Annotated in this window: 52 protein-coding genes, 1 tRNA gene, 1 pseudogene and 1 riboswitch (2 of these 55 only partly in view); of the genes and pseudogenes, 26 read left to right on the top strand and 28 right to left on the bottom strand. The window is 68.5% G+C overall.

Annotated features, from left to right (window positions below; translation table 11 throughout):
• From efeB to CLM62_RS46965, 4 genes are all read left to right on the top strand, one after another.
• Nucleotides 1-71: the end of an iron uptake transporter deferrochelatase/peroxidase subunit gene (efeB, locus tag CLM62_RS46980; RefSeq protein ID WP_095756038.1), read on the top strand. The gene continues 1,228 nt to the left of window position 1, outside the view; the window shows 71 of its 1,299 coding nt (coding positions 1,229-1,299); its start codon lies beyond the left edge, outside the window; it ends in the stop codon at nt 69-71.
• A gap of 63 nt (nt 72-134) precedes the next feature.
• On the top strand, nt 135-1,067 hold the full coding sequence (gene pheA / locus CLM62_RS46975) for a prephenate dehydratase (protein ID WP_095756037.1): 933 nt from the start codon (nt 135-137) through the stop codon (nt 1,065-1,067).
• 529 nt (nt 1,068-1,596) lie between these two features.
• The gene (serS, locus tag CLM62_RS46970; protein WP_095756036.1) at nt 1,597-2,874 is read left to right on the top strand and encodes a serine--tRNA ligase; all 1,278 of its coding nucleotides are present in this window, start codon (nt 1,597-1,599) and stop codon (nt 2,872-2,874) included.
• Nucleotides 2,871-3,674, top strand: coding sequence for an HAD family hydrolase (locus CLM62_RS46965; RefSeq protein WP_095756035.1), 804 nt, complete (start codon nt 2,871-2,873; stop codon nt 3,672-3,674). The genes serS and CLM62_RS46965 overlap by 4 nt, the downstream gene beginning before the upstream one ends.
• Nucleotides 3,675-3,764: 90 nt before the next feature.
• On the opposite strand, the gene CLM62_RS50575 is transcribed toward CLM62_RS46965, so the two are convergent.
• The 6 genes from CLM62_RS50575 to CLM62_RS46940 form a co-directional block, all read right to left on the bottom strand.
• Nucleotides 3,765-3,870, bottom strand: a tRNA-OTHER gene (locus CLM62_RS50575).
• A 263-nt stretch (nt 3,871-4,133) separates the two neighbouring features.
• Nucleotides 4,134-4,379: a hypothetical protein gene (locus CLM62_RS46960; protein WP_095756034.1), complete on the bottom strand. Its 246-nt coding sequence runs from the start codon at nt 4,377-4,379 to the stop codon at nt 4,134-4,136.
• A 120-nt stretch (nt 4,380-4,499) separates the two neighbouring features.
• Nucleotides 4,500-5,219, bottom strand: a complete 720-nt coding sequence (locus CLM62_RS46955) for an ABC transporter permease subunit (protein ID WP_095756053.1) — start codon at nt 5,217-5,219, stop codon at nt 4,500-4,502.
• Nucleotides 5,220-5,229: 10 nt separating this feature from the next.
• Nucleotides 5,230-6,141, bottom strand: a complete 912-nt coding sequence (locus CLM62_RS46950) for an ABC transporter ATP-binding protein (protein WP_095756033.1) — start codon at nt 6,139-6,141, stop codon at nt 5,230-5,232.
• Complete coding sequence (locus tag CLM62_RS46945; protein ID WP_095756032.1) at nt 6,138-7,046, bottom strand: hypothetical protein; 909 nt, start codon at nt 7,044-7,046, stop codon at nt 6,138-6,140. Before CLM62_RS46945 ends, CLM62_RS46950 begins: the two co-directional genes overlap by 4 nt.
• Nucleotides 7,036-8,013: an ABC transporter ATP-binding protein gene (locus CLM62_RS46940; protein WP_095756052.1), complete on the bottom strand. Its 978-nt coding sequence runs from the start codon at nt 8,011-8,013 to the stop codon at nt 7,036-7,038. Before CLM62_RS46940 ends, CLM62_RS46945 begins: the two co-directional genes overlap by 11 nt.
• A gap of 319 nt (nt 8,014-8,332) precedes the next feature.
• Between CLM62_RS46940 and CLM62_RS52565 the strand changes: the two are divergent.
• The 5 genes and pseudogenes from CLM62_RS52565 to CLM62_RS46915 form a co-directional block, all read left to right on the top strand.
• Nucleotides 8,333-9,060 (top strand): annotated as a pseudogene (locus CLM62_RS52565) (MerR family transcriptional regulator); the annotation flags it as partial.
• Nucleotides 9,061-9,182: 122 nt separating this feature from the next.
• Entirely contained in the window at nt 9,183-9,731 is a 549-nt protein-coding gene (locus CLM62_RS46930) for an RNA 2'-phosphotransferase (RefSeq protein WP_095756031.1), read from the top strand.
• 51 nt (nt 9,732-9,782) lie between these two features.
• The gene (locus CLM62_RS46925; RefSeq protein ID WP_095756030.1) at nt 9,783-10,229 is read left to right on the top strand and encodes a hypothetical protein; all 447 of its coding nucleotides are present in this window, start codon (nt 9,783-9,785) and stop codon (nt 10,227-10,229) included.
• Nucleotides 10,230-10,280: 51 nt separating this feature from the next.
• Nucleotides 10,281-11,183 (top strand): LLM class flavin-dependent oxidoreductase, encoded by a 903-nt coding sequence (locus tag CLM62_RS46920; RefSeq protein ID WP_095756029.1) that lies wholly within the window; start codon nt 10,281-10,283, stop codon nt 11,181-11,183.
• A gap of 119 nt (nt 11,184-11,302) precedes the next feature.
• Nucleotides 11,303-12,172 carry a Cof-type HAD-IIB family hydrolase gene (locus tag CLM62_RS46915; RefSeq protein WP_179382513.1) on the top strand — a complete coding sequence of 290 codons (870 nt, stop codon included), beginning with the start codon at nt 11,303-11,305 and terminating at the stop codon, nt 12,170-12,172.
• Nucleotides 12,173-12,181: 9 nt separating this feature from the next.
• Here the strand turns inward: CLM62_RS46915 and CLM62_RS46910 are convergent, their stop codons facing one another.
• From CLM62_RS46910 to hisC, 5 genes are all read right to left on the bottom strand, one after another.
• Nucleotides 12,182-13,255, bottom strand: coding sequence for a M23 family metallopeptidase (locus tag CLM62_RS46910; RefSeq protein ID WP_095756027.1), 1,074 nt, complete (start codon nt 13,253-13,255; stop codon nt 12,182-12,184).
• Nucleotides 13,256-13,398: 143 nt separating this feature from the next.
• A complete protein-coding gene (cydD, locus tag CLM62_RS46905; RefSeq protein ID WP_095756026.1) occupies nt 13,399-16,899 on the bottom strand; it encodes a thiol reductant ABC exporter subunit CydD in 3,501 nt (1,166 codons plus the stop codon).
• A 70-nt stretch (nt 16,900-16,969) separates the two neighbouring features.
• Nucleotides 16,970-17,977 (bottom strand): cytochrome d ubiquinol oxidase subunit II, encoded by a 1,008-nt coding sequence (cydB, locus tag CLM62_RS46900; RefSeq protein ID WP_095756025.1) that lies wholly within the window; start codon nt 17,975-17,977, stop codon nt 16,970-16,972.
• Between the two features lie 20 nt (nt 17,978-17,997).
• Nucleotides 17,998-19,506 (bottom strand): cytochrome ubiquinol oxidase subunit I, encoded by a 1,509-nt coding sequence (locus CLM62_RS46895; protein WP_095756024.1) that lies wholly within the window; start codon nt 19,504-19,506, stop codon nt 17,998-18,000.
• Nucleotides 19,507-19,823: 317 nt separating this feature from the next.
• Nucleotides 19,824-20,903 carry a histidinol-phosphate transaminase gene (gene hisC / locus CLM62_RS46885; protein WP_095756022.1) on the bottom strand — a complete coding sequence of 360 codons (1,080 nt, stop codon included), beginning with the start codon at nt 20,901-20,903 and terminating at the stop codon, nt 19,824-19,826.
• A 417-nt stretch (nt 20,904-21,320) separates the two neighbouring features.
• Here hisC and CLM62_RS46880 point away from each other — a divergent pair, with 417 nt between their 5' ends.
• The 3 genes from CLM62_RS46880 to CLM62_RS46870 all read left to right on the top strand — a co-directional run bounded on the left by CLM62_RS46880 (nt 21,321) and on the right by CLM62_RS46870 (nt 24,819).
• Entirely contained in the window at nt 21,321-22,433 is a 1,113-nt protein-coding gene (locus CLM62_RS46880) for a LacI family DNA-binding transcriptional regulator (protein ID WP_095756021.1), read from the top strand.
• Between the two features lie 231 nt (nt 22,434-22,664).
• A complete protein-coding gene (locus CLM62_RS46875; RefSeq protein WP_095756020.1) occupies nt 22,665-23,762 on the top strand; it encodes a metallophosphoesterase in 1,098 nt (365 codons plus the stop codon).
• 193 nt (nt 23,763-23,955) lie between these two features.
• A complete protein-coding gene (locus CLM62_RS46870; RefSeq protein WP_095756019.1) occupies nt 23,956-24,819 on the top strand; it encodes a hypothetical protein in 864 nt (287 codons plus the stop codon).
• Between the two features lie 128 nt (nt 24,820-24,947).
• Here the strand turns inward: CLM62_RS46870 and thiC are convergent, their stop codons facing one another.
• Nucleotides 24,948-26,765, bottom strand: coding sequence for a phosphomethylpyrimidine synthase ThiC (gene thiC / locus CLM62_RS46865; RefSeq protein ID WP_095756018.1), 1,818 nt, complete (start codon nt 26,763-26,765; stop codon nt 24,948-24,950).
• Nucleotides 26,758-26,947: riboswitch (TPP riboswitch) on the bottom strand. It overlaps the preceding gene by 8 nt.
• A 71-nt stretch (nt 26,948-27,018) precedes the next feature.
• Here thiC and CLM62_RS46860 point away from each other — a divergent pair.
• A complete protein-coding gene (locus tag CLM62_RS46860) occupies nt 27,019-28,617 on the top strand; it encodes a YibE/F family protein (RefSeq protein WP_095756017.1) in 1,599 nt (532 codons plus the stop codon).
• Between the two features lie 229 nt (nt 28,618-28,846).
• Here CLM62_RS46860 and CLM62_RS46855 read toward each other — a convergent pair whose 3' ends face one another.
• The 4 genes from CLM62_RS46855 to CLM62_RS46840 all read right to left on the bottom strand — a co-directional run bounded on the left by CLM62_RS46855 (nt 28,847) and on the right by CLM62_RS46840 (nt 31,215).
• Entirely contained in the window at nt 28,847-29,284 is a 438-nt protein-coding gene (locus tag CLM62_RS46855) for an SsgA family sporulation/cell division regulator (RefSeq protein WP_095756016.1), read from the bottom strand.
• Nucleotides 29,285-29,383: 99 nt separating this feature from the next.
• Complete coding sequence (locus tag CLM62_RS46850; RefSeq protein WP_373559257.1) at nt 29,384-30,196, bottom strand: IclR family transcriptional regulator; 813 nt, start codon at nt 30,194-30,196, stop codon at nt 29,384-29,386.
• Between the two features lie 339 nt (nt 30,197-30,535).
• Nucleotides 30,536-30,748: a DUF5326 family protein gene (locus CLM62_RS46845; protein ID WP_095756015.1), complete on the bottom strand. Its 213-nt coding sequence runs from the start codon at nt 30,746-30,748 to the stop codon at nt 30,536-30,538.
• Between the two features lie 149 nt (nt 30,749-30,897).
• A complete protein-coding gene (locus CLM62_RS46840; RefSeq protein WP_095756014.1) occupies nt 30,898-31,215 on the bottom strand; it encodes a cupin domain-containing protein in 318 nt (105 codons plus the stop codon).
• Nucleotides 31,216-31,275: 60 nt separating this feature from the next.
• On the opposite strand from CLM62_RS46840, the gene CLM62_RS46835 reads away from it, so the two are divergent.
• The 5 genes from CLM62_RS46835 (at nt 31,276) to CLM62_RS46815 (ending at nt 35,132) form a co-directional block, all read left to right on the top strand.
• A complete protein-coding gene (locus tag CLM62_RS46835; protein ID WP_095756013.1) occupies nt 31,276-31,653 on the top strand; it encodes a phage holin family protein in 378 nt (125 codons plus the stop codon).
• Nucleotides 31,654-31,660: 7 nt separating this feature from the next.
• On the top strand, nt 31,661-32,152 hold the full coding sequence (locus CLM62_RS46830; protein ID WP_095756012.1) for a low molecular weight protein-tyrosine-phosphatase: 492 nt from the start codon (nt 31,661-31,663) through the stop codon (nt 32,150-32,152).
• A 44-nt stretch (nt 32,153-32,196) separates the two neighbouring features.
• Nucleotides 32,197-33,351 carry a cystathionine gamma-lyase gene (locus CLM62_RS46825; RefSeq protein WP_095756050.1) on the top strand — a complete coding sequence of 385 codons (1,155 nt, stop codon included), beginning with the start codon at nt 32,197-32,199 and terminating at the stop codon, nt 33,349-33,351.
• Nucleotides 33,352-33,583: 232 nt separating this feature from the next.
• On the top strand, nt 33,584-34,561 hold the full coding sequence (locus CLM62_RS46820) for a LysR family transcriptional regulator (protein ID WP_095756011.1): 978 nt from the start codon (nt 33,584-33,586) through the stop codon (nt 34,559-34,561).
• Nucleotides 34,562-34,649: 88 nt separating this feature from the next.
• The gene (locus tag CLM62_RS46815) at nt 34,650-35,132 is read left to right on the top strand and encodes an NUDIX domain-containing protein (RefSeq protein ID WP_095756010.1); all 483 of its coding nucleotides are present in this window, start codon (nt 34,650-34,652) and stop codon (nt 35,130-35,132) included.
• Between the two features lie 13 nt (nt 35,133-35,145).
• Here the strand turns inward: CLM62_RS46815 and CLM62_RS46810 are convergent, their stop codons facing one another.
• Both CLM62_RS46810 and CLM62_RS46805 read right to left on the bottom strand, forming a co-directional pair.
• Nucleotides 35,146-36,813, bottom strand: a complete 1,668-nt coding sequence (locus CLM62_RS46810; RefSeq protein ID WP_179382510.1) for a globin domain-containing protein — start codon at nt 36,811-36,813, stop codon at nt 35,146-35,148.
• 415 nt (nt 36,814-37,228) lie between these two features.
• The gene (locus tag CLM62_RS46805) at nt 37,229-37,861 is read right to left on the bottom strand and encodes an HAD family phosphatase (RefSeq protein WP_095756049.1); all 633 of its coding nucleotides are present in this window, start codon (nt 37,859-37,861) and stop codon (nt 37,229-37,231) included.
• 190 nt (nt 37,862-38,051) lie between these two features.
• Here CLM62_RS46805 and CLM62_RS46800 point away from each other — a divergent pair, with 190 nt between their 5' ends.
• Together CLM62_RS46800 and CLM62_RS46795 are read left to right on the top strand one after the other, a co-directional pair.
• Nucleotides 38,052-38,918 (top strand): GNAT family N-acetyltransferase, encoded by an 867-nt coding sequence (locus CLM62_RS46800; RefSeq protein ID WP_095756008.1) that lies wholly within the window; start codon nt 38,052-38,054, stop codon nt 38,916-38,918.
• Between the two features lie 66 nt (nt 38,919-38,984).
• Nucleotides 38,985-39,422: a GNAT family N-acetyltransferase gene (locus CLM62_RS46795; protein ID WP_257004499.1), complete on the top strand. Its 438-nt coding sequence runs from the start codon at nt 38,985-38,987 to the stop codon at nt 39,420-39,422.
• A 53-nt stretch (nt 39,423-39,475) separates the two neighbouring features.
• Here CLM62_RS46795 and CLM62_RS46790 read toward each other — a convergent pair whose 3' ends face one another.
• Both CLM62_RS46790 and dnaB read right to left on the bottom strand, forming a co-directional pair.
• Nucleotides 39,476-40,861 carry a serine hydrolase gene (locus CLM62_RS46790; protein WP_095756006.1) on the bottom strand — a complete coding sequence of 462 codons (1,386 nt, stop codon included), beginning with the start codon at nt 40,859-40,861 and terminating at the stop codon, nt 39,476-39,478.
• A 62-nt stretch (nt 40,862-40,923) separates the two neighbouring features.
• Complete coding sequence (dnaB, locus tag CLM62_RS46785; protein ID WP_095756005.1) at nt 40,924-42,402, bottom strand: replicative DNA helicase; 1,479 nt, start codon at nt 42,400-42,402, stop codon at nt 40,924-40,926.
• A gap of 460 nt (nt 42,403-42,862) precedes the next feature.
• Here dnaB and CLM62_RS46780 point away from each other — a divergent pair, with 460 nt between their 5' ends.
• A complete protein-coding gene (locus CLM62_RS46780) occupies nt 42,863-44,200 on the top strand; it encodes an MATE family efflux transporter (protein WP_095756048.1) in 1,338 nt (445 codons plus the stop codon).
• A 142-nt stretch (nt 44,201-44,342) separates the two neighbouring features.
• Here the strand turns inward: CLM62_RS46780 and rplI are convergent, their stop codons facing one another.
• The 4 genes from rplI to rpsF form a co-directional block, all read right to left on the bottom strand.
• Nucleotides 44,343-44,789, bottom strand: coding sequence for a 50S ribosomal protein L9 (rplI, locus tag CLM62_RS46775; RefSeq protein ID WP_095756004.1), 447 nt, complete (start codon nt 44,787-44,789; stop codon nt 44,343-44,345).
• Nucleotides 44,790-44,807: 18 nt separating this feature from the next.
• Nucleotides 44,808-45,044, bottom strand: a complete 237-nt coding sequence (gene rpsR / locus CLM62_RS46770; protein ID WP_003949403.1) for a 30S ribosomal protein S18 — start codon at nt 45,042-45,044, stop codon at nt 44,808-44,810.
• Nucleotides 45,045-45,101: 57 nt separating this feature from the next.
• Nucleotides 45,102-45,695 (bottom strand): single-stranded DNA-binding protein, encoded by a 594-nt coding sequence (locus CLM62_RS46765; protein WP_095756003.1) that lies wholly within the window; start codon nt 45,693-45,695, stop codon nt 45,102-45,104.
• A gap of 77 nt (nt 45,696-45,772) precedes the next feature.
• Complete coding sequence (rpsF, locus tag CLM62_RS46760) at nt 45,773-46,063, bottom strand: 30S ribosomal protein S6 (RefSeq protein ID WP_005482942.1); 291 nt, start codon at nt 46,061-46,063, stop codon at nt 45,773-45,775.
• Nucleotides 46,064-46,327: 264 nt separating this feature from the next.
• Here rpsF and CLM62_RS46755 point away from each other — a divergent pair, with 264 nt between their 5' ends.
• The 3 genes from CLM62_RS46755 (at nt 46,328) to CLM62_RS46745 (ending at nt 49,049) form a co-directional block, all read left to right on the top strand.
• The gene (locus CLM62_RS46755) at nt 46,328-46,642 is read left to right on the top strand and encodes a hypothetical protein (RefSeq protein WP_095756002.1); all 315 of its coding nucleotides are present in this window, start codon (nt 46,328-46,330) and stop codon (nt 46,640-46,642) included.
• Between the two features lie 179 nt (nt 46,643-46,821).
• The gene (femX, locus tag CLM62_RS46750) at nt 46,822-47,943 is read left to right on the top strand and encodes a peptidoglycan bridge formation glycyltransferase FemX (RefSeq protein ID WP_095756001.1); all 1,122 of its coding nucleotides are present in this window, start codon (nt 46,822-46,824) and stop codon (nt 47,941-47,943) included.
• A 74-nt stretch (nt 47,944-48,017) separates the two neighbouring features.
• Nucleotides 48,018-49,049: an alanine racemase gene (locus CLM62_RS46745; protein WP_095756000.1), complete on the top strand. Its 1,032-nt coding sequence runs from the start codon at nt 48,018-48,020 to the stop codon at nt 49,047-49,049.
• An 83-nt stretch (nt 49,050-49,132) separates the two neighbouring features.
• On the opposite strand, the gene CLM62_RS46740 is transcribed toward CLM62_RS46745, so the two are convergent.
• From CLM62_RS46740 to CLM62_RS46725, 4 genes are all read right to left on the bottom strand, one after another.
• Nucleotides 49,133-50,632 (bottom strand): glycosyltransferase family 87 protein, encoded by a 1,500-nt coding sequence (locus CLM62_RS46740; RefSeq protein WP_373559256.1) that lies wholly within the window; start codon nt 50,630-50,632, stop codon nt 49,133-49,135.
• Nucleotides 50,633-51,340: 708 nt separating this feature from the next.
• Nucleotides 51,341-51,586 carry a hypothetical protein gene (locus CLM62_RS46735; protein ID WP_143659285.1) on the bottom strand — a complete coding sequence of 82 codons (246 nt, stop codon included), beginning with the start codon at nt 51,584-51,586 and terminating at the stop codon, nt 51,341-51,343.
• A 202-nt stretch (nt 51,587-51,788) separates the two neighbouring features.
• Nucleotides 51,789-52,169: a hypothetical protein gene (locus tag CLM62_RS46730; protein WP_095755997.1), complete on the bottom strand. Its 381-nt coding sequence runs from the start codon at nt 52,167-52,169 to the stop codon at nt 51,789-51,791.
• Nucleotides 52,170-52,560: 391 nt separating this feature from the next.
• A complete protein-coding gene (locus tag CLM62_RS46725) occupies nt 52,561-55,257 on the bottom strand; it encodes a transglycosylase domain-containing protein (RefSeq protein ID WP_179382509.1) in 2,697 nt (898 codons plus the stop codon).
• A 373-nt stretch (nt 55,258-55,630) separates the two neighbouring features.
• Here CLM62_RS46725 and CLM62_RS46720 point away from each other — a divergent pair, with 373 nt between their 5' ends.
• Both CLM62_RS46720 and CLM62_RS46715 read left to right on the top strand, forming a co-directional pair.
• Nucleotides 55,631-56,314 carry a PadR family transcriptional regulator gene (locus CLM62_RS46720; RefSeq protein ID WP_095755996.1) on the top strand — a complete coding sequence of 228 codons (684 nt, stop codon included), beginning with the start codon at nt 55,631-55,633 and terminating at the stop codon, nt 56,312-56,314.
• Between the two features lie 44 nt (nt 56,315-56,358).
• A protein-coding gene (locus CLM62_RS46715; protein ID WP_095755995.1) for an inositol-3-phosphate synthase crosses the window boundary here: on the top strand, nt 56,359 shows a 1-nt sliver of it. Its footprint extends 1,082 nt past the window's final position; only 1 of the gene's 1,083 nt is visible here; its start codon straddles the right edge of the window (only 1 of its three bases is visible, at nt 56,359); its stop codon lies beyond the right edge, outside the window.

The following is a 56,359-nucleotide window of genomic DNA, read 5'->3' as shown; positions in this document are numbered from 1 at the left end:
GCGGCCTGTTCGCGGTGCCGGGCGGGGCGGCGGAAGGGGAGTACGTGGGGCAGCGGTTGCTGGAGGGATGAGACTCACCTCGCCAGAGGGCCTGTCGTGGGATGCGGTTTCCGAGGGCCCATTAGGGTGAGGACATGCCAGCGAGCTATGCGTATCTCGGCCCTGAGGGCACCTTCACCGAAGTCGCTCTGCGCACGCTGCCCGAGGCGGCCACGCGCGAGCTGATCCCCTACGTCTCCGTGCAGTCCGCGCTCGACGCGGTGCGCCTCGGGGAGGCCGAGGCGGCGTTCGTGCCGATCGAGAACTCCGTCGAGGGCGGGATCACGACGACGCTCGACGAGCTGGTCGCGGGTGCGCCGCTGATGATCTACCGCGAGGTGCTGCTGTCGATCACCTTCGCGCTGCTGGTCCGGCCGGGCACGAAGCTGTCGGAGATCAAGACGGTCTCCGCGCACCCGGCCGCCCAGCCGCAGGTGCGCAACTGGCTCAGGAAGAACCTCCCGGACGCCACCTGGGAGTCGGCCGCCTCGAACGCGGACGCCGCCCGCCTGGTCCAGGAGGGCCGCTACGACGCCGCCTTCGCGGGTGAGTTCGCGGCTTCCCGGTACGGCCTCGAGGCCCTGGAGACCGGGATCCACGACGCGGAGAACGCCCAGACACGGTTCGTGCTGGTCGGCCGGCCCGCCCGTCCCGCCGCCCCGACCGGCGCGGACAAGACCTCCGTCGTGCTGTGGCAGCGCGACGACCACCCCGGCGGCCTGCGCGACCTGCTGGGCGAGTTCGGCACGCGGGGCATCAACCTGATGCTGCTGCAGTCCCGGCCCACGGGTGCCGGCATCGGCAACTACTGCTTCTGCGTCGACGCCGAGGGCCACATCTCCGACCGCCGCGTCGCCGAGGCCCTGATGGGACTCAAGCGGATCTGCCTCCAGGTGCGCTTCCTCGGCTCGTACCCACGTGCGGACGTGGAGGTGGCCGACGTACGGCCTGCGCTGCCGGGGACCTCCGACGCGGAGTTCGTCTCGGCGGCGGAGTGGGTGGCGCGGTGCCAGGACGGCCGGTTCTAGCCAGTCCTACCTGCCTATTTTTCGTTATCCACAGGTGTTATCCACAGGTGGGCTTCTCGACCTGGGGACAAGTCGACAACGAAGCGTGAGTCAGTCGACAAATCGCCCTACAGGCCACCTTGATGTTCACCGCCGCGCACATCACCCTTCGTCCACTCTTTTCCTTTGCCCCACCCTTTGGAGCGAACCATTTCCACCCCAAAGTGGGGGTAAGCAGGGTTTGTGCCGGGAATCCTGGGCGTCACGGACCCGTTTCGGATTGATCAATTCCGATGTCCACAGATCTTCCGCACAGCCTGTGGATAACTCTTCGGAGGGTGTGGATTCCTGTGGACAACCAGACCCAAGCCCCGCCCCCCACAAGGAATTCGAGTCAACTCGCCGCCTTCCACGCGCCTCGTTCCAGGGAGTGAGGCGACTTTTATTGACACAGGGGAACACTTAGGGCAATTGCCCCATAACGGAACGTAAGTCGCGGTACGGAATAGTGAGTCGTGGGCCGTCACCCCGCACCGGTAGCCTTGAGCGCGTGATTGACCTTCGCCTGCTCCGTGAGGACCCCGACCGTGTGCGTGCGTCGCAGCGCGCCCGTGGAGAGGACGTCGCGCTCGTCGACTCCCTCCTGTCTGCCGACGAGCGGCGCAGGTCGTCCGGCGTCCGCTTCGACGAGCTGCGTGCCGAGCAAAAGGCGCTCGGCAAGCTCATCCCCAAGGCCTCGGGAGACGAGAAGGCCGAGCTGCTGAAGAAGGCGAGCCAGCTCGCCGCCGACGTCAAGGCCGCCGACGCCGAGCGCGACGCGGCCGCCGCCGAGACCCAGGAGCTGCTCGTCCAGCTCGGCAACCTCGTCCACCCGGACGTGCCCGTGGGCGGCGAGGAAGACTTCGTCACGCTGGAGACGCACGGCACGATCCGCGACTTCGGCGCCGAGGGATTCGAGCCCAAGGACCACCTGGAGCTCGGCCAGATCCTCGGCGCGATCGACGTCGAGCGCGGCGCGAAGGTCTCGGGTTCGCGCTTCTACTTCCTGACCGGTGTGGGCGCGCTGCTCGAGCTGGCGCTGGTGAACGCGGCGATCGCGCAGGCCACCGCGGCCGGCTTCACGCCGATGCTCACCCCCGCGCTGGTCCGCCCCCAGTCGATGGCCGGCACCGGCTTCCTCGGCCAGGCGGCCCAGGACGTCTACCACCTCGACAAGGACGACCTCTACCTCGTCGGCACCTCGGAGGTCCCCCTCGCCGCGTACCACATGGACGAGATCATCGACGCCGACCGCCTTCCGCTGCGCTATGCGGGCTTCTCGCCCTGCTTCCGCCGCGAGGCCGGCTCCCACGGCAAGGACACCCGGGGCATCTTCCGCGTGCACCAGTTCGACAAGGTCGAGATGTTCTCGTACGTCGCCCCGGAGGACTCGCAGGCCGAGCACCAGCGCCTGCTGGACTGGGAGAAGCAGTGGCTGAACTCCCTGGAGCTGCCGTACCGCGTGATCGACGTGGCCAGCGGTGACCTGGGCTCCTCGGCCTCCCGCAAGTTCGACTGCGAGGCGTGGATCCCGACGCAGGGCAAGTACCGCGAGCTGACCTCGACCTCGGACTGCACCGAGTTCCAGTCCCGCCGCCTGTCGATCCGCGTCCGCGAGGGCAAGCAGGTCAAGCCGCTGGCGACGCTGAACGGCACACTGTGCGCCGTGCCGCGCACGATCGTGGCGATCCTGGAGAACCACCAGCAGGCCGACGGCTCGGTGCGGGTGCCGGAGGTACTGCGTCCTTACCTGGGCGGGCGTGAGGTGCTGGAGCCGGTCGCCACGTGAGCGCCGGCTTCCCCTACCGACTCGTCGCCACCGACCTCGACGGAACGCTCCTGCGCTCGGACGAGTCGGTCTCGCGACGCACCCGTGAGGCGCTCGCCGCGGCCACCGCGGCGGGCGCCGCGCACATCGTCGTCACCGGCCGCGCGGCCCCGTGGACCCGGCACATCCTCGACGACCTGGGCTACGACGGCCTCGCGGTCTGCGCTCAGGGCGCACAGGTGTACGACGCCGGCGAGCACCGCCTGCTGACGTCGGTGACCCTGGACCGCCAACTGGCGGGCGTGGCCCTGGCCAAGATCGAGGCGGAGGTCGGCCCGCTGTTCCTCGCGGCGAGCCGCGACGGACTGGACGGCGAGGTGCTGGTGGGGCCGGGCTACGCGGTCACCGGCAGGCTTCCCGCGACCCCCTTCACGGACGCGTCCGACCTCTGGACCGCCCCGCTGAACAAGATCTACATACAGCACCCCGAACTCTCCGACGACCAGCTGGCCGAGGCGGCCCGCCAGGCCGCGGGGGGCTTCGTCACCGTCGCGATGGCCGGCGAGGGAATCGTCGAGCTCCTCCCCCTAGGCCTCTCCAAGGCGACCGGCCTGTCCCTGGCGGCCCGCCGCCTGGGCATGAAGGCCGCGGACACGATCGCCTTCGGCGACATGCCCAACGACATCCCGATGTTCGCCTGGGCGTCCTATGGGGTGGCGATGGCCAACGCCCATGGGGAGCTGAAGGCGGTGGCGGACGAGGTGACGTCGTCCAATGAGGAGGACGGGATCGCGGTGGTGCTGGAGCGACTGCTGGGGTAGCAACCGCTGTTGGCGCAGCCTGCAACGCCGGGCGCCAATCTGACCTGCCCCCAGCCCTGCAACCCGGCCCAGTCCCAGTGACACGTCTCGCGGAGGATGCACGGATCGAACGTGCGCGGGCTTTCCAAGCCCGACCGCGGCTTGCTCTTGATTGAACACAGCGCAAACCGGTGCCTTACCACTCGGCCAATCCTCCGGGAGGGCGGCCCACGCGAGTGCGATTCGCGTGCTCGAAGCGGCCGCCCGGGCAGCCCCCCGTGCGGGCGGGCTCAACGGAGGCGTAACTACTCCAAAGCCCGCCGCGGGCTGCCCTGTGGGGAGCTCAACGGACTGTCGTGCAAGGACATCGCCGAGCTCCTCCCCAGTACGTGGCGCCGGCTCGGATCCGGCGTCGTGGACACAACCACTGTGCCTGTACGACGAGTTGGACGCCACCGAATTATCAGGCACTCGCGCGCGTTACCGGCGCCGCCACCTGCGCCGACGCTTGCTGAAGAACCACCCCGCGGGCGGCTCGTCGGAACGCCACGGCTGAGGCTCGGGCTTCTCCTCGCGCCAGCGGGCCGCCAGCATCCGGGCCCGGGCGGACGGCTCGGAGGTCTCGGCGGACCGTATGAACTCTTCGTCCAGGACGAGGTCGTCCCACGTGTCCTCGGACCCGGCCGCCCGCTCGCGGCCCTCGCTCTCCGCCATCTCGCCTGCCATCCCCGATCCTCCCAGCCGTGCGTCCCCGTGTTGCCCCGTGGTTTCCCGTGGTTTGCCGTGCATCCGCTTTGCCCAGTGTGCCCGGACAGAGGTGAAGCCTCTGTCAAGAGCCGGGACTTGTCATTCCTCGCCCGCGAGCGTCAGCGACCGCAGCTTCTGTCCGGCGTACCAGGTGGCGAGCACGGTCACCACGACCAGCAGCACCGTCGCCGTGGGCAGCCCGACGTCCGAGGTCACGATGTCCCCGCCTGCGACCTTCTGTGCCACGGCCAGCGACCACTGCTGGACGCTGAGCGTCTTCGCCCCGGACACCAGGGAGCCGAACAGGGCCTCCCAGACCAGCGCGTAGACGAGCCCGAACACCACCGCGTGCCGGGACACCGTCCCCAGCAGCAGAAAGAGTGCCGCGTACGCGATGGAGGCGACCAGTGCGGCCACCGTGTAGGCGACGGCGATCTGCTGGCCGTTGCCGTTGAGGATCAGGCCCGCGATCAGCGTCGGCACCGCCGAGAACACCATCGTCACCGCGATGGCGACGATCAGCTTGGTGAAGATGATCGTCGGCCGTTTCACCGGCTTGGACAGCAGGTACACCACCGAACCGTCGTCGATTTCCGGTCCGATCGCGCCGGTGCCCGCGATGACACCGATGATCGGCACCATGGTGGCGAGCGCGAGCCCGCCCAGCAGGTCCGACGCGGTCTGGTCGTCGGCGCCTGCCAGGCCGCGCACCACCACGGAGATGGCGATCAGCAACAGCGGCAGCGCGCCCAGGATGAGGGCCCGGCGACGGCCGAGCAGAGCCCGGTAGGTGAGCCGGGCGACTGTGGGGTCGTACATCATGGGCCTCCTACGCCGCGACCAGGTACGAGAAGACGGACTCGAGGGACTCGTCGGACGGCGAGACCGTGAGCAGCCTGATGCCGTGGTCCCTGGCGACCCTCGGCAGCAGGGCCGTGAACCGGCCGAAGTCGACGGCCTGGATGCGCAACGCGCCCTCAGTCAGGTCGACTTCGATACCGGACGTGGACGGGTCGGCGATCAGCGCGGCCGCGAGGGCGCGGTCGTCGCTGGAGCGCACCAGGTAGCGGTGCGGGCGATCGGTCATCAGGCGGCGGATCTTGCGGAAGTCGCCGCTCGCCGCGTGCCTCCCCGCGACGACCACCTCGATGTGCCAGGCGAGTTGCTCGACCTCTTCGAGGATGTGGGACGAGAACAGGACCGTGCGGCCCTCGTCTCCCATGCGCCGCAGCAGGTCCATCAGCTGCATGCGCTGGCGCGGGTCCATGCCGTTGAACGGCTCGTCGAGCAGGAGCAACGACGGGTTGTGAACGAGTGCGCTCGCCATCTTCACGCGCTGCCGCATGCCCTTGGAGTACGTCGAGATCTTGCGGTCCTGCGCGTACTCCATCTCGACCGTGGCCAGCGCCTTCTGGGCCGCCTTGGCGCCGAGGCCGTGCAACTCGGCGTTGGCGACGACGAATTCGCGCCCGGTGAGGAAGTCGTACATCGCCTCGCGCTCGGGGACGATGCCGATGTGCTTGTAGATGTTCTCGTTGCGCCACACCTGCTGTCCGTCGAGGGTGACGGTGCCGGTGGACGGGGCCAGGAAGCCGCCCATCATGTTGATGAGGGTGGACTTTCCGGCGCCGTTGGGGCCGAGGAGGCCGGTGACGCCGGGGCCGATGGTCATGGTGATGTCGTTGACGGCGACCACGTTGCCGAACCAGCGCGATACGTGGTCGATGGAGAGCGTGGTCACAGTCCGACCTTTCGGTAGCGGCGCATCAGGAGGCCGTAGCAGGCGGCGATCAGGCCCAGGGTGACGAGGACGTAGACCGAGCCCTCCCCGTTCGTCGGGCCGACGCCTCCGGGGAACGCCGAGGTCGCGCCGAGGAACGCGGACTGCACTCCGTCGATGAGCGTGACGGGCGAGAACAGACCGATCCAGGCGATGGATCCGGTGCTGTTCTGCACCTCGGCGATGGCCTGGAGGGTGGAGACGGCGCCGTAGGAAATGGTCAGGACGGCGATCACGGCCGCGATGCCGAAGCCGCGGCGCGGGGTGACCGCCGCGATGACCAGGCCGAGGCCGGCGAAGAGGAGCGAGAGCAGTGCCACGGAGACGAGTCCCTGTGCGAATCCCTTGGTCTGGTCGGCGAAGTCGAGTTTGGCCAGCAGGGCGCCCACATAGAGCACGAGCAGCGGGGCGGCGGTGAGGACGAACATCGCCGAGGCCAGCGCCGCGTACTTCGCGCGCACGTAGTCCGCGGTCTCGATGGGCCGCGAGAAGTACAGCGGTACGGTCTTGAAACGCAGGTCGCGCGAGACGGACTGGGGTGCCTGCGAGGCGACGTACAGGCTGATCACGGCCTGCATGACGATCGCGTAGCGCGTGTAGTCGACGGGCAGGTCGTTGGCCTTGGTGGCGACGGCGACGGCGACCATGATGGCCGCGGGCACGCACATCACCACGAACAGCAGCATCGGCAGCACCTTGGACTTGACCGAGCGGCCGAGGCCGTAGGCGCCGCGCAGGGACTGCGAGTACAGGGAACGGGTGGCGTAGGAGCGGCCCAGGCGCGGGCCGTCGTAATTGCGGTAGCCGATGTTGTGGATACGGGTCTGGTCACCTGAAGGTGCCGCTACGGGGTGCTCAACCGCCATGGCCGACCGCCTCCTTCCGCTGTGCCTCGCTGCTCTCGTCGTCGCTGTGGAAGACCTCCGCGATGTGGTGCCTGCGCTGTTCCATGCGCACCAGGCCGAGGCCGAGGTCGGCGACCACGTCGCGCACCAGGTCGTACGTCTCCTCGCCCTGCGCGGTGAGCAGCAGCACGTGGCCGGCGCCCGGCAGGCCGCCGCCGCTGTCGAGGACGTCCACCCCGCGCGCGTGGAGCGCGTCGCGCACCGCGCGGGTGCCGTCCGGGTGCTCGTCGGTGTCGGTGACCTCGATCGCGAGGGTCGTCGTGGTCTGCGTGAAGTCGGTGGTGGAGCTGGAGCGCAGCAGCTTGCCGCCGTCGACGACGACGACGTGGTCGCAAGTGCGCTCCAACTCGCCCAGCAGGTGGGAGGTGACCAGGACGGAGATGCCGAAGTCGGTGTGGATGCGGCGGATCAGGCCGAGCATCTCGTCGCGGCCCACCGGGTCGAGGCCGTTGGTCGGCTCGTCCAGGAAGACCAGCTGCGGGTCGTGGACGAGGGCCTGCGCCAGCTTGACGCGCTGCTTCATGCCGGTGGAGTAGCCGCCGATGGGGCGGTAGCGCTCCTCGTACAGACCGACGTGGCGCAGGGTGTCCGCGGTGCGCTCACGCGCGGCGGCCGGCGGCAGGCCGGACATGCGCGCCATGTGGACGACGAACTCGGTGGCCGAGACGTCGGGTGGCAGGCAGTCGTGCTCCGGCATGTAGCCGACCCGTTCGCGGATGGCGGCTCCCTTGGTGGCGACATCGAGTCCGAGCACTTCGGCGCGGCCCTCGGTGGCGGGGGACAGACCCAGAAGGATCTTGATCAGTGTGGACTTGCCGGCTCCATTGGCTCCGACGAGTCCGGTCACACCGGGCCCGACGTCCACGGAGAGCCGGTCAAGCGCGGTTACCCGGGGGAACCGCTTGCTCAGGCTTTCGGTCGCGATCACAGTCACGCCTTCGACGGTAGTGACGCGGACCACGCCGGTCGTCACTCCGCAGAGCCGTCTTGGTATCAGACTTCAGGCGTACGGGGCCCTAAGGGTCACCCTGAGGTCGAACAACGGCGTCCCGGTTGTCCACATCCGCGGAGTTGTCCACAGCCCGGCCAAGGTCTATTGACGCAGCCCCTAATGACTGTCACATTCACGGGCACGTACCGCGATCGGCGTGAAGGGCCTGGCCGCCGACGCGCTGCACGGCCACCGCGAGGGCTGGTCGCCGCTGTGGTCGCCGTACCGCTTCTCCGATCATCCGCCGCAGCCGGGCCTGCTGGAGGCGTGGGACGCCGGCCGGGGCCTCGGCGGGGTACTCGGGTTGGTCGCCGAGGTGGACGGTCCGTGGACCGACGAGGAGCCGGTACGGGTCTCGCGCGCCGAGTTGGTCGAATGGTTCGGCGGAGTTCCCGACGACGCGGCGGTCGACGATGCCGTGGAGCTGGGCGTGCTGGAGCCGGTGCCCGGCGACGACGACTCCTTTCTCGTGCCCAGTCCCCAAGAGCTGGCTGTGGCGGCTGAGTTGCATGCCGCTGGCGTACCGCTGTCGGCGATCTCGGGCCATCTCAGGGAGTTGAGAGGTCAGGTCGAGCACATCGCGGGCCGTTTCCTGGAGTTCACGACGGAGCACGTCTTCGCCCGCTACCTCGACGGTGCGCACCGTCAACCGACGCGGACGCGGCCGAAGCGGCCTCACTCGTACGACGACTGCGCCCGCTCGCGCAGCAGACGGTGGACGCGGAACTCGCCCGGGCGATACGTCTGTTCGCCGTCCGGCACCTGCGGCAGCGGCTCGGTGCGGACGAGACGCCCGCTGGTGAGGATCGACGGCGTTCCGTGGCGATTCCGGCCGAGACAATGCGGGCCGTGGAGGCGCTGGTTGGCTCGGAGCACGCGGCGGAGTTCATCACGCTGGCCGTCGAACGGGAGGTGCGGGCACGCGCCTTGGACCGGATCACACCAAGTCACGGCTCAACAGTTGATCTTGATGAAGTCCCGTGAATCAAAGGTCGGTTGTCCACAGAATCGCCAATTCCCCTGTGGATAACTGCACTTGGTTGTGGATCAAACATCGGGAGCAAAATCATTCGCGTGATTCACATCTCTCCTTGCAGGCTGGTGCTGTGGATGAAAGACGCACCGTGAAGGTGTCGAAGTACCTCTCGAAGCATCTGCGGCACCAGCCCGAGCGGATCGGGCTCACGCTGGACGAGGGCGGCTGGGTGGAGATCGACACCCTGATCGCCGCGGCCGCCGCTCATGGGTTCCGGTTCACCCGGGACGAACTGGACCATGTGGTCGCCGCCAACGACAAGCAGCGCTTCGCGATCGACGGCACCCGGATCCGCGCCAGCCAGGGCCAAAGCGTCGACGTCGATCTCGGACTGCCGTCGGCGACCCCGCCGCCGTACCTCTATCACGGCACCGTGGCCCGCTACCTGGACGCGATCCGCGCCGAGGGGCTCAGGCCCATGAACCGGCACGACGTGCACCTCTCACCCGACCGTGAGACCGCCACCCGGGTCGGCGCCCGCCGCGGCCGGCCTGTCGTGCTGTCGGTGGACGCGGGCGCCATGCACCGCGACGGGCATGTCTTCCACGTGAGCGCGAACGGGGTGTGGCTGACCAAGGCCGTACCGCCGCGGTATCTGCGATTCCCCGAGGCGCACTGACAGCCGCCCGTTTCCCTGCCGCGGGGATCCCTCTCCGCCATGATCGGTGGTATGGACCATTTCTCCACCACTGAGGCCGCCGTCACCGCCCTGCGTGCCATCGCCGCCGAGTACGCGCGCGAGATCGACGTCACCCATGACATCGGCGCCGACCAGACCTCGCGTCGCAGTGCCGCGGGCGTCGGCGTCACCACCGACCCGGACGGCTCCCTTCCCCACGAGGCGTTCGTCGAGTTCGGCGGCGTGCCCCGGGTCAGCGTGCGGCTCTACCCCGAGGACGACGCGCTGATCGAGGTCGAGGGCGTCGAGTGTCCCGACATCGCGCGCGACGATGTTCCGGCCTTCCTCCGCTCCGTCTTCGGCGACCTCGCCTACGTCAGGGGCCGCCGCTTCCCACCGGGCTATTTCCTGGTCGTGCCGCTGCCCGGCGACCGTACGCACAAGGAGTGGATGCCGATGGTCAACCTCAGCCCATGGCTGAGCAGCCGCGTGCGATGACCCTCCGTGGCTGTTTCACGTGAAACACCTCCGGCCGCATACGCTCGACACATGAGTCTGCGCCTGAGCACCGTGATCCTCCCGTACCGCCGCTGGCACGAGGGGGGTCGCGAGCCATGGCAGCGCGCGGAGCAGCTCGGCTTCCACACCGCCTACACCTACGACCACCTGTCCTGGCGCAGCTTCCGGGACGGCCCGTGGTTCGGTGCCGTGCCGACGCTGACCGCCGCCGCGACCGTCACCGACCGGCTACGTCTGGGCACCCTCGTGACCTCGCCGAACTTCCGGCATCCGGTGACCCTCGCCAAGGAGCTGATCTCTCTGGACGACATCTCCGGCGGCCGGCTCACGCTCGGCATAGGAGCGGGCGGCACCGGCTTCGACGCCACCGCGCTCGGGCAGGAACCGTGGACCCCGCGTGAGCGCGCCGATCGCTTCGCCGAGTTCGTCCCGCTGCTGGACCGGCTGCTCAGCGAGGACTCGGTGTCGTACGAGGGCGACTTCTACTCGGCTCACGAGGCGCGCAACATTCCGGGCTGTGTTCAGCGCCCCCGGCTGCCCTTCGCTGTGGCGGCGACCGGGGCGCGCGGACTCAAGCTGGCCGCGCGATACGGGCAGGCGTGGGTGACCACCGGTGACCCCCGGCTGTACGAGAACGGCACTCCTGAACAGTCGGTTCAAGCCATTCACAGGCAGGCCGAGAGGCTGGCCGACGCATGCGCCGCGATGGGCCGCGATGCCGGCACGCTGGACAAGACCCTGCTCACCGGCTTCACCCCGGACCGCGGCCGCCCACTCCAGTCACTCGACGCATTCGTGGACTTCGCGGGTAAGTACCAGGAGCTGGGCTTCACCGAGATCGTGATCCACTGGCCCATCCCGGACTCGGACTTCGCTGCGGAGCAGAAGGTCTTCGAGCAGATCGCCATGGAGGGACCGGCGCAGCTGCGGTGAGCGTGCCCGCGGTGCCCGTTCCGGGCCCGACGGAGGGTGACGGAGCTGGTGAGAGCGGTGACCACTCACCTGTGCGGACTCCCGCACGGTCGTGCGGGCCCGTGCGGGAGAATGACCGGGTGACCTCAGCGACTCGACAGCCCGAGACCCCGGCCGCCACCGTCCCGCCGCGGCTGATCGCCACCGATCTCGACGGCACCCTGCTGCGCGACGACAAGTCGGTCTCCCCGCGCACGATCGCGGCCCTCGCCGCCGCCGAGGAGGCGGGCATCGAGGTCTTCTTCGTCACCGGCCGCCCGGCCCGCTGGATGGACGTCGTCAGCGACCACGTCCACGGCCACGGGCTGGCCATCTGCGGCAACGGCGCCGCGGTGGTCGACCTGCACGGCGGCCCCGGCACCCACCGGTTCGTGAAGGTGCGGGAGCTGGAGCGGGAGAACGCGCTGGACGCCGTACGGCTCCTGCGCGAGGCGGCGCCGGGCACGGTGTACGCGGTGGAGCAGACGTACGGCTTCCACCAGGAGCCGGACTATCCCAAGCTGCACATGGAGATCCCCGACGATCTCGCGCCCGCCGAGGACCTGCTGGCGCCGGACGGCCCCGGCGCCGCCGAGCCGGTGCTCAAGATCCTCGCCTACCACCCCACTTTCGACCCCGACGCCTTCCTCACCCTCGCCCGCCTCGCGATCGGCGAGAGGGCCAACGTCACCCGCTCCAGCCCCAGCGCCCTGCTGGAGATCAGCGGCCCCGGTGTCTCCAAGGCCAGCACGCTCGCCCTGTGCTGTGCCGAGCGTGGCATCTCGCACGAGGAGGTCGTCGCCTTCGGGGACATGCCGAACGACGTCGAGATGCTCACCTGGGCGGGCCGGTCGTACGCGATGGGCAATGCGCATCCGGACGTGATCGAGGCCGCGTCCGGACAGACGGTGGCCAACAACGACGACGGGGTGGCGGTCGTGATCGAACGGCTGCTGGCGGAGCGGGAGTAGCCGCTCCGCCTAGCGGAGGCTCACTTCTCGTGCCGACAGCCACTTCACCGGATCCACCGCCGAGCCCATCTGCGGCGTGAGCCGCACCTCGAAGTGCAGATGCGGGCCGGTGGAGTTGCCGGTGCTGCCCGACTGCCCGATCCACTGACCGATGCTCACCTGCTCGCCCTGGTTGACGGCGGCGGCGGCGAGGTGGGCGTACTGCGTGTAGTAGCCGCCCGTGTGCGCGATCACGGCCTCGATGCCGAAGGCGCCGCCGCACGACACCTTCACCACGCGGCCCGCGCCGACGGCCCGGACCGGCGTGCCGATCGGCACCGCGAAATCCTGCCCGGTGTGCCGGTTCGCCCACCGCGCACCGCCGCTGCCGAATTCGGCGGACAGCGTGTAGGTCTCCAACGGCGCGACCCACGCGCTCGTGAAGTCCATCCGCGGCTGGTCCAACCCGACGGCACCACGGCAGGAGCCGGCCGCGACGGAGGCGTCGGCCTGGCCCTGCAACTGCCACTGCGCCGCTTGGAGCTTCTCCTCGATGCCCTTCTTCAGGTCGGCGAGTTCGGTGTTCCGCCGCTCCTGCGCCTGCCAGGCCGCCTCTGCCTTCGCCTCGTCCGCGGCGAGGCGTGCTTCGGCCCGCCTGCTCTTGTCGATCGCGTTGTTGAGCGCCAGATCCGCCTGCCACACGGCCCGCTGACCGCGCATCAGCTCGTCGGGGTCGTCCGCGACCATCATCTGCGCGGTGAGCGGAAGACCGCCGCCACTGCGGTACTGGGCGCGCGCGATCCGGCCCAGGTCCTCGTGCAGGACGGCGATGTCCCGCCGCTCGCGGTCGAGGAGCGCCTCGTAGCGCTCTGCCCGTCCCCGCTGTGCCTCGGCCTCGCGCCGCCCCGCCTCGTACTGCTGCGTCGCCACGGCCGCGTCCTCGTACAGCCGGGCCACCTGCGCGCTGATTCCGGTGTCGGTGGCGCCGTGGTTGCCGTGTTCGCCGTCGCCGGAGGCCTCGGTGGGGCGGGCCGCGAGCAAGAGCAGGGCGAACGCGCACAACAGCGCCGGAACAAGCAGCGAGTGGCGGTGAGGTGAGCGCATGTCAGCGATCGTGGCCCGCGTCGGTGGGTGCGGTCCTGCTCAAGTCGTACGGGTGGGGGACGGGTTGCGGCAGATGGGTCAGTCAGAAGTACCCGTACGGCGTCACTCCTCTTCCGTCCGGCGATGTAACGCGCTCGGTCCGGCTAGCGCACCCCCACCAACAGCTCCGACTCCGCCTCCCGCTCCACCATCCCCCGCAGCGGCCCGTCCACGGCGGCCAGCTCCGTGTACGGTCCCCGCTGCGCCACACGTCCCTCGTCCAGCACGACGACCTCGTCGACCGCCTCCAGGCCGACGAGTCGGTGAGTGATGAGCAGCGTCGTACGGCCCTCGGTGGCGGCCAGCAGGTCGGCGGTGAGCGCGTCGGCCGTCGGCAGGTCGAGATGCTCGGCGGGCTCGTCGAGCACCAGGACGGGGAAGTCGGCCAGCAGCGCCCGGGCCAGCGCGAGGCGCTGCCGCTGCCCGCCGGACAGTCGCTCCCCGTGCTCGCCGACCAGCGTGTCGAGTCCGTCGGGGAGGCCGTCGGCCCAGTCGAGCAGCCGGGCGCGTACGAGGGCGGCGCGCAGCTCGTCCTCGGTCGCGTCCTTCTTCGCGAGGAGGAGGTTCTCGCGCACCGAGCTGTCGAAGAGGTGCGCGTCCTGCGCGCACAGCCCGACGAGCTTCCGTACGTCGTCGCCGTCCAGCGCGTGGGCGGCCACGCCGCCCAAGGTGTACGAACCCGCCTCCGCATCCAGGAAGCGCAGCAGCACCTGCGCGAGCGTCGTCTTGCCCGAGCCGGACAGCCCGACCACGGCGATCCGGCGCCCCTCCTCCAGGGTCAGATCGACTCCGGCGAGTGCGTCCCGGTCCTGTCCGGCGTGGCGGGCGGCCAGTGCCTTGACGACGACCGGGAACGGCGACGCAGGCGCCTGCCGGGGCCGTTCCGGCTCACGCACGGGCTCAGGTGCGTCCAGCACCTCGTACACCCGCTCCGCGCTCTTGCGCACCCGCTGCCGGTACTGCACGGCGAGTGGCAGACCGAGGACGGCCTCGAAGGCGGCCAGCGGTGTGAGGACGACGACGGCCATGGCCACGCCGCTCAGCCGCCCCTCGACGACCGCCTGGGCGCCCACGAGGGCCGTGGCGGCGACGGTCAGACCGGAGAGCAGGGCGGTGAGACCGTCGCCGAGAGCGGTGGCGGTGGCGGCGCGCGAAGCGATCCGGGTGAGCGTCCCATCGGCGCGCCGCGCCTCTGCGGTACGTCCGGGCAGGGCTCCGGCGACGGTCAGTTCGGCGGTGCCGGTGAGCAGGTCCGTCACGCGCGTCGCGAGTGCTCCGCGGGCCGGGGCCAGCCTGCGCTCCGCACGGCGTGCGACGGCGCCGGTGAGCAGCGGGACGCCGGCACCGGCCGCCAGCAGCCCGGCCGCGAGCACGGCGCCGGCCTCCGGCAGCAGCCATGCCGTGAAGCCGACGGACGCGGCCGACACGGCCACGGCGGCGCCAGCCGGCAGCAGCCAGCGCAGCCAGTAGTCCTGCAGGGCGTCCACGTCGGCGACGAGCCGCGAGAGCAGGTCCCCCCGGCGGGTTCGGCGCAGTCCGGCGGGCGCCAGCCGCTCCAGCCGCCGGTACACGGCGACCCGTGTGTCGGCCAGCATCCGCAGAACGGCGTCGTGCGAGACGAGTCGCTCGGCGTACCGGAAGACGGCCCGCCCGATACCGAAGGCCCGCGTCGCCGTCACGGCCACCATCAGATACAGCACCGGCGGCTGCTGCGAGGCCCGCGAGATCAGCCACCCGGAGGTGGCCATGAGGCCGACGGCACTGCCGAGCGCCAGGCTGCCGAGCAGCAGGGCGAGGGCGAGCCGTCCGTGCCGGGGGCCTGCCATGGCACGGACGCGTGCGAGAACACCACGGGTGTCCGTCGTCGGTGTCTCGATCTCAGGAGCGTCCGCAGTGGGGGCTGACGCCTCCTCGATCGGGCGTGCCCGGTCTGTCCTGGTCGCAGCTGCCATGCGTATGGGGGAGTCGGGCTCCTCCAGTCGCACCACCCGGTCCGCCACTGCCAGCAGTGCCGGCCGGTGCACCACCAGCAGCACTGTCCGCCCCACCGCCAGCCGCCGTACCGCCTCCACGACCTCGCCCTCGGTGGCCCCGTCGAGCGCCGCCGTCGGCTCGTCGAGCAGCAGCACCGGCCGGTCGGCGATGAACGCCCGTGCCAGCGCAAGCCGTTGCCGCTGTCCGGCGGACAGTCCGGCCCCGTCCTCGCCGAGCAGGGTGTCGGCTCCCTGCGGCAGCGCGTCCACGAACTCCAGCGCCCCCGCGTCCCCCAGCGCCCGCCGTACGGCGGCATCGTCCGCGTCGGGCCGGGCCAGCCGTACGTTCTCGGCGATCGTCCCGGCGAACAGGTGCGGCCGCTGCGGCACCCAAGCGATGCGCGACCGCCACCGCTCCAGGTCTACGTCGGCCAGATCGGCTCCCCCGACCCGGACCAGCCCCTCCGTCGGCCGCACGAATCCCAACAACACGTTCAAGAGTGTCGACTTGCCCGCGCCGCTCGGTCCGACGAGAGCGACCGTCTCTCCGGGCTCTACGGTGAAGGACGCGTCTGTCACGGCATCCGCGGACCGTTCGGGATAGCGGACCGTAACCCCCTCGAAGGACAGCGCCCCCGCCGGCACGGCACCAGTCCCCGACTCCGGCACGGGGGTCTCCAGCACCGAGAAGATCTCTTCCGCGGCCGCGAGCCCTTCCGCCGCCGCGTGGTACTGCGCCCCCACCTGGCGCAGCGGCAGGTACGCCTCGGGCGCCAACACAAGGATGACCAGGCCGATGTACAGGTCCATCTCCCCATGGACGAGCCGCATCCCGATCGTCACGGCGACCAACGCCACCGAGATCGTCGCGAGCAGCTCCAGCGCGAAGGAGGAGATGAAGGCGATCCGCAGCGTCCGCATCGTCGCCTGCCGGTACTCGCCGGTGATACGCCGGATCGAGTCGGCCTGAGCCTTGGCTCGCCCGAACACCTTCAGGGTCGGCAGCCCGGCGACCACGTCCAGGAAGTGCCCGGAGAGCCGGGACAGCAGCCGCCACTGACGGTCCATCCGGGACTGCGTGGCCCAACCGATCAGCATCATGAACATCGGGATCAGCGGCAGGGTCCCGACGATGATGGCCGCCGAGACCCAGTCCTCGGTGACGATCCGCGCCAGCACCGCCGCCGGCACGACCACCGCGAGCCCCAACTGTGGGAGATAGCGCGAGAAGTAGTCGTCCAAGGCGTCAACTCCCCGCGTGGCGAGGGCGACCAGCGAGCCGGTCCGCTGCCCGGTCAGCCACCCGGGCCCCAGGGCCACGGCACGGTCCAGCAACCGCCCCCGTAGCTCCGACTTCACAGCCGCGCTGGCGCGGTGGGCGGCGAGCTCGGTCAGCCACGCGACAAGGGCACGTCCGACCGCGACGGCCACCAACAACAGCAGGGGAGTGCCGAGTTCAGCGACCGCCATCCTGTGCTGGAAGGCGCCCACCACGACCTCGGCGATGAGCATCGCCTGTGCGATGACCAGGCCCGCACCGACGGCACCCAGGCCGACGACCGCCACCAGGAAGAGCCGGGTGGCGCGGGCGTATCGGAGGAGACGCGGATCGATCGGTTTCACGTGAAACATGCCCTTCGGTCCAAGGGGTGTGTTTCACGTGAAACATCGTGAAGCACGGTGAAACGCACCCCTGTCGGACTCAGTGAGTGGCGTCGGCGGCGATGTGCTGCGTGCCGATCCGCTTGCGGAACACCCAGTAGGTCCAGCCCTGGTAGAGCATCACGATCGGCGTAGCAATCGCCGCGCACCAGGTCATGATCTTCAAGGTGTAAGGGCTCGACGAGGCGTTGGTCACCGTGAGGCTCCACTCCTCATTGAGCGAGGATGGCATGACGTTCGGGAAGAGCGTCAGGAAAAGCATCGCCACCGTGGCCACGATGGTGACGCCGGACAGGGCGAACGACCATCCTTCGCGCCCGGCCTGGTTCGCCGCGAGCGCCGCGACCAGTGCGGCGACCGCCACGACCAGCGCGACCAGGCTCTTGCCGTCACCGCCGTGGACTTGTGTCCACAGCAGGAAGATCAGCGCCAGAGCGGCAGCGGCGAGACCGACTCCCAGGGCCAGCTTCCGCGCCCGCTCCCGGATGTCCCCGACGGTCTTGAGCGCCGTGAACACCGCGCCGTGGAAGGTGAACAGCGTCAGCGTCACCAGGCCGCCGAGAAGGGCGTAGGAGTTGAACAGGTCCCAGACAGTGCCGACGTAGTCGAAGTTCTGGTCGATCTTCACGCCCCGCACGATGTTGCCGAAGGCCACGCCCCACAGGAACGCCGGGATCAGCGAGGTCCAGAAGATCGCGTGCTCCCAGTTGCGCTGCCAGTTCTCCTCGGGCCGCTTCACCCGGTACTCGAAGGCGACACCCCGGACGATGAGGCAGACAAGGATGAGCAGTAGGGGGAGGTAGAAGCCGGAGAAGAGCGTGGCGTACCACTCGGGGAAGGCGGCGAAGGTCGCGCCGCCCGCCGTGAGCAGCCACACCTCGTTGCCGTCCCAGACGGGTCCGATGGTGTTGATCAGCACCCGCCGCTCGGGCCGGTCGCGGGCGAGCAGCTTGGTGAGGATGCCGACCCCGAAGTCGAAGCCCTCCAGGAAGAAGTAACCGGTCCACAGGACGGCGATGAGCACGAACCAGACGTCGTGTAGTTCCATGACTGTGCAGCTCCCTCGGCCTAGTACGAGAAGGCCATCGGCTTGTCGGCGTCACGGGAGTCGCCGCCGATCTTCGTGGGCGGGTTGAGGTCGGCCTCGGTGAGCTCGGGCGGGCCGGCCTTGACGTACTTCGCGAGCAGCTTGACCTCGATGACGGCGAGGATGGCGTACAAGCTGGTGAAGACGATCATCGAGGTGAGGACCTCGCCCTGGGAGACGCTGGGGGAGACCGCGTCGCGGGTCTGGAACAGTCCGTAGACGACCCACGGCTGGCGGCCCGTCTCGGTGAAGATCCAGCCCCAGGAGTTGGCGATCAGCGGGAAGGCCAGAGTCCAGATCGCGATGCGCCAGTACCACGTGGAGAGCTTCGGGCCGAGCGCCTTGTGCGGGAACAGGGCCAGATGCGGCACCTCGTCGTCGCCGACCCTCAGGTGCCGCGGCAGCAAGAACTTCTTCCGGGTCAGCCAGAGTCCGGCCAGGCCGACGGCGAAGGACGTCATACCGAAGCCGATCATCCAGCGGAAGCCCCAGTAGGCGACGGGGATGTTGGGCCGGTAGTCGCCGGGTCCGTACTTCTCCTGCTCGGCCTTGTTGACGTCATTGATGCCGGGGACGTACGAGGTGAAGTCGTCCTTGGCGAGGAAGGACAGCAGGCCCGGAATCTCGACGGCGACCTTGTTGTGGCCCTCGTCGACGTCGCCGTAGGCGAAGACCGAGAAGGGCGCGGGCGCCTCACCGTCCCACAGCGCCTCGGCCGCGGCCATCTTCATCGGCTGCTGCTCGTACATGATCTTGCCGAGGACGTCGCCGCTGACCGCGGTGAGCAGGCCGCCGACGGCGACGGTGACCAGGCCGAGCCGCAGCGAGGTCTTCATCTCGCGGATGTGCTTCTTGCGCAGCAGATGGAAGGCGGAGATGCCGACCATGAAGGCGCCACCGGTGAGGAAGGCCGCGGAGAGGGTGTGGAAGGCCTGGGCGAGTGCGGTGTTCTGGGTCAGCACCAGCCAGAAGTCGGTGAGCTCGGCCCGCCCCTTCGCCTCGTTGATCTTGTAGCCGACCGGGTGCTGCATCCACGAGTTGGCCGCGAGGATGAAGTACGCCGAGAGGATCGTGCCGATGGAGACCATCCACATGCAGGCCAGGTGGATCTTCTTCGGCAACTTGTCCCAGCCGAAGATCCACAGACCGATGAAGGTCGACTCGAAGAAGAAGGCGATCAGGGCCTCGAACGCGAGCGGGGCGCCGAAGACGTCACCGACGAAGCGCGAGTAGTCGGACCAGTTCATGCCGAACTGGAACTCCTGCACGATGCCGGTGACCACCCCCATCGCGATGTTGATCAGGAAGAGCTTGCCCCAGAACTTGGTCGCCCTGAGGTACTTTTCCTTCTCCGTGCGCACCCACGCGGTCTGCAGACCGGCCGTGAGGGCGGCCAGCGAGATCGTCAAAGGGACGAAGAGGAAGTGGTAGACGGTGGTGATGCCGAACTGCCAGCGCGCCAATGTCTCCGGCGCCAGGGCCAGGTCCACGTCGTCAGTCTCCTTACGTCGCCGTGGTACAGCGGCAGCGTGCCCCTTATGTCACAACATCGCGTGAACAACTGGGCAGGCTTGTGAAAGCGTTCACATTCACAAGCAAGTATGACGCACCGATTTTCGACAGTCACAGGGGGGTCCCCCTTCTCACGTCAACCCCCTGGCAGAGACTTCAACAATCTGTTGAAACTGCAGCATGCAGACGCCACGGCGTCGCCGTTCCACGTGAAACCAACGCCCGGCAAATCGTCGAACCGGGCACGGTCGCCTTCTGAACCGGCGGCGACGCCCTCGCGCTCCCCCGCGAAGCCCTACTGCTCCTTCCGGAACGCCTCCGCCACCTTCAGGAAGATGTCGTTCGCCTCGTTCTCCCCGACCGTGACGCGCACACCCTCGCCGGGGAACGGCCGGATCACCACCCCCGCCTGCTCACACGCCGCCGCGAAGCTGACTGTGCGCTCCCCCAGACGGAGCCATACGAAGTTGGCCTGGGTCTCGGGCACCGTCCAGCCCTGGGCGCGCAGCCCGTCGACCACGCGCGTGCGCTCGCACACCAGTGAGCCGACCCTGCCGAGCAGTTCGTCCTCGGCCTGCAGCGAGGCGATCGCCGCGTCCTGTGCAAGCTGGCTCACACCGAAGGGCACGGCCGTCTTGCGCAGCGCCGCCGCCACCGGCTCGTGAGCGATCGCGAAGCCGACGCGCAGGCCGGCCAGCCCGTAGGCCTTGGAGAAGGTGCGCAGCACGCAGACGTTCGGCCGGTCGCGGTACAGCTCCACGCCGTCGGGCACCTCGGGGTCACGGATGAACTCGCGGTACGCCTCGTCCAGCACGACCAGCACATCGCCGGGCACCCGGTCGAGGAACCGCTCCAGCTCGGCCCGCTTCACGACCGTGCCTGTCGGGTTGTTGGGGTTGCAGACGAAGATCAGCCGGGTCCGGTCGGTGATCGCGTCCGCCATGGCGTCGAGGTCGTGCACATCGCCCGGCGTCAGCGGCACCTGCACCGATGTCGCGCCGCTGATCTGCGTGATGATCGGGTACGCCTCGAAGGACCGCCAGGCGTAGATCACCTCGTCGCCGGGTCCGGAGGTCGCCTGCACCAGCTGCTGGGCGACACCGACCGAGCCGGTGCCGGTGGCCAGGTGGGTGAGCGGAACGGCGAAGCGCTCGGACAGCTCGCTCATCAGGCCCGTGCAGGCCATGTCCGGGTAGCGGTTGAAGGACGAGGCCGCGGCCGTCACGGTCTCCATCACGCCGGGCAGCGGCGGATAGGGGTTCTCGTTGGAGGACAGCTTGTAGGCCACCGGACCACCGGCCGCGGCAGGCTTGCCCGGCTTGTACGTCGGAATACCCTCCAGCTCGGCGCGCAGCTTGGGGCTCGTCTCGCTCACCGCAGTCCTCCTCGCGACCACCGGCGGCCCATCACCACCGCCAGCTTCCAATACTCCTCACCTTATGAGGATTCGGCACCGCTGCGTACCGGTCGGAGCAGACCTCGGCCGTCACGCCGGCATCGGGGGCATCATCGTACGAACGCCCACGATTCGAGGGGCGCGGAAACATATATCTATGCGCCGGTGGCTCACTCCGTGGCGCGCATCCCTCGTGAAGGTGAGTTGAGACCTCTTCGAAACATCGACCACTTGGCAGGCCGGTGCACGCCGACAAGTCACGTCCTACCATCGGATCGATCAACTGCCTTGCTTTCTCAGGGAATTGACCCTTGATGACCTTGCAGAAACGTGCCTGTCAACGCGTGCATATGCGTCCGCCCTACCCCACCGCATGAGCCCTACTATCGGCTCGCCATGACAGCAGCAGGGAAGCACCAGGTGAGCCGCGCGGAAACCTCACGGCGAGGCAGTCGGCCGGGTCGGGCGGGCATCAGAGACGTTGCCGCCGCCGCCGGAGTCTCCATCACGACAGTCTCCGACGCCCTCAACGGCAAGGGCCGGCTCCCGGACGCCACCCGACGCCACGTCCGCGAGGTCGCCGACCGGCTGGGCTATCGCCCCTCGGCCGCCGCCCGCACGCTCCGTACCGGGAAGTCAGGACTCATCGGCCTGACCGTGACGACATACGGGGATGAACCTTTCACCTTCACCGAGTTCGCGTACTTCGCCGAGATGGCCCGTGCCGCCACCTCTGCCGCGCTCGCTCGTGGCTATGCCCTCGTCATCCTGCCGGCGACCTCCCGCCACGACGTGTGGTCGAACGTCGCCCTCGACGGCACGGTCGTCATCGACCCCTCCGATCAGGACCCGGTCGTCAGCGAACTGGTCCGGCAGGGTCTACCGGTCGTCTCCGACGGCCGCCCGGCCGGCGCGCTCCCGGTCACCGCCTGGGTCGACAACGACCACGAGGCCGCCGTACTCGGCATCCTCGACCACCTGGCCGAGGCCGGTGCCCGCCGCATCGGCCTGCTGACCGGCACGACGACGGACACGTACACCCACCTGTCGACCACCGCCTATCTGCGCTGGTGCGAACGCGTCGGCCAGGACCCGGTGTACGAGGCCTACCCGGCGCACGATCCGTGTGCGGGCGCCGTCGCCGCCGACCGGCTGCTCGCCCGCCCCGACCGCCCGGACGCCGTCTACGGCCTGTTCGACCCGAACGGCACCGACCTGCTCGCCGCCGCCCGCCGCTACGGGCTGCGCGTCCCGGACGATCTACTGCTGGTCTGCTGCAGCGAGTCCACCGTGTACGCCAACACCGAACCCCCCATCACCACACTCTCGTTGAAGCCGCGCCGCATCGGCACCGCGGTGATCCAGCTGCTCATCGACGCCATCGAAGGGGTCGCATCGGACCAGCCGGTCGAGCAGGTGATACCGACCGAGCTGATCGTGCGTACCTCGTCCCAGCGACGTCCGCCGCGGACGACGGTCAGTCCGCCGCGGTCGCCCGAGGAGAAGTAGCGCCCAAGCGGCCGGAGGAAGAGAGAAAGCGCGTTCCGCTGGGCGGGGCAAGGGCGGCCGACAGGCGGTCGAAGCCCTGCCCAATCGGGGCGAAAGCCGCGGTGAACTGGAGTCTTGCTCCGATTCCCTACCCCTGGGTCATCACATGGCGCGATCCGCATTCCTATGATGGGCCCACGACACCGCGGGCCGCTGCGACCAGGCAGTCCGAAGCGGTGCAGATGCGGCGCGATGGTGGAGGGGTCGATGACTCAGGGGGCCGGTCAGGGACCCGAGGCGGAGCGGGTGGCGACGTTGCGCGACTTCCGGGTACCCGCGTACGTCCACGAGACCGGTCCGTACCCCCTCGTAGCGCACACCGACGAGACGGTGCCATCTGTCGAGGAGCCGGGGGACCTTCCCGAGGGCTACACGCCGACGCAGCGCGACCTGCCGGTGATCAATCGCGGCGACACGCTTCAGGTGAATCTCGATCCCGCGTCCGTACCGGCACCGCAGCCCGTCAACGGCCCCGGGCCGCTGTTCGTCGTCGGGGATGTGCACGGCTACCTCGACGAACTGGTGGCCGCCCTCCAGGAGAAGGGCCTCGTCGACAGCGCGGGGCAGTGGTGCGCGGGCACCGCCCGGCTGTGGTTCCTCGGCGACTTCACCGACCGCGGCCCGGACGGCATCGGCGTCATCGACCTGGTGATGCGGCTGTCCGCCGAGGCCGCCGCGGCCGGGGGCTACTGCAAGGCGCTCATGGGCAACCACGAGTTGCTGCTGCTCGGCGCCAAGCGGTTCGGCGACACGCCCGTCAACTCCGGGGCGGGCACCGCCACCTTCCAGGCGGCCTGGCTGCTCAACGGCGGCCAGAAGACCGACATGGACCGCCTCCAGGACCACCACCTGCAGTGGATGGCCCGGCTCGACGCCATGGAGGCGGTCGACGGCCATCTGCTCGTCCACTCCGACACCACCTCCTACCTCGACTACGGCGACTCGATCGAGGCGGTCAACGACACCGTCCGCGAGACGCTCACCCGCAACGACGCGGACGAAGTGTGGGATCTGTTCCGCAAGTTCACCAAGCGGTTCTCTTTCCGCGACGAGGGCGGAGCCGACGCCGTACGCTCCCTGCTCGATACGTATGGCGGCACCCGCATCGTTCACGGTCACAGCCCGATTCCGTACCTCCTGGGCGAGGTCGGCTCCGAGGAGAGCGAGGACGAGGCCGGTCCCCTGGTCGAGGGACCGCACATCTACGCCGACGGGCTCGCCATCGCGATGGACGGCGGAGTGACCATGGCCGGAAAACTGCTGGTCCAGCAACTTCCCCTGGATATCTGAGCGTTCCCAGGGCAAGCGTTCCCCCATGGAGGACCGATCGACGACGACGCTGGCCAGAGGGCATTTTCGGTAAACCCCCTGTCACCGCGCGCCATCATCGCTCTACCATCGCCTTATCCGTAGCAGGCTCCCCTCCGTTTCTGCCCGACGGCTCGTTCGCATGCGAGCCCCAAGCCCTACGGAGCATCGGGGGATGCACATGAACAGCGTTCCGCAGCACCTGCTGAGCGAGGACCGCCAGGAATACGAGCGGATCCTCGATGAGGCGCTGCGCTCCGCACCAAACCGCCCGGAACTGACCGCTGTCGGACAGCGGCTCAACCCCGAACAGCTGCGCACCATGGCGCTCAACGCCACCGCACTCATCACGGCGGCAGCGGCGACCGAGTACCAGCACTACGTGAAGGCACGCGAGGAACTGCGCCAGCCGGCGTCGTCCACCCCGTCGTCCACGCGCGAATCCGGCTCCTCGGAACCGGGCACGAGCGCGATGGGGCTCGCCACCACCATGGGGGAGGCCGCCGAGACCGCCGGCGCGGGTGCCGTCGCCGTCGTCGCGGTCCTGGCACCTGTCCTCGCCGGAACCGCCGCGGCGATCTTCCTGCTCGTGGGTTACATCCTGAAGATGCTCGACCCCGAGCCGGCGTTCGCCCAGACCATGCTCACCACTGGATGGGTGTTCGGCGCCATGACCGCGGCCGCGATCCTCGTCGCCGCCGTCGGCCTGCTGCTCACCGCGCTGCGCAACCGGCCCTCGCTCGACGCCGGGGAGCACGGCGAGTTGAGCGAGGAGGTGGCCCTGGCCAGGGAAGCCTGGCGTGAGGCCCTGCTGGAGCGCGGCATCCTGCCGTTCCTGCGAGAGGCACTGGCCGACCCCGGCACCGCCGCACTGCGCCGTACGGCACCGCCGGCGCCGACCAGCCGCATCCCGCAGCTCGGTTACGACCGTCCGGGCTTCAGCAGCCCGGATGACGGCGCCTCCGGCTCGCGCCCCAGCTTCACGAGCCCGGACTACACCAGCCCGGACTTCGGGGGGCCGGATCACAAGCCGGATTAGCCGGAGCGGCCCCTCGGCTTGCGCCCCCGCCAGGGGAGCGCAAGCCGAAGACCCGGCCTCGGGCGCCTGCGGTCAGGACATCAGCGCCTGTGCTCGCGACCCGGCCGTCCGCGATCAGGACGTCGCCGTCAGTCCGCGATCGGCAGGTACACGCGGTTGCCCGCCGCCGCGAACTCCTTCGACTTCTGAGCCATGCCCTCCTCGATCTCGTGCTGACTCCCACCGTGCTGACGGCGGATGTCCTGGGAGATCTTCATGCTGCAGAACTTGGGCCCACACATCGAGCAGAAGTGGGCTGTCTTGGCGGGTTCGGCAGGCAGCGTCTCGTCGTGGAACTCACGTGCCGTGTCCGGGTCGAGGGCGAGGTTGAACTGGTCCTCCCACCGGAACTCGAAGCGGGCGTCCGACAGTGCGTCGTCCCACTCCTGCGCACCTGGATGTCCCTTGGCGATGTCGGCTGCGTGGGCGGCGATCTTGTAGGTGATGACGCCCGTCTTGACGTCGTCACGATTGGGCAGACCCAAGTGCTCCTTGGGCGTGACATAGCAGAGCATCGCCGTGCCCCACCAGGCGATCATCGCGGCACCGATGCCGGAGGTGATGTGGTCGTACGCCGGCGCGACGTCCGTCGTCAGCGGGCCGAGCGTATAGAACGGAGCTTCATCACAGATCTCCTGCTGAAGGTCGATGTTCTCCTTGATCTTGTGCATCGGGACATGGCCCGGGCCCTCGATCATGGTCTGAACGTTGAAACGCTTCGCGATCCGGTTGAGTTCCCCGAGCGTTCGCAGTTCCGCGAACTGCGCCTCGTCGTTGGCGTCCGCGATCGAACCCGGCCTGAGGCCGTCGCCCAGCGAGTACGTGACGTCGTAGGCGGCGAGGATCTCGCAGAGTTCCTCGAAGTTCTCGTACAGGAAGCTCTCCTTGTGGTGCGCGAGGCACCACGCGGCCATGATCGAGCCACCACGCGAGACGATGCCCGTCTTGCGGTTCGCGGTCAGCGGCACGAACGGCAGGCGCACGCCCGCGTGGACCGTCATGTAGTCCACGCCCTGCTCGGCCTGTTCGACGACCGTGTCCTTGTAGATCTCCCAGGTCAGTTCCTCGGCCTTGCCGTCGACCTTCTCCAGGGCCTGGTAGAGCGGCACGGTGCCGATGGGGACGGGGGAGTTGCGCAGCACCCACTCGCGCGTGGTGTGGATGTTGCGGCCGGTGGACAGGTCCATGACCGTGTCGGCGCCCCAGCGGGTCGCCCAGGTCATCTTCTCGACCTCCTCCTCGATGGAGGACGTCACCGCGGAGTTGCCGATGTTGGCGTTGACCTTCACCAGGAACCGCTTGCCGATGATCATCGGCTCGATCTCCGGGTGGTTGACGTTGGCCGGCAGCACGGCCCGGCCCGCCGCGATCTCCTCCCGTACGACCTCGGGTGAAACGTTCTCCCGGACGGCCACGAACTCCATCTCGGGCGTGATCTCCCCCCGGCGCGCGTACGCGAGCTGCGTGACCGCCTTACCGTCACGGCCGCGGCGCGGCTGGCGCGGCCGCCCCGGGAAGACCGCGTCAAGGTTGCGCAGGCCACCGCGCGGCGAGGTGTGCTTGATCCCGTCGTCCTCGGGGCGGACGGGGCGGCCCGCGTATTCCTCGGTGTCGCCGCGGGCGATGATCCAGTTCTCCCGTAGCGGCGGCAGGCCCCTGCGGACATCGGTCTCGAGGAGCGGATCGGTGTACGGGCCGGATGTGTCGTACAGCGTGACCGACTGCCCGTTGGTGAGGTGCACCTGGCGGACCGGCACCCGCAGATCGGGGCGTGAGCCCTCGACGTACGCCTTGTGCCACCCGATGGACTTCCCGGCCTCCCCGTTCGTCGCGGTCTCCGGCGGCGCGGCCGTCGGATTCTGCGGTGTCTGCGTGGAGGCAGGCGTGCGTGTGTCCCTGTTGGTCATGAGACCTACTCCCTACGCCGGCATTACCCGGTAACAGGTTCGGCGGTCGACGCAGCGGTTTCCGTCTGCCGGTGTTTCGTGGGAAACATCACTCGCTTCGGGCGATGTTTCATGTGAAACATGGCTGGGACGGAGGTCAGCGCCCTCTCAGCCCGGTGCTCCGAGCTCCCGCGTGTACAAAGGTGGCTCCACGCTAGCGGCAATTCGGGCGCGGTGACCAGAGGGCCCCTGTCGTTCTTGCGATGATCGGTCGGTGACCACGACACATCAGCCCCCGTACCCACCGCCGGAGCCGCCCCGCGGACCCGGCTCCGGAAACGGCCACGGCCAGGGAGATCGCTGGGAGGACGGCCCTGGAGAGGGCCGTGGAGGCGGCCCTGGTCCCGGTGGACACGGCCCCGGCCCCGGGCCAGGAGCTGCTGGCGGGCACGGCCACGGTTCCGGTGACGAGGGCGGTGGCGGTGGCGGTGGCGGCCACGGTCCGGGGGGCGGTGGCGGCCAAGGCCCTGGTGGCGGGCACGGTCACTCGCACAGTCATGGCCCGGCGGCCCCCGTCTCCAAGCACCTGCGCAAGGTCATCGCGGCGGTACTCATCCCGTTCGCCGCGGCAGTGCTGGTCGGGCTCGCGGTGCTGTGGCCCGGTGGTGCCCCTCCCCACGAGCGCACGGGCGTCGGCTTCGACCGGCAGACGCAGCAGGCCACCGTCACCAAGGTGGTCGAGGTGAGCTGCAAGGACGTCAACGCCTCGGGGGTCCCGCCGACCGGCGACACCTCCACCGCCGAGGGTTCCTCCGCGGTGCAACAGGCGAACGGCACCTGCAAGAAGGCGACGGTCCGGGTCGACACCGGCAAGGACAAGGGCCGCACGTTCACCGAGATCGTGCAGCCGGACCAGTCCCGACAGCTGCACGAGGGCCAGGAGGTCGTGGTCGCCTACGAGCCCTCCGCGCCGAAGGACCTGCAGTACTCGGTCACCGACGTGAACCGCCGGCTGCCGATGGCCCTGCTCGCCGGCATCTTCGCTCTCGCCGTCGTGGTGGTGGGCCGACTGCGCGGTGTGATGGCGCTGATCGCACTCGCCATGAGTTTCCTGATCCTGAACTTCTTCATCCTGCCCGCGATCCTGCAGGGCTCGAACCCGCTGGTCGTGGCGGTGGTCGGATCCAGCGCCATCATGCTGATCGCCCTGTACCTGTGTCACGGGCTCTCGGCCCGTACGTCCGTGGCCGTGCTCGGCACGCTGATCTCCCTGCTGCTGATCGGCGTCCTCGGCTCGCTGTTCATCGGCTGGGCCGCGCTCACCGGTAACACGGACGACAACACCGGTCTGATCCACGGCCTGTATCCGTCGATCGACATGAGCGGTCTGCTGCTCGCCGGCGTCATCATCGGCTCGCTCGGTGTCCTCGACGACGTGACGGTTACCCAGACGTCGGCGGTCTGGGAGTTGCACGATGCCAATCCGACGATGGGCTGGCGCGGGCTGTACCGGGCGGGCATCCGCATCGGCCGTGACCACATCGCGTCCGTCGTCAACACGCTGGTCCTCGCCTACGCGGGCGCCGCGCTGCCGCTGCTGCTGCTGTTCTCGATCGCTCAGAGCAGCGTGGGGACGGTCGCCAACAGCGAGTTGGTGGCGGAGGAGATCGTGCGCACGCTGGTGGGCTCGATCGGCCTGGTCGCCTCGGTGCCGGTCACTACCGCACTGGCGGCCCTGGTGGTCTCGGCCGACCGGTCGGGGGCGGAGAAGGAGGCGGCCACTGCGGCAGCGACGGGAGCGGCGGGGACGGCGACGACCGGTGCCCGCCCCGCTCCGGCGCGCGGCGGGAAGGGCCGACGCCGCAGGCGCTGACACGCTCGAGGGCGGTCGGTCCGGCCATCACCCGGCTGAGCCCGCGCCATCATCCGAACGAGCCCGCGCCACCACCCGACCGGCCCCGCGCGATCTCACGACCGCGCCCAGGCCGTCGACCCGCCCCACACTGCGGATCCCGCAACCGCCCGCTCATGGCAAGCGGAAGCGTTACTGCACAGCTCCGCGACCGTGGCGAAGCGTTCCGCCAGGTCGCTGCTGTAACGCTTCAGCCCGTGCTCTGCTCCTCCGCCAGGATGCGGTCCAGAGCCTCGTCGAGATGGGCGTCGAAGTCGCCGAGAGCACCCTCCTGGCCCAACGGCACCAGCCTGTCGGTGCGGTCGAGGAAAGCGACGAGCGGGGCCGTGGACGAGCGGAACAGGGCCTGGTCTCCGCCGACCTGAAGCCGGATCAGTACTTCGCCCAGCCCGTCGGGATCGGCGGGCGAGACCCTTACGTCCCCGTCGCCGCAAGGCCGACCCAGACCGTCGATCAGCAACTCACGGCCGAAGGCCCACGTCACCGGGGCATCGCCCGGCAGGTGGAAGGTCAGCCGCACGGCATAGGGATCGCAGGTCTCGTAGCGCAGCTCCACCGAGATGCGGAAGGAGAGCTCCTCGGACACGAGAAAGCTCATCATGACCTCTGCCTGTACGGACTCGCCCATTGCCTATCCCGTCACTTGCCGTCGACTGGCTGGGAATGACCCCTCTGACACTGCTGGCATCTTGCTGAACGTACACGAGAGATCACAAGGAGTGAGTTTTCAGATACTGATAGAGAGCGCGAGAGACCCCAGGAGCCGCCCCACCGCACTCTGCAACTGCTGCGTGGCCGCCGGGAGCCGGTCGGCCTGATGAGCCGGCAGGGAAATGGCCATCGTCGCGGCCGTGTTGCCCACCGTGATCGGGATCGCGGCGCACACCGTGCCCAAGGCGTACTCCTGCCGCTCCGTCACCGGCTCCATCCGCGGCATGCGTTCGAGCCGCCTGAGCAGGCTGTGACTGTCACGCACCGTGTACGGGGTGATGGACTGCACGGGGTAACGGTCGAGGTGGTCGCGGCGGGCGTCCTCGTCCAGCTGGGCCAGCAGGCACTGACCGATGGCGTGCGCGTGCCCGGTCTCACGGAAGTCGGCCCATTCCTCCACCGCCGGACAGCCCGGGCTGTCGGAGACGCACATGACCTCGATCTCGCCGTCGCGGTACATCGCGTAGTACACGGGTACGCCGATGGCGTCGCGCCAGCAGGCGAGCGTGTCGGCGACCATGCTGCGACGTTTCTGCTGTGCTCCGCTGCTGCCCAGCCGCACGGCCGCCTCACCGAGGAAGAACAGCCCTTTCTCACGGCGCAGATAGCCCTCGAACACGAGGGTGCGCAGCAGGTGGTACGCCGTGGGGAGCGCCAGTCCCGTCTCACGGGCCAGTTGTTTGGCCGGTGCTCCGTGCACGTGCTCGGCGACGGATTCCAGCAAGCGCATCGCGCGCTGCACGGAACTGATGAGGGTCGCCGAGTGCGGCTGTGCGGGGGATTCCGTCGCCTGCCGCTGCGCGGGAGGCGACGGCGAGGGGGACCGCACGGGCGGTGCGGGCCGCTCGGGAGGCCGGATGCGGGCTCCTTGAGCCGGAACGGCGGGTTGGGCGATTGCGGTGGGTACGGGGGGCTCCGCGGATGCGGTGTCGACCGTGGCCAAGGATCACTCCCGAAGCGCGAGGGGGCATCCCGTGTGGGGGGACACGGGAGGGGACGTACGCCGCTCGCGGGGTCGTCGTCCCCGCGTCGAGTTCCGGACTCTAATCGTCCGCCACCGCTCGCAGACGGCCTGGCCGGGAGATTTCCCTCGCGCGAGGGAACCGGTGATTCCTGTTACCGATCGCCGGTTGTCCCGGGCGCATCGCTCACCGCTCGCCCCGGTCGCTCACCAGTCGCTCCGTGAGGAGGAGCTCGTCGTGAACTTGCGTACGACGTAGATCAGTCCGCCGACCAGTGCCACAAAGACCAGCACCTTGAAGAGCAGTCCGATGACGAAGCCGACCACACTGGCTATCAGGCCGCCGAACACAACCAGGGCGATGACCGGCACCGCGACCCACTTCACCCACCACGGCAGTCCCGCGAAGATCTCTCGCATCGCCCTTTACCTCTCTGGTGCCCGGCACTCCTGGTGCCGGATCTTCCGATGTCCTGCACTCGATGCTAGGGCGAGGAGGGGGTCCAACGGGGGCCTCGCATCCCTTGTCCGCCCCTGACTGATCCCCTAGGGAACCCCGAGGTCGCAGGTCAGCTCTCCGGGGGAGAGAACACCACCAGGACCCGGAGGTCCTCGCTGATGTGGTGGAACTTGTGTGCGACGCCGGCCGGCACGTACACCACGCTGCCGCGGGCCACCTGGGTGGTCTCCAGTCCTACGGTGATCGCGGCACGGCCGCTCACAATGAAGTAGACCTCGTCCTGATTGTGCGGCTTCTGTGGATCATGCTCGCCCGCGTCGAGTGCGTACAGGCCGACGGACATGTTCCGCTCCCGCAGAAACTGCAGGTAGGCACCCTCATTGGCGGCGCGTTCCGCCTCCAGTTCATCCAGCCGGAATGCCTTCATCGCCCTCGTCCGCCCTTGTCCCACTGCTCGTAGCCGATCTCGTCTGCCACGATCAGACACATGAAGAATTTCGTAGTCAAGACGATCGCCAACGCGGGCGCCCTGGCGGTCGCCGTATGGCTGCTCGACAAGATCACCCTGACCGGTGACAGCACGGGCAAAAAGGTCTGGACACTGATCCTCGTCGCCCTGGTCTTCGGTCTGGTGAACTTCCTGGTCAAGCCGGTGGTGAAGGTGCTGACCTTCCCGCTGTTCATCCTCACGCTCGGCCTGATCACCCTGGTCGTGAACGCGCTGATGCTGCTGCTCACATCGTGGCTGGCCGACAAGCTGGACCTGAGCTTCCACGTCGAGGGCTTCTGGACCGCCGTCGTCGGTGGCCTGATCATCTCGATCGTGTCCTGGGCACTGAACGTCGTCCTACCCGACGGGGACTGAGCGCCCCATGACCTACCGCGTCTGCTTCGTCTGCACCGGCAACATCTGCCGCTCCCCGATGGCCGAGTCCGTCTTCCGTGCCCGCATCCAGGAGGCCGGGCTGGACGGCCTGGTCGAGGTCGACAGCGCGGGCACGGGCGGCTGGCACGAGGGCGACGGCGCCGACCCACGCACCGTCACGGTCCTGGGGAACAACGGCTACGACAGCGAGCACACCGCCCGGCAGTTCCAGGTCTCCTGGTTCTCCCGCCTCGACCTCGTCATCGCCCTCGACGCCGGCCATCTCAGGGCTCTGCGCCGCCTGGCGCCCTCCGCGGAGGACGCGCAGAAGGTGCGGCTGCTCCGTTCGTACGACTCCTCCGCGGGCGCCGACCTCGACGTACCGGACCCGTACTACGGGGGCCTGGACGGCTTCGAGGAGTGCCTTGAGATGGTGGAGGCGGCGAGCGACGGCCTGCTCGCCGCGGTACGTGAGCACGTGGAGGGACGGGCGGCATGAGCCGTACGACTGGGCAGGGGCTGCCTTCCGACAGCGGTGACGGCATGAGCGGTACGAGTGAGCAGGGGCCGCTTCCCGCCGGCGGCGACGGCACGCGCGCGGTGCGGGCCGGGCTGCCCGAGCCGGTCAAGCACGAGCCGACCCTGCCCGGTCCGGTGTTCGCCGCCCATTTCCATCTGCCGGGTGAGGTGACGGGTCCGTACGGCTACGGCCGCGACGACAACCCGACCTGGACCCTGCTGGAGCGCGCCATCGGCGAGTTGGAGACACCCGGGCAGGACGGCGTCGAAACGCTCGTGTTCGCCTCGGGCATGGCCGCCACCTCCTCGGTGCTCTTCTCGCAGCTGCGCGCCGGCGACGCGGTTGTCCTGCCCAGCGACGGCTACCAGGCGCTGCCCCTGGCGCGCGCCCAACTGGAGGCGTACGGCATCGAGGTGCGCACCGCGCCGACCGGCGGCGACGCCCAGCTCGACGTCCTCGACGGCGCGAAGCTGCTGTGGATCGAGAGCCCGTCGAACCCGGGGCTCGACGTCTGCGACATCCGGCGGCTCGGCGAGGCGGCACACGCGCGTGGCGCCCTCGTCGCCGTCGACAACACGCTCGCTACGCCCCTTGGGCAGCGACCGCTGGAGCTCGGCGCCGACTTCTCCGTGGCCAGCGGCACCAAGCAGCTGACGGGACACGGCGACATCCTCCTGGGATACGTCACCGGCCGCGACGCCGAGGCCATGGCCGCCGTACGCCGTTGGCGCAAGATCGTCGGGGCGATTCCGGGGCCCATGGAGGCCTGGCTCGCGCATCGTTCGATCGCCACCCTCCAGCTGCGCGTCGACCGGCAGAACGCGAATGCCCTGATGCTTGCCGAGGTGCTGCGGGAGCGGCCCGAGGTGACCGGGCTGCGTTATCCGGGGCTGCCCGACGACCCCTCGCACAAGATCGCCGCGCAGCAGATGCGGCGCTATGGGTGCGTGGTCTCCTTCACGCTGCCCACACGCGCGCGTGCCGAGCGCTTCCTCGACGCACTGCGGCTCGTGGACGACGCGACCAGCTTCGGCGGGGTGCGATCCACCGCCGAACGGCGTCGACGCTGGGGCGGGGACGACGTGCCGGAGGGCTTCATTCGCTTCTCGGTCGGTGCCGAGGACCCCGAGGACCTGGTGGCGGATGTGCTGCGTGCGCTGGACGCATCGGCGCAGTGACCGCCCGGCGCCCACGCGGGTCGGTGTCCGGCTACGCACAACGGACGGTCCGAGCCTCCCCCCTCGTGGCTCGGACCGCCCTCGGTTCTGCGCGCGAAGAACCGCGCGACCAAGGCTAGTTGACTCTGTGTCAGTGTCCAATCACAGTAGCGACAGAGACCTATCGACATATTTATAGTTGGGCCCTGCCTCGGGGCCGGGAGATGGGGGCAGAGAAGAGGAGGACGTCGCCATGGACCTGGCCTTACTGCGCACCTTTGTGACGGTGCACCGGGCCGGCTCCTTCACCCGCGCCGCCGCCTTGCTCGGCCTGTCGCAGCCGGCCGTCACCTCGCAGATCCGCACCCTGGAGCGGCAGCTGGGTCGCCCTCTGTTCCTGCGGCAGGCCCGTGGGGTGACCCCGACGACCATCGGCGACGAGCTCGCCCACAAGGCCGCGCCACATCTCGACGCCCTGGTGGAGATCGCCGAGACCGGGCTCGACGACGAGTCCTCCCTGCGGACACTGCACCTCGCCGGGCCTCCCGAGTTCACCGCTGAGCGGGCGCTGCCCGCGCTCACGGCGCTGACCGGCGAGGACGGCCAGGGCTTCGCCCTGCGCACATCCTTCGGCAACGCCGAGGAAGTGCTGGAGGGACTGGCCGCCGGGCATCACGATCTGGCCATCAGCACGGCCCGTCCGCGCGGCGCCCTGCTCACGGCGACTGCGCTCTGCGACGAAGAGCACGTTCTGATAGCCGCCCCACGCTGGGCCGAGATGCTCGGTTCCGGGGAGCAGCGCCACAAGGGGGCGCGGGCTCTGGACGCCCTCACCACCGTCAAGGGGACGCGGTGCCCGGAGAACGTCCCTTTGATCAAGGGAGCACCAGAGCTGGAGAACGTCCCCGTGGTCGAGGTCCACGAGTCGCTGCCGTTCGTCTCCCGCTACTGGGCTTCCGTCTTCGACTGCCGCCCGGCCGCCCCGGGCACCGTCATAGTCCCCGACCTGCGCGCGGTCCTCGCCTGCGCGGCCGCGGGCGCCGGGCTCGCGGTGCTGCCCCGCTATCTGTGCGCACCCGCCTTGGAGCGTGGTGACGTCGTCGCGCTGCACGATCCGGCGGTGCCGCCGCTGCGGACGTACTTCCTGGTGGTGCGCACCGGCACGCTGGCGATGCCGCATATCGCGCGGGCCCATGAGTGGCTCCTGCGGGCGGCCGACGACTGGTGCTGAGCCCTCCTTCTCGGCTGATCACTCGGTGAGCTCATCTGATGACGTTTCGCGATGTTTCACGTGGAACCAGCCGGGCCACATTTCTCCCATGACCGTCCGACCCGTGGTCAAGCGCACCGCCCGTGCCGTTCTGCTGGACGGTGACGACCTGATCCTGATCAAGCGCACCAAGCCCGGCATGGATCCCTACTGGCTCACCCCCGGCGGCGGGGTCGAGCCGAAGGACACGACCGTCGTCGACGCCCTGCACCGCGAGGTGTACGAGGAACTCGGCGCCAAGATCACCGATGTGGTGCCGTGCTTCGTCGACACCGTCGAGCACATCGGCGAGGACGGCGGCGCGACCGGAGTGAAGGTGCAGCACTTCTTCGTCTGCCGACTGGAGTCCATGGACCCGGCCCTGCGGCACGGTCCCGAGGTGGACGAGCCCATCGGCGAGTACGAGATCGTCCGGGTGCCGTTCACTCGCGTCGGCATTGCCTCCGTCCATCTCGTACCGCTGTCGCTGCGGCACTATCTGGACGGCAACATCGAGGGTGTACGCGCCATGCACGCCCCCGACCTGGGCTGATGTCCGGCACCTGTCACTGAGCCGTGGCGACGAGCTCTTCCACCGAGTCGTGGCGTATGCGCTCCGAGGGGATGCCGATGTCCCTGAGCGCGTCGACCCCGCTGCGGATCATTCCGGGTGGGCCCGAGAGATAGGCGTCGTACTCGTTCCACGGGCCGTACTCGCGTATGGCGTCGGGGAGCTGGAGGTGCGCCTGCTGGTCGACGACGGCGCGGACCGAGAGCCACGGGTGGGACTGCTGGAGTCTGAGCATCGTGTCGATGTCGTAGAGGTCGTGGTCGGTGCGGGCGCCGTAGAACACCTCGACCGGGCGGCGTTCGCCGTGCTCGGCGACGTCCTCGACGAGCGCCTTGATGGGGGCTATGCCGGTGCCGCCGCCCAGACAGAGCAGGCCGCTGTCGGTGGTGTGGTCCACGGTCATCGAACCGGCGGGCGGACCGAGCCGGATGATGTCGCCGGGCCGGGCGCGGTGCACCAGGGCGTTGGAGACCCAGCCTGCGGGGACGGCCTTCACATGGAACGACAGCAGCCCGTCGGAACGGGGGGCCGAGGCGAAGGAGTAGTGCCGCCAGATCCGCGGCCACCAGGGCGTCTCCACGCTCGCGTACTGCCCGGCGAGGAAGGGGTAGGGCTGGTCGGGGCGGACCGTGACGACCGCGACGTCCTGTGTTCTGAGGTCGTGCGACACGACCTCCGCGTACCACCAGGCGGGGGCGCGCAGCTCGTCCGCGGCCGCCGCGTCGATCATGACCTGCGAGATCGTCGTGTACGCCCGGATCCAGGCCGCCTCCGTCTCCGCGGTCCAGATGCCGGAGGCGTACTTACTCAGGGCGCCGATGAGGCACTCGCCGACAGCCGGGTAGTGCTCGGCCCGGGTGCCGTACTTGCGGTGGCCGCGGCCGAGGTTTTGCAGATAGTCGACGAGGACCTCGGTGTTGTCGATGTGCTCGGCCGCGGTGAGCAGCGCCTTGAGCAGGCGGTCCCGCTGGGTGTCCATCGCGGCCGGGAACAGCGATCTCAGGTCGGGGTAGCGCACGAAGAGCAGCGCGTAGAAGTACGACGTGACCTTGTCGGCGACAGGGCCGACCTCGGCCATGGTCCGTCGGATCAGTACGGCGTCCGGGGAGGGGTCACCGGGCGGGGAGGCGTCACCGGGCCGGGCGGCGTCACCGGGCCGGGCGGCGTCACCGGGCGGGGCTGCGCGCTGGGCGGGCACGCGCTGTTCGGCGGGCGGGGGCTCGGTGGGCGGCGCTTGGGCCGGTGGTGGCGACGCGGGAGGCTCTTGAGCGGGCAGGGCTTGGGTCTGGGCGGATATCGGAGGCGATATCGCGGAGGCCTGTATCAGGGCGGGCTCGCCGGTCGAGATGGGTTGTACGTCGGCGGTCGCCCCGGAAGGCCGTCCGTCGCCGACGGCCACGGTGGACTGAGGTTCGCCGTTGGCCAAGGTGGGTTGTCGTGCGTCGTCGGTCGTCGAGGCGGGTGGTGCGGTGTCCTCTGTCGACGCATGCGTGTCGGTGCCTGTCGCGGTCCTGCCCACGGGGCGCATCGCGGCCAGACGGCTGCCCTCGGCCGGCTCCTGTTCGCTGCCGGAAGTCGCTGCCGGCTTCTTGCGCGGCGTGAACCAGCCGCCCCCGCCGCCGGAAGTGCCGTTGTCGGCCGACGTGGTGGTCGGAGCGTCCATGGTGTGCCTCGCCTCGAACATCTTTCGGTCGGTCTGCGCACTTCCTCGGTCGGGAGGTGCCTGCTTCCCCCGCAGATGGCTTGCTTTCCTAGTGCCCGCAGCCAAGGTGGCCACATTCAACCCGTGTTCCGGCTCTGTACGGACAAGTAAGGCGAGAGTGTGACATTGGCCGCAGCACTCTCACCGCAGCGTCCCACTCGGCACGGATGCCCGGCCGCATAACCGGAAATACGGGTCTTCGATCTCTCCGTCCCGTTAGCTGCATTGCCTCGCTCTCGGCACGCACAGGGTGCCCAGTCGACGCTCCCCCACCCTGACACGAACCGGAGTCGACCATACCGGCCACTGCTCCGCACACAAGTCCCCCCCTCCTCCGCCACGAATGCGAGCGGGGGCGAACCATCAATTCCTTCAATTACCGGGCGTGCCGCACCAATTCATAGGCTTCCCACAGATCCCGGCCCATGTAGGAGTGAGTCGAGATACCGGACAGGTGGCGGTCCGCATTGATCGCGACGGAGGTCGGCACCGCGCCGAAGAGGTCCTTGTCCGACATCGAGTCGCCATACGCGATGCAGTCGGCCCGCGTCAGCCCGAACTCCTCGCACAACCGGTCGGCGATCAGGACCTTGGCCGCGGCACTCAGCACGCCGGCCGGGTCCACAGGATCGGTGAAGGGCACGGCGGGAAAGCGGGATCCGTACGCCGCATGAGCGCCCCAGCCAGTGAGCCGCTCCACGAAGAAGGAGGGCGAGAGCGACACAACGGCACAGTAGTCGCCGTTCTTCCTGATCTCCGCCCACACGTCTCGGATACGCGCAAGCCATGGAGCCCCTTCGAAGGCCGCTGTCACATGCACCTCGGTGAGTTCCGCCCAGAGGGCGTGCACCTGCGTCGCGTACTCGGGCGGTCCGATCAGTCCCGCTCCGATCGCCTGATCGAGCGCCACCGCCTCGGCCTCCAACCCGAGTTGCCGGGAAATCTCCACCGGTGCGGTGGTTCTGTGCAACAACGTGCCGTCGAGGTCGAAGAGATGAAGTCTCGCCATGTCCGTAAGGCTAGAGGGCGCGGTTCCTAGCGCGATCGCCATCTGGACCATCACCGTTCGCCGGTGTTTCACGTGAAACACACCGCGTCTGTTCGCAGGCTGTGCAGTTGGCCATGACATGGCCAAAAGCTCGTACGTCCGCCCGGAAACAGGTGGACGTCGAGGGCACCCGTCGGACAGCCTGACTTGCGTGCCGACTCCTTCCTCCACAGCTCTGCCCATTCGCCGTCTGACGCTTCGCGATCTCACCGCCTGCGCTGACTTGTCCGAGGACCGGGGGTGGCCACGCGAGGAGCACAAGTGGGGCTTTCTCCTCGCGGCCGGGAAGGGCTACGGCATCGACGACCCCGACGGCGGACTCGTCAGCGCCTGCGTGGTCACCGAGTACGGCCCTCACGACCGCCCCGTTCTCGGGTCGATCGGCATGGTGCTGGTCGCCGAGCGGCATGCCCGCCAGGGGATCGGACGCCGGCTGATGCGTCACATCGTCTCGGCGATGGGCACCACACCCCTGACTCTGCACGCGACACCGTACGGCCGCCCGCTCTATGAGGAACTCGGCTTCAAGATCACCGGCCGGGCCGAAATGCTGCGCGGGCGCTTCACTGCTGGTGAGCCGGAGTCCGAGATCATCACGCGTGCGGCGACCGCCGAGGATCTCACCGCCATTCTCCGTCTCGACGAGGAGGTGTTCGGCGCCGATCGCACGCACATCGTGACCCGCCTGCCCGCCTTCGCCGACCAGTTGCGCGTCGCCGAGGAAAGCGACCGGATCATCGGCTACGCGGCCGCCTGGCCCAACATGGACACGCATGTTGTCGGCCCGCTGATCGCCCGTGACACACGGACGGCCAAGGCTCTGTTCGCTTCCCTCGCCGCCCACACCAACCGCCCGCTGCGCACCGACATCGACGTACGGCACGAAGAATTGCTGGTGTGGGCGAAGGAGCACGGACTGGCGTCCGTCGCTTTCAACGCGGTCATGACGTACGGCATCGCCGAACTCCCCGGAGACTGGACCCGGCGCTTCGCTCCGGTGACGGTGGCGGCGACCTGAGACGCTCCAGACGCCGAGCCTACGTGGGGCACACCCGCATAGAGTGCGGCCACGGGAGATCTTGAGATACGGCCCGCCAGGGCGGAGGACGTCCCCGCGATCGTCACCATGCTCGCCGACGACCCGTTGGGCGCCCAGCGTGAGTCGCCGGACGACCTGACACGGTATCTGGCGGCGCTGGAGCGCCTCACGCCCGACCCCAACCAGCATCTGGTCGTCGCTGTCCGCGAGGGCCGTGTCGTCGGCACACTGCAACTCACGATCATTCTCGGGCTGTCCCGGCGCGGCTCGACCAGATCGATCATCGAGGGAGTGCGTGTCCACGCCGATGAGCGCGGCAGTGGCCTGGGTACGCAGTTGATCGAGTGGGCGATCGACGAATCCCGGCGTCAGAACTGCCGGCTGGTCCAGCTCACCTCCGACAACACCCGCACGGACGCCCACCGCTTCTACGAGCGGCTCGGCTTCACGGCTTCCCACGTGGGCTTCAAGCTCCCTCTGTGACCCGGCAAGGGTCCTGTTTCACGTGAAACAGGACCCTTGCCGCGTGACCGCGACTAGCCGATGCCCCGCCACCCCGCGGGGTCCACGCCACCGGGCACGGAAGCCCCCTCGTCGTACGGCTGACGCGTCAGGACGAACGACCCGAGGTCCAGGTGGCTCACCGACCCGTCCGGACGTCGTACGGCCTTCAGGAGCTCCCCGGCGTAATAGCCCTCCAGGCCCGTCCAGGTGCCGTCACCGTTCACCCGGAACCTCGAGCGGCGGCCATTGCCGGAGAGAGGCTCCAGTGAGACGAGTCCGTCGGCCGTCAGACGCAGGGCGAAGGCATGTGTTCCCCAGTACCACTGACCCGCCAACTCCAGGAAGGCGGTGTCGACTTCGGTCAAGGGCCGCCATGGATCAGGAATGCGCGGCTCGGCCTCCGCGACGATCCGTACGAGATCGGCGCCTACGGCCGACAGCAGCGGGCCGGAGGTGCAGTTGGCCAGCACCACCGCCGCGACGTCGTCCGTCACGCTGATGGTGAGGTTGGCCAGGAAGCCCGGCAGAGAACCCGAGTGCCCCACGAGCAGCCGGCCGTCCCGGTGCTGGATCTGCAGTCCGAGGCCGTACGTCGTGCCGTCCGCGACATCCGCGGCCTCGGCCGGCGCGGCGGGCATCCGCATCTCCCGCACGGTGGAAGCGCCCAGCACCCGGTCGTCCCCCTTCGCCAGGAAGACCGCGAACCGCGCCAAGTCACCGCTGGTGGACCAGAGTTGACCGGCCGGAGCCATTCGACCAAGGTCCTCGGCGGGCTCGGGCAGCAGCACATCGGCCCAGGGGTGCACCGCCCAGCCGCCCGCGTGCGGCGCCTGCGGTCGCGTACTCGTACGATCGAGGCCCAGAGGTTCGAGCACTTCGCGCCGCAATACCTCCTCCCACGGAGCCCCACGCAGCTTTTCGACGAGCGCGCCCAACAGGGTGTAACCGGGGTTGGAGTAGTGGAAGCGACGGCCGGCCGGGTGCAGGAAGGGCTGCTCGCCCAGTACGTCGGCGAGTTCGGGCCGCAAGGATCCCGGGGTGCGCTCCCACCACGGGGCGGGTGACTCGGCGGCCAATCCGCTCGTGTGAGCGAGCAGTTCGGCGATGGTGGCCTCCCCCGCGCCGGTGCCCGGCACATGCTTCTCCAGCGGGTCACCGAGATCCAGCAGGCCCTCGTCACGCAGCCGCAGGACGAGAACGGCGGTGAAGGTCTTGGTGATCGAGCCGATCCGGTACTGCACGTTCTCATCCGGCCCATGCCCGTCCACCGAGGTTCGCGCGCCGTGCCACACGGTTCGCCCGTCCCGGACGACCGCAGCGACGAGCGAGGGGGCCCGCCCTTCTGCCTGGGTCAGGGCGATCCGGTGCAGCAGCGCCCGACTCGTGCCGGGAAGCAGCTCTTCGTGAGGTGTCGTCATGCCCCCCAGTCCATCCCGTGGGGCACTCGGGCGTCGAGCTCATTTAGCCCCGGAGCGGCCGGTCAGGTCTGGGCCATGTCCACAAAGCGTGAGTAGTGGCCCTGGAAGGCGACCGTGATCGTCGCCGTCGGGCCGTTACGGTGCTTGGCCACGATCAGGTCGGCCTCGCCCGCACGTGGGGACTCCTTCTCGTAGGCGTCCTCGCGGTGCAGCAGGATGACCATGTCGGCGTCCTGCTCGATGGAGCCGGATTCACGCAGGTCGGAGACCATCGGCTTCTTGTCCGTGCGCTGCTCGGGGCCACGGTTGAGCTGGGAGAGCGCGATGACCGGCAGCTCCAGCTCCTTGGCCAGCAGCTTGAGGTTTCGGGACATGTCCGAGACCTCCTGCTGACGGCTCTCGGCACGCTTGGAACCGCCGGATTGCATCAGCTGGAGGTAGTCGATGACGACCAGCTTGAGGTCGTTGCGCTGCTTGAGGCGTCGGCACTTGGCGCGGATCTCCATCATCGACAGGTTCGGGGAGTCGTCGATGTAGAGCGGGGCGGCCGAGACGTCCGGCATTCTTCGGGCCAGGCGTGTCCAGTCCTCGTCGGTCATCGTGCCTGAGCGCATGTGATGCAGGGCGACCCGGGCCTCGGCGGACAGCAGACGCATCGCGATCTCGTTGCGGCCCATTTCGAGGGAGAAGATGACGCTCGGGAGGTTGTTCTTGATCGATGCCGCGCGCGCGAAGTCCAGCGCGAGCGTGGACTTGCCCATGGCGGGACGGGCGGCGATGACGATCATCTGGCCGGGGTGCAGGCCGTTGGTGAGCGAGTCGAAGTCCGTGAACCCTGTGGGGACGCCGGTCATCTCGCCACTGCGTGAGCCGATCGCCTCGATCTCGTCGAGTGCGCCCTCCATGATGTCGCCGAGCGGCAGGTAGTCCTCGCTGGTGCGCTGCTCGGTGACAGCGTAGATCTCGGCCTGGGCCCGGTTGACGATCTCGTCGACGTCGTCGTCGGCCGCGTACCCCATCTGCGTGATGCGGGTCCCGGCCTCGACCAGCCGACGCAGGACCGCGCGCTCGTGGACGATCTCCGCGTAGTACTCGGCGTTGGCCGCCGTCGGCACGGTCTGGACAAGAGTGTGCAGATACGACGCCCCGCCGACCTTGTTGATCTCGCCACGCTTGGTGAGCTCGGCGGCGATCGTGATGGGGTCGGCCGGCTCGCCCTTCGCATAGACGTCGAGGATCGCCTGGAAGATCGTCTCGTGTGCGGGCTTGTAGAAGTCGTGGCCTTTGAGCACCTCGACGACGTCCGCGATGGCGTCCTTGGACAGGAGCATGCCACCAAGAACGGACTGTTCGGCGTCGAGGTCCTGTGGGGGGACGCGCTCGAAGGACGCACCGCCGCCGTCCCAGGCGCCGCTCTCCCGGCCGCGCTCGTGCTGCTCGTCGCGCCCCGGGGCTCCGTCGCTGCGGCGGCGGGAGGCGGGCAGACGATCACTGGGACCGCTGTCGGCCCACGGGTCGTCCAAGGGCTCGGAAATGCTCACCGAGCCACCTCCTCCCGTCCGCGGAGCGGACCTTCGCCGTGCCCCTCTTTTCTACGGCACGCCACTGACAAATGAGACGCCCAACTCCGGTTCTGACGCGTCGGGTTTGTGGTGATTCACGAGCCGACGGACGGAGTGGGCGCCGGACAACCGTAGGCCCGCGGGCACCGTCAGCCAATCCGGTTATCCACAGGCCATGTGGACGACGGCCCCGATGCTGTGGAGAACTCCGCAAAACCTGTGCACGACGCGGTGGACAGGCCTGTGAACAAGCTGCGGCACTTTTCGCGACAGACGACCTGACCTGCGGTTTTCCCGTCCACCGGCTGTGCAGAAGAAAAACTTCCCAAGTCGGATCAAGATCCTTTCAGGTGGTGCACAAGAGTGCGCCACACGCGATCACAAGTAAGGGCCACACGGCCATTGCATCTATTACCTGTGGACGATTAGATTGATGCTCATGACACAGGCTCCCGCGACCCCCAGGGCCAACCGGCGACAGCACGACCGAGAGATCGTCGCGCTGGCCGTCCCGGCCTTCGGCGCACTCGTCGCCGAGCCCCTCTTCGTCATGGCCGACAGCGCGATCGTGGGCCATCTCGGCACCGCGCAACTCGCAGGACTCGGCGTCGCATCCGCCCTCCTGATGACTGCTGTCAGCATCTTCGTCTTCCTGGCCTACGCCACCACCGCCGCCGTCGCCCGACGCGTCGGCGCGGGCGACCTGCCGGCCGCCATCCGCCAAGGCATGGACGGCATCTGGCTGGCCTTGTTGCTCGGCGCCGCCGTCATCGTCGTCGTCATGCCCACGGCACCGGCCATCGTGGACCTCTTCGGCGCCTCCGACACCGCGTCCCGGTACGCGACCACCTATCTACGGATCTCGGCACTGGGCATCCCGGCCATGCTCGTCGTACTCGCCGCGACCGGAGTGCTGCGTGGCCTGCAGGACACCAGAACACCGCTCTACGTCGCCGTCGCGGGCTTCGTCGCCAACGCCGCCCTCAACGTCGGCCTCGTCTACGGCGCCGACCTCGGCATCGCGGGCTCCGCCTGGGGCACCGTCATCGCCCAGTGCGGCATGGCCGCGGCCTACCTCGTAGTGGTTGTCCGCGGCGCCCGCAGGCACGGTGCCTCACTGCGCCCCGACGCCGATGGGATCAGGGCATCCGCTCAAGCCGGCGTTCCCCTGCTGGTCCGCACGCTCTCGCTGCGAGCGATCCTGATGATCGCCACAGCCGTCGCGGCCCGCCTCGGTGATGCCGACATCGCCGCGCACCAAATCATTCTGTCCCTGTGGAGCCTGCTCGCCTTCGCTCTCGACGCCATCGCCATCGCCGGCCAGGCCATCATCGGGCGGTATCTCGGCGCCGGCGACACCCAGGGTGCGCGTCAAGCGTGCCGCCGCATGGTGGAGTGGGGCATAGCGGTGGGTGTCATGCTGGGCGTCCTGGTCGTGATCGCTCGGCCGGTGTTCTTGCCGCTGTTCACCAGCGACTCCGTCGTCAAGGACGCCGCCCTGCCCGCTCTGGTGATCGTGGCTCTCGCGCAGCCGATCTGCGGCATCGTCTACGTCTTGGACGGAGTCCTGATGGGCGCCGGCGACGGCCCCTATCTGGCATGGGCGATGCTGCTCACTCTGGCGGTCTTCACGCCGGCCGCCCTGCTCGTGCCTGCCCTGGGCGGCGGACTGACAGCCATCTGGACCGCCATGACACTGATGATGGCGGTGCGCATGCTGACCTTGTGGCTGCGTGCCCGCTCCGGCCGCTGGCTGGTGACAGGAGCGACTCGCTGACCGTTTCACGTGAAACCCTCTTGTCCGACCGCCCTGACCGTTTCACGTGAAACATGACCACCCATGCCCGGCCCCGACATGCGGAAGGGGCCGCACCGTTGCGGGTACAGCCCCTTCTCGGCGTTCAAGCCGAGCGCAGCGATCAGGCCGCGACGACCTCGATGTTGACCTTGGCGGCAACCTCGGGGTGCAGACGCACGGACGTCTCGTGCGCGCCCAGGGTCTTGATCGGCGCGCCGAGCTCGATACGGCGCTTGTCGACCTCGGGGCCACCGGAAGCCTTGATCGCGGAAGCGATGTCGGCCGGGGTGACGGAACCGAAGAGACGACCAGCGTCGCCGGAGCGGACAGCCAGGCGAACCTTGACACCCTCGAGCTGGGCCTTCACAGCGTTGGCCTGCTCGATGGTCTGGATCTCGTGGATCTTGCGAGCACGACGAATCTGCTCGACGTCCTTCTCGCCACCCTTGGTCCAACGGATCGCGAAGTTCCGCGGGATCAGGTAGTTGCGAGCGTAACCGTCCTTGACGTCGACGACGTCGCCCGCGGCACCGAGGCCGGAGACCTCGTGGGTGAGGATGATCTTCATGTGTCGGTCACCCTTCCCTTATCGCGCGGTGGAGGTGTAGGGCAGCAGCGCCATCTCACGGCTGTTCTTGACGGCCGTGGCGACGTCACGCTGGTGCTGCGTGCAGTTGCCGGTCACGCGGCGGGCACGGATCTTGCCGCGGTCGGAAATGAACTTCCGCAGCATGTTCGTGTCCTTGTAGTCCACGTACGTGACCTTGTCCTTGCAGAAAGCGCAGACCTTCTTCTTCGGCTTGCGCACAGGCGGCTTCGCCATGGTGTATCTCCTGTGTGATCAAGAAGTGTGGGTACGGCCCACCCTCGGCCCTAAGGCCTAGAAGGGGGGCTCGTCCGAGTAGCCGCCGCCCTGCTGACCGCCGCCGGAGCTTCCGCCCCAGCCGCCGCCACCGCCGCCCTGGTTGCCACCGGCGGGAGCGCCGGTCGCCCACGGGTCGTCGGCGGGAGCACCGCCGCCCTGCTGACCGCCGCCGGGGCCACCACCCCAGCTGCCGCCACCCTGGCCGCCGCCACCGCCGCCGCCGTAACCGCCCTGGCCACCGCGGCCGGTGGTCTTGGTGACCTTGGCCGTGGCATTGCGCAGGCTGGCGCCGACTTCCTCGACGTCCAGCTCGTAGACCGTGCGCTTGACGCCCTCACGGTCCTCGTAGGACCGCTGCTTCAGCCGGCCCTGCACGATGACGCGCATGCCTCGCTGGAGCGACTCGGCGACGTTCTCCGCCGCCTGACGCCAGACCGAGCAGGTCAGGAACAGGCTCTCGCCGTCCTTCCACTCGTTCGTCTGGCGGTCGAAGGTGCGGGGGGTGGACGCGACACGGAACTTCGCGACCGCCGCACCGGACGGGGTGAAGCGCAGCTCGGGGTCGTCGACAAGATTGCCGACGACCGTGATGACGGTCTCGCCTGCCATGGGGGAACCTCTCGGCGGGTTTGCTGCTGGCTGCTGGTGCTGCTACTCGAATCCCGGGATCAGCTGAGCGGGAGAGCTCAGTGGGTCTCGGGGCGGAGGACCTTGGTCCGGAGGACCGACTCGTTCAGGTTCATCTGGCGGTCGAGCTCCTTGACGACCGCAGGCTCGGCCTGCAGGTCGATGACCGAGTAGATGCCCTCGGGCTTCTTCTTGATCTCGTACGAGAGACGACGACGGCCCCAGGTGTCGACCTTCTCGACCTTGCCGTTGCCCTCACGGACGACGGAGAGGAAGTTCTCGATCAGAGGCGCGACGGCGCGCTCCTCCAGATCGGGGTCGAGGATGACCATCACCTCGTAGTGACGCATGTGGAACCCACCTCCTTTGGACTCAGCGGCCACGGTCGTTCCGTGGCAGGAGGGTTGTGATGCGTACGCAACGGTATCGGCCGCCACTGACAATTGAGGCTCCCGCGTGGAAGTCGCTGTCGTGACGTGGGCAGACACCGGTGCAGACGGTACAGAGTACCCGCATACCCGCTTGCGGTTGAAATCCGGCCTCGGGGACCGTCAATCTGTACACATCGGGTGTGTATGGCGCTACGATGCGCCGCCTTTCGCAGGAGGTGCCCTATGGCACAAGCAATGCGACCCAATACCGTCGGAGGGCTGTTCGCCACGGACGGCAAGCCCCATCCGCTCCAGGACACGCTGCTCGCGGTGACCCTGGTGCTGGGCATCACGTCTTTCGTCACGGCGATGTTCCACGACCTGCACCTGCTCAGCTCCTGGACCGGCTTGGTCGGCCTCGTCACCGGGGCGTACGGCCTGTGGATCTCGGAGACGACCCGCGAACGCTTCGGCCTGATCCTGGGCCTGGGCGCCGCAGGAGTCGGTTTCTTCCTCGGCATGGCGCACGGCGGTCTCTTCGGTGGGGTCGTCGGCTGACGCCACGGACACCGTTCACCGAACACCCCATAACGCACTACGGAATGCCTCGGCGGCCAACAGGCCGGGGCCAAGGTTCCGTACGCCCAGTCGGGGCGCTCGCAAGGCGCAGTAGGCTTCCGCACCAGAGCCGGAGCCCCTGTACCCATGGGGACACACCAGCCCGAGGAGCGCCCCGAATGAGCCTGACCCTGAGGACGATCAGTCGCGAGCAGCATCTGGCGTACGTCCAGAGCCTGCCGTCGGCGAGCCACATGCAGGTTCCGGCCTGGGCGGACGTCAAGGCGGAGTGGCGCTCCGAGAGCCTCGGCTGGTTCGACGACCGCACCGGCGAGATGGTCGGTGCGGGCCTCGTCCTCTACCGGCAGCTGCCCAAGATCAAGCGCTACCTCGCCTATCTCCCCGAGGGCCCGGTCATCAACTGGTTCGCGCCGAATCTCACCGACTGGCTGGAACCGATGCTCGCGCACCTCAAGCAGCAGGGCGCCTTCTCCGTGAAGATGGGCCCGCCAGTGATCATCCGGCGCTGGGAGGCCGGGTCCATCAAACAGGGCATCCAGAACCCGGACGTGAAGCGGCTGCGCGACATCGAGGCCGACTTCATCGAGCCGCGTGCCTTCGAGGTCGCCGACAAGCTGCGCCGGATGGGCTGGCAGCAGGGCGAGGACGGGGGCGCCGGCTTCGGCGACGTACAGCCGCGCTACGTCTTCCAGGTGCCGCTGGCCAATCGTTCCCTGGAAGAGGTCCACAAGAACTTCAACCAGCTGTGGCGCCGCAACATCAAGAAGGCCGAGAAGGCCGGCGTCGAGGTCGTCCAGGGTGGCTACCACGACCTCGAGGAATGGCAGCGGCTGTACGAGATCACGGCCGTGCGTGACCACTTCCGGCCCCGCCCGCTGTCGTACTTCCAGCGCATGTGGACGGCCCTCAACACCGAGGACCCCAACCGCATGCGGCTGTACTTCGCCCGTCACAACGGCGTGAATCTGTCGGCGGCGACGATGCTCATCGTCGGCGGCCACGTCTGGTACTCCTACGGCGCCTCCGACAACATCGGCCGCGAGGTCCGGCCCTCGAACGCGATGCAGTGGCGGATGCTGCGCGACGCCTACGCACTCGGCGCCACCGTCTACGACCTGCGAGGCATCTCCGACTCTCTGGACGAGACCGATCACCTCTTCGGCCTGATCCAGTTCAAGGTGGGCACGGGCGGCCAGGCCGCCGAGTACCTCGGTGAGTGGGACTTCCCGCTGAACAAGCTGCTCCACAAGGCGCTCGACATCTACATGTCGCGCCGCTGAGCTCCAGCCGTTTGCTTCGATAGCTTCCATACCTCTGATACACCGCAGCCACGAGAAAGGTTCCAGGTCCGGCCATGGCGCTCACGCTCTACGTCGACACCGCGCGCTGGCGGGCGCACCACAAGCACGTGCAGGAGCAGTTCCCGGGCCTGGTCCCGGTCTGCAAGGGCAACGGCTACGGCTTCGGACACGAGCGGCTCGCGGAGGAAGCCACGCGGCTCGGCTCGGACGTCCTCGCCGTGGGCACGACGTACGAGGCCGCTCGGATCAAGGACTGGTTCGGCGGTGACCTGCTGGTCCTGACGCCGTACCGACGTGGCGAGGAGCCAGTGCCGCTGCCCGACCGGGTCATCCGCTCGGTGTCGTCGATCGACGGTGTCTACGGCCTCGTGGGAGCCAGAGTGGTCATCGAGGTGATGTCCTCTATGAAGCGGCACGGCATCAGCGAGAAGGACCTGCCCCAACTGCACGCGGCCATCGAGAACGTCCGCCTGGAAGGCTTCGCGATCCACCTGCCGCTGGACCGGACCGACGGCTCGGACGCCGTCGAGGAGGTCATCGGCTGGATGGACCGGCTGCGCGCGGCCCGTCTGCCGCTGCACACGATGTTCGTCAGCCACCTCAAGGCCGAGGATCTCGCCCGGCTGCAACAGCAGTTCCCGCAGACCCGCTTCCGCGCCCGCATCGGCACGCGGCTGTGGCTGGGTGACCACGAGGCCACCGAGTACCGCGGCGCGGTCCTGGACGTCACACGCGTCTCCAAGGGGGACCGCTTCGGCTACCGGCAGCAGAAAGCGGCCTCCGACGGCTTCCTGGTGGTCGTGGCGGGCGGTACTTCGCACGGAGTGGGCCTGGAAGCTCCCAAGGCCCTGCACGGCGTCATGCCGCGCGCCAAGGGCGTCGCCCGGGCCGGCCTCGCCACAGTCAACCGGAACCTTTCTCCGTTCGTCTGGGGCGGCAAGCAGCGCTGGTTCGCCGAGCCCCCGCACATGCAGGTCTCGATCCTGTTCGTGCCGGCCGACGCCCCGGAGCCGAAGGTCGGCGAGGAGCTGGTGGCTCATCTGCGGCACACCACCACACAGTTCGACCGGCTCGTCGACCGCTGAGCATCGTAGAGACAGGCGAAAGGCCGTACACGGAAGTTCCGTGTACGGCCTTTCGCCTGGGCGCCTGGGCAACCCCTGTTCGCTCAGAGCGAACGGCCGTCCGAGTCCCGACTGCCCCATTCCACTTGGGGCCCGTCGAAGTGAGCGCCGTGCCGCGGTGGATGAGCGGCAGGGCCGACAACGAAGACGTCCTCAGCGCGGTCGAGCACCCCGCCCGAGGGGTCGTCATCACCTGCCCGGCGCACGACGTCCCGCTCCGGCATGAGGATGTCGCGCACGACCAGGACGCACAGGTACAGCGTGCCCAGCAGATGCAGGGCGATGGCCCAGTGGTACCCGTCGGTCGGCAGGCCCTTGTGGGCGTCTCCGCTGGTCGTGTACGCGAGGTACATCCAGATCCCCAGGAAGTACGCCACCTCGCACGCCTGCCAGATCAGGAAGTCACGCCACTTCGGCCGGGCCAGCGCGGCCAGCGGAACCAGCCAGAGGACGTACTGCGGCGAGTAGACCTTGTTGGTCAGGATGAACGCCGCGACGATCAGGAAGGCGAGCTGGGCGAAACGCGGACGGCGCGGGGCGGCCAGGGTGAGCGCCGCGATGCCCGCGCAGCACAGCAGCATCAACAGCGTGGCCATCGTGTTGACGGTGTCGGTGCTGGGCGGGTTGCTCGAGTTCTGGGTCCAGATCAGCCAGAACGACCCGAAGTCGACGCCCCGTTCCTGGCTGAACGTGTAGAACTTCGACCAGCCGTCGAAGGCGAACAGCATCACCGGCAGATTCACCACCAGCCAGGCGACGGCCGCGCCCACCAGAGCCATCCCGTACTCCCGCCACTTGCCCGCGCGCCAGCACAGCACGAGCAGCGGGCCGAGCAGCAGGAAGGGATAGAGCTTGGCGGCCGTGGCGAGCCCCAGCAGGACACCGAAGGCGAGGGAGCGGCCCCGCGACCACATCAGCATCGCGGCGGCCGTCAGAGCGACCGCCAGCAGGTCCCAGTTGATGGTGGCAGTCAGGGCGGCCGCAGGCGCCAGGGCGACCAGCAGGCCGTCCCAAGGACGCCGGGCGTGCGTCCGGGTCACAGACACGGCGATGACGGCGACGCACACCATCAGCATCCCGGCGTTGACCATCCAGTACCACTGCTCCTGGTCCTGAATGCTCCCGCTGCCGGGCGTGAGCCAGGAGGCGACCTCCATGAAGACACCGGTCAACACCGGGTACTCGAGGTACTGCATGTCGCCGGGGAGCTTGTCGAAGTACGGCACGAGCCCGTCGGCGAAGCCTCGCCCCTGGTAGAGGTGCGGGATGTCCGAGTAGCACGCGTGCGTGTACTGCGAGCTGGCACCGAAGAACCAGGCGCCGTTGTAGCAGGGCGCCTTCTGGACCAGGCCGAGGGCGAACATGCCGATCGCCACCAGCGCGATCACCCGGACGGGAGTCCACCAGGACGTCCCCAGCAGGGCACGCCGTCCGATCGGGCCACCGATCAGTTCGCTGCCACTCGCGGCCACCGCGTCGTCCTTGGTCGGCCGCACCGGGTCTGGTCCGTGCACGCTCGCTTGCGTCGATTCTGCGCTGGGCATGCCGCCCATCCTGCCGTACGTCCCTGAGACTCCCCCAGCTCTACGTCCGACGACGCCGGCTGCGCTGCTGAGACCGCCGTCCCGGTGCCCAAGCCTGTTCGGGATCTCTACGAATCTCGGGGCAGCTCAGCCACTGACGCCGACGCGGTGGCCCCCTGCCCAGCCGGCTTCCCCAGTATGAAGCCGTGCACCCTTGAATATCCCGGCAGTAGAGTGACAGGAGATCGAATGAATCACCCTGCACCTGACGGAACCCACAACTTCCAGGAACTGTGGCAGCGATTCGAGGACTGGCTCCGGCGGAACGCCAGGAGTATCCGATGCTGAAATATCCAAGCTGGAGGACGCAATCGGATTCTCGCTCCACGATGATCTGTAATCGATTCTCGCGGAACACGATGGGGTCACGCCGCGCAGGTCCAGCATGGAACCCGGCGCTTTCATCATCGGCTACAGCCTGCTCGATACGGAAAACATTCTGATGTGGTCGGGCGCACAGCTCACGGCCAGTGGGTTCTCTTCTGAGAAGTCGGTCCAGCTTAGACGACGACCGCGATCTCCTCGGCGCTGGTCACGCACACGTTGTCGATCCACTGATCCGTGTCGACCCCGGTTCGGCCTGCAAGCAGGGGTTGGCCATGCGTAGTCGGCCATGCGTAGTCGGCCATGCGTAGTCGGCCATGCGTAGTCAGCCGACGGCTTGTAGTCCTAGAGCTTGTCGATCCAGCGGTTCGGGCACGTCTCCTGCGCGCGGACCACGCCGAAGATCACTGAATCACTGAGCGGTCCGGGTTTCTGGAAACAGACCTTCCACTGCTGCGGGGTGACGCGCTCGAGCTGGCCCTTCCCGTTCGCCTCGCTGAGGGCGTAGCCGTAACGCGCTCTCACCGCCCCGTCGATCGCATCGGGCAGACTCTTGCCCACTTGACTGGGCAGCGGAGCCATCGGGCTCATGGCAGGGACGGTAGCCTCTGCAGGCTCTCCTCCTGTGGCCTCGCCGCAACCGGCCGCTGCGGCGAGGCACGCAGTGAACAGCGCGCCGTACAGTGCTCTATGGGCGGCTCTGCGGTTCAACAGGCGCATCCTTCATATTCTTCGGGCGGGCGTACTAATGTGGTGCGGACCCCCACCTAGCCCGCACCGCCGCGAAGTCGGTTCAGGCCGTGCCGCCCACCCAGTAGCCGCACCCAAGGATCTTGTAGCCGCTGTACTCGCCGTAGCAGGCGTTGTAGCGAACATGCGTGCCCTCGGCGATGTCCATGTTGACGTCGCGCGTGGTGTTGACCCCGTTGGGGTTCCAGTAGGTGATGTGACGAGTGCCGTACTCGATCTCCGAGACGGCCGAGTGCCCATCCTTGTTGTTGTCCAGGATGTAGAGGTGCTCGCCATCAGGCTGGAAGTACGTCCGCGATCCGTTCGAATTGGCACCCGCGTCCCAACCGATGGAACCCCAGTCAAACGCCTGGGCGGCCGTGCCCGCCAACGTGAGGGTTGCCGCGATGGGCAGCACAACGAGAGAGCGCTTCAGCGCACGCATGGTTGAGGTCCTTTCAGAAAGCCCGCTCCAGCCTCGAAGACCTGCCTGCCCCAGCATCAGATGCGGCAGGCGCTGACCAATTGTGGTCGACGAGCGAGCAACATTCGAACAGAAACTTATGATCGAGTAACAGAGAAGTCAACAGATCTTGAGCGAGGCAAACGACTCAAGGGGGTCTCGTGCAGAACGGCAAAGACTCGACCGTTACTGCGAGTTGCGACGCCGCGCGGCCGTAGGACAGACGACGGCCGGCGCCGGCCATGCCCACAGCGGTCAGCACGTCCCAAACCACCCCGCTGTCCACATACGCGCAGTGAGGCCGAGCCCCGGATTGCGGGGTCGGCCTCACTCAGAGCAACTGGGTCACCTCGGTCGCGAGCTGTCGCCCTGCCTACCCGAAGATGCCTCCGTTGCCATTGCCTCTGCTGTTGCCGGTCTCGCCCGTCTCTGTGGGCGTGGGCGTGGGCGTCACCCCTCCGTCAGTGCCGCCGGTGTCCGTTCCGCCGGTGTCACCGGGAGGGGGGCACTGGAAGCCGAAGCAGGTCTCGGTCGGCGAGGGTGTCGGACTGGTCGTCGGCTCGCTGGGCGTCGGGCTCGGCGTCGGACTGGCCGACGAGGGCTCCTCGCTGGGCGTGGGAGCAGGCGTCGGGGTCGGGACGTCGTTGACGATCTCGCCGATGGGATCCGGGGTCGGGAAGTCCTCCGCCGGCTCGCCCTTCAGCGCCTGTTCCATGTAGTCGTGCCAGATCTGGGCCGGGAACGAAGCACCGTGGATCTTCTTCTCGCCACCCGTTCCGAACATCTCCAGGAACTCGCGGTTCTTCTTGGTCTCGTCGTCGTCCAGCCGGAACATGCTGATCGAGGTGGCCAGCTGCGGTGTGTAGCCGACGAACCAGGCGGACTTGTTGCCGTCGGTGGTACCGGTCTTGCCCGCCACGTCACGTCCAGTCAGCTGGGCGGCGGTACCCGTGCCGTCCTCGACCACGGTCTTGAGCACGTCCGTGACGTTGTCGGCGACGATTGACTCGAAAGCCTGCCTGGTCTGCACCTCGTGGCTGTAGACCGGGCCGTCCTTGTCCGTGACCTTCGTGACGGAGAACGGCTCGCGCTGCTTGCCGCTGGCCGCGAAGGTGGCGTACGCGCCCGCCATGCGGATCGCGCTGGGGTCGGAGATGCCGATGGAGAACGACGGATAGTTGGTGCCGGCGAGGCTGTTCTCCTTGAGGCCCGCGTCCATGGCCGCCTCCTTCACCTTGTCCAGCCCGACATCCATGCCGAGCTGCACGAAGGCGGAGTTCACCGACTCCCGCATCGCCTCCCGGAGGTCGATCCGGTAGTTCGGCGGAGCGCCGTACGACTGCTGGCCGTCGTTCTCCTGGAGCCACTCCTTGTCCTTCTCGTTCTTCCAGATCTCCCCGTCGTACGTCTTGATCTTGAGATCGTTCTTGCCGCTGTACAGGCTCTTCGGGGAGACCTTGGTGCGCTCGTCCTGTGCCTGGTTCGGTCCGAGATCCTTGTCGCGTACACCCCACTTCATCGCCGCGGCCAGCACGAGCGGCTTGAAGGTCGAACCGACCTGGGCGCCGGTCGCGTCGGCGTTGTTGGTGAAGTGCTTCGTCGCGTCCTCGCCGCCGTAGATGGCCTTGATGGCGCCGGTCGCCGGATCCACGGAAGCACCGCCGAACTGGACGTGGGTGTCCGTCTTCGGGCGCTCCTTGGGCTTGATCTTCGCCTTCTGGACCTTCTGGACCGCCTTCTCGAGTTCGTTGACCTTCTTCTTCTCAAAAGTCGTATAGATCGAGTAGCCGCCCTGCCGCAGTTTGTCCTCGGTGATCCCGGTCTCGGCGCTGTTCCTGATCAGCGAGGCGCTCGCGAGGTCGACGAGGTAGCCGATCTGGCCGCTGAGCGCGGTGTTGGAGCGCGGGTTCTGCCACTGGGGGAGCTTGGTGTACTTGGCCCGCTCCGTGGCGCTCAGATGGCCGTACTCGACCATCTTGTCGAGGGTGTCCTGCATCTGTGCCAGGGCCCGCTTCTGGTTGGCCTCGGGGGTGGCGGCTGGGTCGATGGACGTCGAGCCCGCCGGGTCGTAGTACGTGGCGCCCTTGAGCGTTGCCGCCAGGAAGGCACACTCACCCGCGTCCAGGTCGACGGCGTCCTTGTTGAAGTAGGCACGCGCGGCCGCCTGGATTCCGTAGGCCCCGCGTCCGTAGTACGCGGAGTTCAGGTAGCCGGCCATGATCTCGTCCTTCGAGACCGTGGTCCCCACCTTGACCGAGATGAAGATCTCCTTGAACTTACGGCTGATCGTCTGCGACTGGTCGCCCAGCCTGGCGTTCTTCACGTACTGCTGGGTGATGGTGGAACCACCCTGTGTCTCGCCACCACTGGCCATGTTGAACACGGCACGGGCGATGCCCTTGGGGTCGATGCCGCTATCGGTGTAGAAGGTCTTGTTCTCCTGCGAGACGACGGCGTACTGCATGTCCTTGGGAATCTGCGAGAGGTTGACGATCTGGCGGTTCGTCTCACCGCCTGTGCGGACCATCTCGCTGCCGTCCGCCCAATAGAAGACGTTGTTCTGCGCCGTCGCGGTCTGGGCGATGTTGGGAACGCTCACGAGTGCGAACCCGACACCCGCGACCGCGACCAGACTTCCGATGAAGCCGATGAACAGACCCGTGACCAGTTTCCAGGACGGCACCCAGCGCGCCGCGCCGTACCTGCCCGCCCGCGGATAGTCGACGATCCGCTTCCGGTCGGAGACGGCCGCACGTCCCCGGCCCCGCCCGGGACCGCCCGGGACGGCACGCCGGCCGGCATGGCCGGCTGGTTCGGCCGCTCTGCGTCGGCCGCCACTGCTTCTCTGTGCCGCCCGGCGGGCCTCGGCACGGCCGCCGTACGGACGCTCCTCGCCTCCCGGATCGTAGGAACCCGACCCAGGGGAACTGGTCCCATAGGAGTCGGAAGGAGACCCGGTGGCGCCTCGCGGTGCCGCGCGGCGGCCGGAGGACGAGCCGGACTGGCCGCGTCGGGCCGCGGCACGTCCGCCTCCCTGCGGCTGCGGCGGTTTGCGACGGTGCTCGCTCATCGAACGACTACTCCTCGGGCAGGCGCACCTTTGCGCGCCTGGAAACGGCGGCTGGTTTCCGGTCCCCCCGAAGTACGGATGCGGTGGGTTCCGCATTCACCCGTACTACACCAAGGACGAGGACGTCCTCAGGCGTCACTCGGTTCCCGGTGGTGGTCATGGCGCACAGACTACGCACCGTCAAAACCTGCCTAGCCCTGAAGTTCACCCCAAATCAGGCAACTTGCTTCCCAAGAATCGGTGATGTGATCCCGTTCACCACCCTCCCTCTTGTCGCATCCGGAAGGTCGTTCTATCGTCGTGATGTATCGAGTCGATACATCGGCGCGACATAAAGACCGTCACAACCGTCCGCGGCAGAGAGGAGGCGACAATGAGCCGGCGTTCCGGGATCCTCGAGTTCGCCGTACTCGGCCTGCTCCGCGAGTCCCCGATGCACGGCTATGAGCTGCGCAAACGACTCAATACGTCACTGGGTGTGTTCCGTGCGTTCAGCTACGGCACCCTGTACCCCTGCCTCAAGACGCTGGTCGCCAACGGCTGGTTGATCGAAGAGCCGGGAAACACCTCCGAGGACGCCCTCGCCGCACCACTCGCAGGGCGTCGCGCCAAGATCGTCTATCGGTTGACGGCGGAAGGTAAGGAGCACTTCGAGGAGCTGCTCTCGCAGACGGGCCCCGACGCGTACGAGGACGAGCACTTCGCCGCCCGCTTCGCCTTCTTCGGGCAGACATCGCGTGACGTGCGCATGCGCGTGCTCGAAGGCCGCCGCAGCCGGTTGGAGGAGCGCCTGGAGAAGATGCGCGCCTCGCTGGCGCGCACCCGGGAGCGCCTCGACGACTACACGCTTGAGCTCCAGCGCCACGGGATGGAGTCCGTGGAGCGCGAAGTGCGCTGGCTGAACGAGCTCATCGAGAGCGAGCGGGCCGGACGGGACCTTCAGGGCCCCGCCTCCGGGGGGTCCGCTCAGCAGGACACCACATCTGGAGCGTCGGGCGGCCTGCCCCGTCCCGGGGACACCCCTGGGACGGATACGCCCGACGACACCGCCACGTGAGCGCCCACTCAGGGCCTCACTCGTACACACAGGGAGCAACCGGAA

The organism is Streptomyces sp. SA15 (assembly GCF_002291145.1).
Lineage (GTDB): Bacteria > Actinomycetota > Actinomycetes > Streptomycetales > Streptomycetaceae > Streptomyces.
The sequence above is the reverse complement of the archived record's forward strand: the minus strand, read 5'-3'. Positions and strand labels throughout refer to the sequence as shown.

What these genes read in the sequence shown, in the direction of transcription:
- pheA (WP_095756037.1), top strand. Translation starts at nt 135, where the DNA reads ATGCCAGCGAGCTATGCGTATCTCGGCCCTGAGGGCACCTTCACCGAA.
- CLM62_RS46960 (WP_095756034.1), bottom strand. Translation starts at nt 4,379, where the DNA reads ATGGCAGGCGAGATGGCGGAGAGCGAGGGCCGCGAGCGGGCGGCCGGG.
- CLM62_RS46955 (WP_095756053.1), bottom strand. Translation starts at nt 5,219, where the DNA reads ATGTACGACCCCACAGTCGCCCGGCTCACCTACCGGGCTCTGCTCGGC.
- CLM62_RS46945 (WP_095756032.1), bottom strand. Translation starts at nt 7,046, where the DNA reads ATGGCGGTTGAGCACCCCGTAGCGGCACCTTCAGGTGACCAGACCCGT.
- CLM62_RS46925 (WP_095756030.1), top strand. Translation starts at nt 9,783, where the DNA reads ATGGACCATTTCTCCACCACTGAGGCCGCCGTCACCGCCCTGCGTGCC.
- CLM62_RS46920 (WP_095756029.1), top strand. Translation starts at nt 10,281, where the DNA reads ATGAGTCTGCGCCTGAGCACCGTGATCCTCCCGTACCGCCGCTGGCAC.
- CLM62_RS46910 (WP_095756027.1), bottom strand. Translation starts at nt 13,255, where the DNA reads ATGCGCTCACCTCACCGCCACTCGCTGCTTGTTCCGGCGCTGTTGTGC.
- cydD (WP_095756026.1), bottom strand. Translation starts at nt 16,899, where the DNA reads ATGTTTCACGTGAAACCGATCGATCCGCGTCTCCTCCGATACGCCCGC.
- cydB (WP_095756025.1), bottom strand. Translation starts at nt 17,977, where the DNA reads ATGGAACTACACGACGTCTGGTTCGTGCTCATCGCCGTCCTGTGGACC.
- CLM62_RS46880 (WP_095756021.1), top strand. Translation starts at nt 21,321, where the DNA reads ATGACAGCAGCAGGGAAGCACCAGGTGAGCCGCGCGGAAACCTCACGG.
- CLM62_RS46875 (WP_095756020.1), top strand. Translation starts at nt 22,665, where the DNA reads ATGGTGGAGGGGTCGATGACTCAGGGGGCCGGTCAGGGACCCGAGGCG.
- CLM62_RS46870 (WP_095756019.1), top strand. Translation starts at nt 23,956, where the DNA reads ATGCACATGAACAGCGTTCCGCAGCACCTGCTGAGCGAGGACCGCCAG.
- thiC (WP_095756018.1), bottom strand. Translation starts at nt 26,765, where the DNA reads ATGACCAACAGGGACACACGCACGCCTGCCTCCACGCAGACACCGCAG.
- CLM62_RS46855 (WP_095756016.1), bottom strand. Translation starts at nt 29,284, where the DNA reads ATGGGCGAGTCCGTACAGGCAGAGGTCATGATGAGCTTTCTCGTGTCC.
- CLM62_RS46845 (WP_095756015.1), bottom strand. Translation starts at nt 30,748, where the DNA reads ATGCGAGAGATCTTCGCGGGACTGCCGTGGTGGGTGAAGTGGGTCGCG.
- CLM62_RS46840 (WP_095756014.1), bottom strand. Translation starts at nt 31,215, where the DNA reads ATGAAGGCATTCCGGCTGGATGAACTGGAGGCGGAACGCGCCGCCAAT.
- CLM62_RS46835 (WP_095756013.1), top strand. Translation starts at nt 31,276, where the DNA reads ATGAAGAATTTCGTAGTCAAGACGATCGCCAACGCGGGCGCCCTGGCG.
- CLM62_RS46830 (WP_095756012.1), top strand. Translation starts at nt 31,661, where the DNA reads ATGACCTACCGCGTCTGCTTCGTCTGCACCGGCAACATCTGCCGCTCC.
- CLM62_RS46825 (WP_095756050.1), top strand. Translation starts at nt 32,197, where the DNA reads ATGAGCGGTACGAGTGAGCAGGGGCCGCTTCCCGCCGGCGGCGACGGC.
- CLM62_RS46820 (WP_095756011.1), top strand. Translation starts at nt 33,584, where the DNA reads ATGGACCTGGCCTTACTGCGCACCTTTGTGACGGTGCACCGGGCCGGC.
- CLM62_RS46815 (WP_095756010.1), top strand. Translation starts at nt 34,650, where the DNA reads ATGACCGTCCGACCCGTGGTCAAGCGCACCGCCCGTGCCGTTCTGCTG.
- CLM62_RS46810 (WP_179382510.1), bottom strand. Translation starts at nt 36,813, where the DNA reads ATGGACGCTCCGACCACCACGTCGGCCGACAACGGCACTTCCGGCGGC.
- CLM62_RS46805 (WP_095756049.1), bottom strand. Translation starts at nt 37,861, where the DNA reads ATGGCGAGACTTCATCTCTTCGACCTCGACGGCACGTTGTTGCACAGA.
- CLM62_RS46790 (WP_095756006.1), bottom strand. Translation starts at nt 40,861, where the DNA reads ATGACGACACCTCACGAAGAGCTGCTTCCCGGCACGAGTCGGGCGCTG.
- CLM62_RS46780 (WP_095756048.1), top strand. Translation starts at nt 42,863, where the DNA reads ATGACACAGGCTCCCGCGACCCCCAGGGCCAACCGGCGACAGCACGAC.
- rplI (WP_095756004.1), bottom strand. Translation starts at nt 44,789, where the DNA reads ATGAAGATCATCCTCACCCACGAGGTCTCCGGCCTCGGTGCCGCGGGC.
- rpsR (WP_003949403.1), bottom strand. Translation starts at nt 45,044, where the DNA reads ATGGCGAAGCCGCCTGTGCGCAAGCCGAAGAAGAAGGTCTGCGCTTTC.
- CLM62_RS46765 (WP_095756003.1), bottom strand. Translation starts at nt 45,695, where the DNA reads ATGGCAGGCGAGACCGTCATCACGGTCGTCGGCAATCTTGTCGACGAC.
- rpsF (WP_005482942.1), bottom strand. Translation starts at nt 46,063, where the DNA reads ATGCGTCACTACGAGGTGATGGTCATCCTCGACCCCGATCTGGAGGAG.
- CLM62_RS46755 (WP_095756002.1), top strand. Translation starts at nt 46,328, where the DNA reads ATGGCACAAGCAATGCGACCCAATACCGTCGGAGGGCTGTTCGCCACG.
- femX (WP_095756001.1), top strand. Translation starts at nt 46,822, where the DNA reads ATGAGCCTGACCCTGAGGACGATCAGTCGCGAGCAGCATCTGGCGTAC.
- CLM62_RS46745 (WP_095756000.1), top strand. Translation starts at nt 48,018, where the DNA reads ATGGCGCTCACGCTCTACGTCGACACCGCGCGCTGGCGGGCGCACCAC.
- CLM62_RS46740 (WP_373559256.1), bottom strand. Translation starts at nt 50,632, where the DNA reads ATGCCCAGCGCAGAATCGACGCAAGCGAGCGTGCACGGACCAGACCCG.
- CLM62_RS46735 (WP_143659285.1), bottom strand. Translation starts at nt 51,586, where the DNA reads ATGAGCCCGATGGCTCCGCTGCCCAGTCAAGTGGGCAAGAGTCTGCCC.
- CLM62_RS46730 (WP_095755997.1), bottom strand. Translation starts at nt 52,169, where the DNA reads ATGCGTGCGCTGAAGCGCTCTCTCGTTGTGCTGCCCATCGCGGCAACC.
- CLM62_RS46725 (WP_179382509.1), bottom strand. Translation starts at nt 55,257, where the DNA reads ATGAGCGAGCACCGTCGCAAACCGCCGCAGCCGCAGGGAGGCGGACGT.
- CLM62_RS46720 (WP_095755996.1), top strand. Translation starts at nt 55,631, where the DNA reads ATGAGCCGGCGTTCCGGGATCCTCGAGTTCGCCGTACTCGGCCTGCTC.